Genomic DNA, 55698 nt, shown 5'->3' on the forward strand with positions numbered 1-55698 from the left:
GATCGTCGATCAGCAGTTCGCCGGCGGTCGGTTCCACCATGCCGGAGAGCATCTTCGCCAGCGTGGATTTGCCGGAGCCGTTCTCGCCGATTACCGCCAGCGTCTGGCCTTCGCGCAGGGTAAAGCTGACCGATTTCACCGCCTCGACGTGCTGGCGGCGGAACAGACCGGTGCGGTAGCGGTAGGTTTTGCTCAGGTTGCGCACTTCCAACAGCGTTTCCATGTTATTGCTCCTCCATGTTCAGCGGGAAGTGGCAGGCAAAGAAGTGGTTTTTGACCGGGCGCAGGCGTGGTGTTTCGATGCACTTCTTCTGTGCGTAAGGGCAGCGCGGCCCCAAGCGGCAGCCGATCGGCAGGTGTTCCAGCGAAGGAATGGCACCCGGCAGCGTGTTCAACCGGCTCTTGTGCGGCAGCGAGCGGCCGAAGTCCGGCATAGCGCGGATCAGCGCCTGGGTGTAAGGGTGGTGCGGCGCCGCCAGCAGCTCTTCGCACTGGGCGCTTTCCACCGTTTGCCCGCAGTACAGCACGTTCACCCGGTCGGCCCACTTGCTCATCATCTGCAAATCGTGGCTGATCAGCAAAATGGTGGTGTTGTTGTTCTGGTTGAGGCGCGCCAACAGGCGGAAAATCTGCGCCTGGGTGGTTGGCTCCATGGCGTTGGTCGGCTCATCGGCGATCAGCAGGCGCGGCTGGTTGGCCAGCGCGATGGCGATCATCACTTTCTGGCACTCACCTTCGGTCAGCTCGTACGGGAAGCTGCCCATGATGTCGTCGTGATCCTTGATGCCGACGCGGTGCAGCAGTTCGATGGCGCGGCGTTTGCGCCAGTTGAAGCGCTGCCACCAGCGGCCCTTGTAGGTCCAGCCCGGAATGGCCTGCGCCAGCTGGCGGCCGATGCTTTCGGAAGGATCCAGACAGGACTGCGGCTCCTGGAAAATCATCGAGACGTTGTGGCCCACCAGCCTGCGCCGCTCGCGCGGGCTCAGCTGCAGCAGATCGATGTCGTCGAAGCGGAAACGGTCGGCGGTGACGCGCCAGTTGTCTTTGGTTACGCCGCAGATGGCTTTGGCGATCAGGCTCTTGCCGGAACCCGATTCGCCCACCAGGCCGCGCACCTCGCCCTCGGTCAGCGTCATGCTGACGCGATCGACCGCCTTGACCGGCCCTTCGGCGGTCATAAATTCAATCGTTAGATTGCGGATATCGAGTAACGGCATTATTCCACCCCGGCATTGATTGCGCGGCGCATACCGTCGCCTAACAGGTTAACCAGCAGCACGCTGACGAGGATGGCCGCGCCGGGCAGCATCACCGTCCAGGGCGCGACGTACACCAGCTCGAGCGAATCGCCGAGCATCGCTCCCCATTCCGGCGAAGGCAGCTGCGCGCCGAGATCGAGGAAGCCGAGCGCGGCAATATCCAAAATGGCCATCGACAGCGCGCGGGTGAACTCGGTCACCAGCACCGCCGCAATGTTCGGCATCACTGCGTACCACAGGATCTGCAGCGTGGAAGCGCCGTCTAGCCGCGCCGCCACCACGTATTCTTTATCCAGCTCGTCGTGCACCGCGCTGTAGATGGTGCGCACCATGCGCGGCAGCAAGGCGAGCCATACCGCCAGCATGGCGTGTTCAAGTTTGGGGCCGATAAACGCCACCACCACGATCGCCAGAAGCAGCGAGGGAATGGACAGCAGGGTATCGAGAATGTGGTTGAGCACCGCCGAGCGCAGCCCGTGAGTGACGCCGGCGAACACGCCGAGGATCACCCCGCAGAACGCCGCAGCCAGCGTCACCGCCAGCGCCGAGCCGAAGGTGGCGGCAGTGCCGGTCAGTAGCCGGCTGAGGATGTCGCGCCCGAGATCGTCGGTGCCGAGAAAGAACGACACGTTGCCGTAGCGTGACCAGGAAGGCGGCAGCAGCTGATAACCGAGGAACTGCTGATCCAGCGCGTAGGGCGCCAGCAGGCTACCGAACAGCGACAGCAGCAGCAGGGCGATCACGCCGTAAAAACCGATCATCGCCAGCGCGTCGCCGTAGAAAATCCGCCAGGTGTAGCGCAGCGGGCTCGGCATCTTTTTCTCGCGGTATACGTTATCGAAGGGCATACCATTCCTTATGTTTCAGCGGGTTGGTTGCCGCACCCAGAATGTCGGCCAGGACGTTAATGGTGATCACCAGCGTGCCGACCACCATGACGCCGGCGGAGATCGCCGCATAGTCCTGCTGGCGAATGGCGTTGATCAGCCACCGGCCGAGGCCCGGCCAGCTGAACACCACTTCGGTGATCATCGCCAGCGTGAGCATGGTGGAGAACTGTAACCCCAGCTTGGGCACGATCGGCGGCAGCGCATTGTGCAACACGTGGCGGCGAATGATGGTGAAGCGCGACAGGCCGCGGGTGGCGGCGGCCTTGATGTAGTTTTGGCTCAGCACGTCGTCGGTGCTGATGCGCATCAGGCGCACCACTTCGGTAGTGGGGGCCACCGCCAGCGCGGCGATCGGCAGGATCATGTGGCGCAGGGCGCTGCCGATCATCTCGGCGCGGTACGGCGAGTCCGACAGCCAGGCGTCAATCAGCGCGAAACCGGTGATCGGCTTCACCTGATACAGCAGGTCGAAACGGCCGGAAACCGGCAGCCAGCCCAGGTGCAGCGAGAAGAACAGCATCAGCAGCAGTGCCAGCCAGAACACCGGCATCGAAAAGCCCAGCAGCGCGAAGGTGCTGATGGCGGTGTCCTGCCACTTGCCGCGCAGCACGCCGGCGATGATGCCCAGCGGAATGCCGATAAACAGCGCCAGGGCGAACGCCAGCAGGCATAGCTCCATGGTGGCCGGGAACACTTCGCGCAGCTGTTCGCTGATCGCCTGGCCGTTGATGCTGGAGACGCCGAAGTCCCAGTGCAGCAGGCTGACGAAGTAGAACTGATAGGCGTCCAGCAGGGCGGCGCCGTTCAGCGGCGCGCGCGGCGTGAAATAGCTCAGGCTGAAGCTGACCAGCGTCAGGAAGAACAGCGTGATCAGCAGCAGCAGAATGCGGCGCAGGGTAAAGATAATCACTTTTTCACCTCCGGCGCGGATTCACGGTACACCCCGGCGAACGAGGCGTTGCCGAACGGGCTCAGCACCAATCCCTTGATGTCGTAGCGGTAGGCCTGCAGCCGCAGGGAAGAGGCCAGCGGCAGCACCGGCAGTTGCTGCTCGAGGATCTTCTGCGCCTTACGGTAGTTGTCGATGCGCTGAGACAGCTGCTGCGACAACAGCGCGTTCTGCAACACCTCGTCGAAGCCCGGGTCACACCAGTGAGCATAGTTGGTTTGCGAACGGATTGCCGCGCAGCTCAGCAGCGGCCGGAAGAAGCTGTCCGGGTCGTTGCTGTCGGTGGCCCAGCCGGTCAGGGTCAGATCGTGGTTCATCTCCATCAGGCGCGCCTCCTGGAAGCGCCCCTCTACCGGCACGATGGTGACGTTGATGCCCACCTGGCCGAGATCGGCCTGGATCAGCTCGGCGGTTTTCAGCGGGCTCGGGTTGTAAGATTGCGAGGCGGTCGGCACCCACAGCTTCAGGTTCAGCTGGCCGACGCCGGCCTGCCGCAGCATTTCGCGCGATTTGGCCGGATCGTACTCGGTGACGTGCGCGTCGTTGTCATAGGCCCAGGAGGCGCGCGGCAGGATTGAGGCGGCGGTTTCCGCCGTGCCGTAATAAATCGACTGCATCAACCGCTGGTTGTTGATCGCCAGCGAGATCGCCTGGCGCACGTTGAGGTTGTCGAGCGGCGGTTTGCGGGTGTTGAACGCCAGGTAGGCGATGTTCATCCCCGGGCGCAGCGTCAGGCGCAGGCGCGGATCGTCGCGCAGGATAGACAGCTGGCTGGCCGCCGGATAGGCCAGCACGTCGCATTCGCCGGTCAGCAGCTTGGAAAGGCGGCCGGTGCCGCCTGCGCCCAGATCGATCACCACCTGCGGCATGCGCGGCAGGCCTTTCCAGTAGGCGGCGTTGCGCGCCAGGCGAATATATTGCCCCGAGCGGTATTCATTGAGCAGGAACGGGCCGCTGCCGACCGGCTCGCGGTCGATCAGCTCCTGGTGGCCTTCGCGCGTCAGCGTGTCGGCGTATTCAGCGGACAGCACCGGCGCGTAGTGGGTCGCTAGGTGCCACAGGAACGAGGCGTCCGGCGACTGCAGGCGGATCTCCACCGTGTAGTCGTCGAGCTTTCTCACGCTCTGCACCGAATCGCCGAACTGCAGGCTGTCGAAATAGGGGTATTCGCCGCCGTTGACGTCGTGATACGGGTGCTTTTGGTCAAATACGCGCGCGAAGCTGAACACCACGTCGTCGGCGTTCATCTTGCGGGTGGGCGTGAACCAGGCGGTGGTCTGGAACGGCACGTCCTTGCGCAGATGGAAACGGTAGGTGGCGCCGTTGTCCAACACTTCCCAGCTTTGCGCCAGCTCGGGGATCAGCCGGTAGGTGTAGGGATCGACATCCAGCAGACGATCGTACAGCTGGGCGGCCAGGGTATCCACCGTCAGGCCGCTGCTGGCCATTTGCGGGTTAAAGGTATTCAGTATGCCGCTGACGCAATAGACAAAGCCGCTCTGGCGAATGTCCGGCAGCGGCGCCGCGGCGGGCGCGGGCGGTGTTGTCGCGGCCAAGGCGGAGCCGGTAAAGCACAACGACACTATCCAAAGGGGTAAACCACGCATAGAGGCTCATGGGTTAATCAGCAATAGCGTTAGTGTATCGCACTCTGACCGGCAGCCCAATCCATTGAGCAAAATCGCTGAGTTTTCTGCTACTTGATTAATCAGGTCGCCCAACGGCGTGAAAAAAATCTTATTTGATATGTTATAACATAACAAAATCATGATACCGTTCCCCGGCAAAGTCACAATAACGTAAGGGGATGTATGAACGAAGTTGCACTTCCACCACGCCGTTCGCTGCCGGACGCTCAGGCATGGCGCGGCGAAATGAGTGATGTCGGGCTCGATTGGGTCGGGATGCAAGGGATCGCACTGCCGCTGGAGCTGGCCGGCAAGCCACTGATGGCCACAGTCGACGCCGGCATCAACCTGCGCGCCGAAGCGGCGGGCGAACGCGGTATTCACATGTCGCGTCTGTATCTGGCGCTGGATGAATTGACGCAGGGTGAGCTGACGCCGCAGCGCATCGGCCGAACGCTGCAGGCCTTTCTGGATTCGCAGCCGGAACACAGCGATCGCGCCAGCCTGACGCTCAGCGGCGAGCTGCTGTTGTCTCGCCCGGCGTTGCTTTCGCCGCAGCGCGGCTGGAAGGCTTACCCGCTGCGCATCGAGGCGACCCTGACGAACACGCTGACGCTGGCGCTGACCGTCGGTGTGCCTTACTCCTCTACCTGCCCGAGTTCGGCGGCGCTCAGCCGTCAGTTGGCGCAGCAACAGTTTCAGTTTGATTTTGAACAGGCGGCGGAGCGGGTCAGCCAACGCCAGGTGAGCGAGTGGCTGTTGGAGCAGGGAATGCCGGCCACCCCTCACAGCCAGCGCAGCTGGGCCTGGGTCACCGTGACGCCCGAGAATGAACGGGCGTTCGAACCGGTGAAATTGATCGACCGCATCGAACACGCGCTGGGCACGCCGGTACAAACGCTGGTGAAACGCCGCGACGAGCAGGCCTTCGCGCTGGCCAACGGTCAGAACCTGATGTTTTGCGAAGATGCGGCGCGCCGTCTGTATCGCATGCTGCGCAGCCAGTGCGATTACCGCGCCTTCTCGCTGCGCGTCGAGCATCAGGAGAGCCTGCATGCCCACAATGCGGTGGCGGAGTTGAGCTGGCGGGGAGAAAATCATGCTGCGTAAAAATCCCAGCGGCCATCTGCCGCAGGTCTCGCCGCTGGCCTACATCGATCCCACCGCCATTATTTGCGGCCGGGTGATCGTCGAAGATTTCGTTTACGTCGGCCCTTATGCGGTGATCCGCGCCGACGAGTTGAACGCCGCCGGCGACATGGAGCCGATCGTCATCGGCTCGCACTCCAATATTCAGGACGGCGTGGTGATCCACTCCAAGAGCGGGGCGGAGGTCACCATTGGCCGTTACAGCTCGATCGCCCACCGCGCCATCGTCCACGGCCCGTGTCGCATCGACGATCGGGTGTTTATCGGTTTCAACAGCGTGCTGTTCAACTGCCACATCCAGTCCGGCTGCGTGGTGCGTTACAACGCGGTGGTGGACGGCGTGACGCTGCCTGAAAACCGCTATATCCCCTCGACCGAGCGCGTAGGGCCGGACAGCGACCTGTCGCGCTATCGCCAGGTCGATCGCGGCGCGCTGCAGTTTTCGGAAGAAGTGGCCGCCACCAACGTCGAGCTGGTGCGCGGTTACCAGGCATTACGCAATGAATTTTAATGAGGCTCCCATGAAACAACTTCCCGTGACCGTGCTTTCCGGCTTTCTCGGCGCCGGCAAAACCACGGTGCTGAACCACATCCTGAACAACCGGCAGGGCATGCGCGTGGCGGTGATCGTCAACGACATGAGCGAGGTGAACATCGACGCCGCGCTGGTGGAAAATGCCGTGCATCTTGATCGCCAGGAAGAGAAGCTGGTGGAGATGAGCAACGGCTGCATTTGCTGCACGCTGCGCGAAGACCTGCTGGTCTCGGTGCGTGAGCTGGCGCAGGACGGGCGTTTCGATTACCTGCTGATCGAATCGAGCGGCATCTCCGAGCCGCTGCCGGTGGCGGAAACCTTTACCTTTGAGGACGAAAAGGGCGAAAGCCTGTCGCAGTTCGCCCGGCTGGATACCCTGGTGACGGTGGTCGACGGGTTGAATTTCATCCAGCAGTACCAGCAGGCGCAAAGCCTGCAGGAGGCCGGCCAAAGCCTGGGCGAGGACGATCTGCGCAGCGTGGCGGATCTGCTGATTGAGCAAATTGAGTTCTGCGACGTGATCCTGGTCAGCAAGACCGATCTGTTGACGCCATCCCAGCAAGGCGAAGTGATGGCGCTGCTGGCCAGCCTGAACCCCGATGCCCGCATTGTGCCGATCGCGCCGGGCAAACTGCCGCTGGAGGCGGTGCTGAATACCGGCAGCTTCAGCTTTGAAAAGGCGCAGCAGGCGCCCGGCTGGCTGAAAGAGCTGCGCGGCGAACACGTGCCGGAAACGGAAAACTACGGCATCAGCAGCTTCGTCTACCAGGCGCGGCGGCCGTTTGCGCCGGACAAGTTTTACCGCGTGATCAACGGCGATTGGGGCGGCGGCAAGTTGCTGCGCTCGAAAGGCTTTTTCTGGCTGGCGACGCGGCCGCGGCAGGCCGGGCAGTGGAGCCAGGCAGGGGGCATCGCCCACTACGGCCTCGCGGGCACCTTTTGGCGCGCCATTCCGCAAGATAATTGGCCGCAGGATCCCGAAGCGCGGGCGCACATTCAGGAAAAATGGGTGGAGCCGTTCGGCGATATGCGCCAGGAACTGGTGTTTATCGGCCAGCATCTGCAGCAAGCGACGATCGTGCGTATGCTGGACGACTGCCTGCTGAGCGACGATGAAATGGCCGCCGGCGTGGACTATTGGCTGGACATGGCAGACCCGTTCCCTGAGTGGTAATTGCGCAATCTTCGTGTGGTAATGAGAAAAATTCTCAACAAAGTGCTTTACAGACGATACTGATAACTATTATCATCGCCTGGCAGTTCACGGAAGGCCACAGTTTGCGGCTCTGATGTGGAAGGCACGACATTGCTCACATTGCTTCCAGTGTTTTTTAAGCCAGCTCGGGTGCTGGCTTTTTTTTTTGCCTGTTATTCCTCGTCCGCTTCGCCATTTTGCAGCAGCACATGCTTTTTCAGCATGCCGCGCAGTTGGTGATAGGTGAGCCCCAGCAGCTGCGCCGCCTTGCGCTGATTGAAGCGCCCCTGCTGCAGCGCCGCTTCGATCAATGCCTTCTCCTGCTCGAGCTGCCAGTGTTTCAAATCCAGCGGTAGCGGCGGTAACGCGCCGGCGTCTTCAGGAACGGGCGCGACCGGCGTGGCCTCGCGTGGCGCAAACGGGTTGATGACGATGTCGTCCAGCGGGCTGTCGCTGTCGCCGTGGCGATAAACCGAGCGCTCCACCACGTTTTTCAGTTCGCGCACGTTGCCCGGCCAGCCATACTCGAGCAACGTTCGCCTGGCATGCTCGGTAAAGCCTGGAAACAGCTGCAGCGCCAGCTCGCGGCACATTTGAATGGCGAAATGCTCGGCCAACAGCATGATATCGGGCCGCCGTTGGCGCAGCGGCGGCAGCTGCACCACGTCGAACGCCAGCCGATCCAGCAGATCGGCGCGGAACTTGCCCGCCGCCGCCAGCGCCGGCAGATCGTCGTTGGTGGCGCACACCAGGCGCACATCCACCCGCAGCGGCTGGCTGCCGCCCACGCGCTCCAGCTGGCCGTATTCGATCACCCGCAGCAATTTCTCCTGCACCAGCATCGGCGCGGTCGCCAGCTCATCGAGAAACAGCGTGCCGCCGTCGGCGCGCTCGAAGCGCCCCAGATGGCGCTTTTGCGCGCCGGTAAACGCGCCGGCCTCGTGACCGAACAGCTCGGAATCCAGCAGGTTTTCATTCAGCGCCGCGCAGTTAAGCGAGATGAAAGGCCCTTGCCAGCGGTTGGAGAGGTAGTGCAGACGGTGGGCGATCAGCTCCTTGCCGGTGCCGCGCTCGCCGATCACCAGCACCGGCTTGTTCAGCTTGGCGACCTGGGAGACTTGCTCCAAGACTTCGACAAAGGCGTTTGCCTCGCCCAACAAATTCTCTGGCTGTTCGTTCATGATGAAATTCGCCAATGTTTGGTGAAAATAATCACTCTACAGCAAGCGCGCAGAGAGTCAAAAAATAATATTCGTTACTTTTCAATAATATAAAAGTTGGCACGGGTTTTGATTATATCTTTGGGCAAGCTGTAGGACTTAACGCGGCGCTTCAGACGCCATCAGAACCAAGAGGAAGTGAATTATGGGTATTTTTTCTCGTTTTGCCGACATCGTGAACGCCAACATCAACACCCTGCTGGACAAGGCGGAAGATCCGCAGAAGCTGGTGCGGTTGATGATCCAAGAGATGGAAGACACGCTGGTTGAAGTTCGCTCTACGTCGGCGCGCGCGCTGGCGGAGAAAAAGCAGCTGCTGCGTCGCATCGAGCAGGGTGAAAACCAGGTAAGCGACTGGCAGGAAAAAGCCGAACTGGCGCTGCGCAAAGATAAAGAAGACTTGGCCCGTGCGGCGCTGATCGAAAAACAAAAGGTGGCCGATCTGATCGCCACGTTGACGAAGGAAGTGGCGACCGTAGAAGAAACGCTGGCGCGCATGAAGAGCGAAATCGGCGAGCTGGAAAACAAGCTGACCGAAACCCGCGCGCGGCAGCAGGCGCTGGCGCTGCGTCATCAGGCCGCGTCTTCTTCCCGTGACGTGCGCCGCCAGCTCGACAGCGGCAAGCTGGATGAGGCGATGGCGCGTTTCGAACAGTTCGAGCGCCGTATCGACCACATGGAAGCCGAGGCGGAAAGCATCAGCATCGGTAAAAAGAAGTCGCTGGACCAAGAGTTTGCCGAACTGAAGGCCGACGACGCCATCAGTGAGCAACTGGCGGCGCTGAAAGCCAAAATGAACCGCTCAGAGTAAGGCGAACCGCGGCCACACGCCGGAGGTGGCCGCCTATCCAGGACCCGATAAGAAGGAATAACAATGAGTGCTTTATTACTTGCCATTCCGCTGACAATTTTCGTGCTGTTTGTCGCGCCGATTTGGCTTTGGCTGCATTACAGCAATCGGCAACAGACCGGCATCCAGCTGAGTCAGCAAGAAATGCAGCGCCTGGCGCAGCTGGCGGAAGACGCCAAACGCATGCGTGAACGCATTCAGGCGTTGGAAGAGATCCTCGATACGGAACACCCGAACTGGAGACAGTCCTGATGAGCACGACGCTGGGCAGTAAAAAGCTTTATCGCGTTCCCGAAGAAGGCATGGTGAAAGGCGTCTGCGCCGGTTTGGCCCACTATTTCGACGTGCCGGTGCGCCTGATCCGCGTGATGGTAGTGCTGTCGCTGTTCTTCGGGTTGTTCTTCTTCACGCTGGTGGCCTATATCGCGCTGGTGTTCGTGTTGGATGAAGCGCCGGCCAGCCGTTTCGAAGGCGAGCATCAGAAGACGCCGCGCCAGCTGCTCGATCAGCTGGAGTATGAGCTGGGCAGCGGCGAGCAGCAGCTGCGCCAGGTCGAGCGCTATGTGACGTCCGATACCTTCGGCGTACAGAGCCGTTTCCGCAAGCTGTAACCCTTCTTGCGATACCCGGCCTGCACAGGCCGGGTATCTTCGCCGCCGTTATCCCGTGAATGTAACCTTAATCGTCTTGTGCCGGAGGGCATTGTCATGAATAAAATCGATGTTGCAAACACCGCCAAAACGGGTGGATTTAAACGAGGATCGGCGGCAATGTTGAAGACATTGGCTAAAGTCATCATCATAGCGTTATTGAACTATGGCCCGGCGGGGGCCGCCGGCTGGCTGTTGAAGACCGTCGGCCGCAAACCGGTGCGCTTCGTGCTGGCGCTGGTGCTGGAACCGCTGTTCCGTAAAGGCCTGAACAAGGCATTCGGGCGTTACGTCAAGGAGAGCAATGAAACGACTGCAAAATGAATTAACCTCTCTGGTCAACCGCGGAATGGATCGCCATCTGCGCCTGGCGGTGACCGGCCTGAGCCGCAGCGGCAAAACCGCCTTTATCACCGCCTTCGTCAACCAACTGCTGCATGTGCACAGCGGCGCGCGCATGCCGCTGTTTTCACCGGTGCGTGAAGAGCGCCTGCTGGGCGTCAAACGCATCCCGCAGCGCGATCTCGGCATCCAGCGTTTCACCTATGACGAAGGGCTGGCGCAGCTGTACGGCACGCCGCCGGCCTGGCCGACGCCGACGCGCGGCGTCAGCGAAATTCGTCTGGCGCTGCGTTACCGCTCCAACGACTCGCTGCTGCGCCACTTTAAAGACACCTCCACGCTGTACCTGGAGATCGTCGATTATCCCGGCGAATGGTTGCTGGATCTGCCGATGCTCGAGCAGGACTACCTGGCCTGGTCGCGCCAGATGACCGGGCTGCTGCAGGGCGAACGCGCCGAATGGGCCAAGCCCTGGCTTGAGCTGTGCAAGGCCTGCGATCCGCTGGCCCCGGCCGATGAAAACCGCCTGGCGGCGATCGCCCAGGCCTACACCGATTACCTGCTACGCTGCAAAAGCGAAGGGCTGCACTTCATTCAGCCGGGGCGTTTCGTGCTGCCGGGCGATATGGCCGGCGCGCCGGCGCTGCAGTTTTTCCCGTGGCCCGACGTGGCCGCGATCGGCGAATCGAAGCTGGCGCAGGCCGACAAACACACCAACATCGGCATGTTGCGCGCTCGCTTCAACTACTACTGCCAGTCGATCGTCAAAAACTTCTACAAAGAGCATTTCGTCCGTTTCGATCGGCAAATTGTGCTGGTCGACTGCCTGCAGCCGCTCAACAGCGGCCCGCAGGCGTTCAACGACATGCGTCTGGCGTTGACCCAGCTGATGCAGAGCTTCCATTACGGCAAGCGCACGCTGTTTCGCCGCTTGTTCTCGCCGACCATCGACAAACTGATGTTCGCCGCCACCAAGGCGGACCATATCACCGCCGATCAGCACGCCAATCTGGTCTCGTTGCTGCAACAGCTGGTGCAAGAGGCGTGGCAGAACGCGGCGTTCGAGGGCATCAGCATGGATTGCGTCGGCCTGGCCTCGGTGCAGGCGACCGAGAGCGGCATCGTCGATCATCAGGGGCAACGCATTCCGGCGCTGAAGGGCAACCGCCTGAGCGACGGCGCGCCGCTGACGGTGTTCCCCGGCGAAGTGCCCGCCCGCCTGCCGGGGCCGGCGTTCTGGCAGAGCCAGGGGTTCCACTTCGATGAGTTCCGTCCGCGCGCCATGAGCGTGGACACCCCGTTGCCGCACATTCGTCTGGATGCGGTGATGGAGTTTTTATTGGGAGACAAATTGCGATGAGCGAGCCGATCAAACCGCGTATCGATTTTGACGAGCCGCTGCAGCCGCCGCAGGAGCCGGCGTTGCGCGCCGGCGTCGCTTTCGATGCCGAACAGGCAGAAAGCTTTTTCCCGGCGGCGCCGGAGCTGCAGCAGGAAGAGGAAGAAGGGCGCGCCGAAGGCATCATCAATGCCGCGCTGAAACCTAAACGCAGCCTGTGGCGCAAAATGGTCACCGCCGGCCTGGCGCTGTTCGGCGTCAGCGTGGTGGCGCAGGGCGTGCAGTGGGTGCATACCGCCTGGGTGCAGCAGGACTGGATCGCCATGGGCGGCGGCGTGGCCGGCGGCCTTATCGTGTTCGCCGGCGTCGGTTCGGTGGTCACCGAGTGGCGGCGTTTGTATCGGCTGCGCCAGCGCGCGGAAGAGCGCGACGTGGCGCGCGAGCTGTTGCATAGCCACGGGCTGGGGCAAGGGCGCGAATTCTGCGAGAAGCTGGCGCGTCAGGCCGGGCTGGATCAGGGGCATCCGGCGCTACAGCGCTGGCAGGCGTCGCTGCATGAAACGCAGAACGATCGTGAAGTGGTGGAGCTGTACGCCAAACTGGTGCAGCCGGTGCTCGATAACCAGGCGCGGCGCGAAATCAGCCGCTCCGCCGCCGAGTCGACGCTGATGATCGCCGTCAGCCCGTTGGCGCTGGTGGATATGGCGTTTATCGCCTGGCGCAACATCCGTTTGATCAACCGCATCGCCGCGCTGTACGGCATCGAGCTGGGCTACTTCAGCCGCATTCGTCTGTTCCGGCTGGTGGTGTTGAACATCGCTTTCGCCGGCGCTTCCGAGCTGGTGCGCGAAGTGGGCATGGACTGGATGTCGCAGGATCTGGCGGCGCGGCTGTCGGCGCGCGCGGCGCAGGGCATCGGCGCCGGGTTGTTGACCGCACGGCTGGGCATCAAGGCGATGGAACTGTGCCGCCCGCTGCCGTGGCTGGAAGGGGAAAAGCCGAAGCTTGGCGATTTCCGCAGCCAGCTGATCGGCCAGTTGAAAGACACGCTGAAAAAGAGCGACGGCAAGGCCAAATGACCCCACGACGGCGCTCTCAGGAGCGCCGTTTTCTCAACGGCGCCGACGCCGAACGTAATCGAGACTTGACGACAGTCGATCCCCCTGTGAGTGCATGATAAATCTCTGCAAAATTAATTCTGGTTGTGATAACTCTCTGTTTGTAGGCTAAAATGACGCCGATGCTGTTATCCGCTTGCGTTTAAAATCAGCAGCCACGGCAATAAATCAGAGTTCTGTCAACTTTTGCTGACAGATCGCTTCTACCGCCCGGTGCGAGGGAGTATCATCATTGTCAACGATCCCCGCACCTGCAGAGATAAGGCCAACACTGATGCGTTTGGAAGTATTTTGCGAAGACCGCCTCGGTCTCACTCGAGAATTACTCGATCTTTTGGTATCGCGCAGCATTGACTTACGTGGCATCGAGATCGATCCCATCGGCCGCATTTACCTCAATTTCTCCCAGCTGGATTTCGATACTTTCCGCGCGCTGATGGCGGAGATCCGCCGCATCGCCGGCGTGACCGACGTGCGCACCGTCAGCTTTATGCCTTCCGAACGCGAGCATCGCGCGCTGCGTGCGCTGCTGGAATCGATGCCGGAACCGGTGTTCTCTATCGATATGAAGGGCAAGGTCGAGCTGGCCAACCCGGCGGCGCAGGCGCTGTTCAGCCTGAACGAAGACAAGATCCGCAACCAGACCGCCGGAGCGCTGATCGGCGGCTATAACTTCAGCCGCTGGCTGGAGAGCGAGCATACGGCGCCGCACTCCGAGCGGGTGGTGATTCGCAGCCAGGACTTCCTGATGGACATCACGCCCATCTATCTGGAAGACGAACAGCAGCAGCCGGCCGCGGTCGGCGCGGTGGTGATGCTGAAGTCTACCGCGCGCATGGGCCGCCAGCTGCAAAATCTCTCGGTGAACGACGATACCGAATTCGACCACATCGTCGCGGTAAGCGCCAAGATGCGCCACGTGCTGGAGCAGGCGCGCAAGTTGGCGATGCTCGATGCGCCGCTCCTGATCGTCGGCGATACCGGTACCGGCAAGGATATTTTGGCCCGCGCCTGCCATTTGCGCAGCCCGCGCGGCAAACAGCCGTTCCTGGCGCTGAACTGCGCTGCACTGCCGGATGACGTGGTGGAGAGCGAGCTGTTCGGCCATGCGCCGGGCGCTTATCCCAACGCGCTGGAAGGCAAGAAAGGCTTCTTCGAGCAGGCCAACGGCGGTTCGGTGCTGCTGGATGAGATCGGCGAAATGTCGCCGCGCATGCAGACCAAACTGCTGCGTTTCCTCAACGACGGCACCTTCCGTCGCGTTGGCGAAGAGCATGAGGTGCACGTCGACGTGCGCGTGATCTGCGCCACCCAGAAAAACCTCACCGAGCTGGTGCAGCGCGGTGAATTCCGCGAAGACCTCTATTACCGCCTCAACGTGCTGACCATCACCATCCCGCCGCTGCGCGAGCGTCCGCAGGACATCATGCCGCTGACTGAGCTGTTCGTGGCGCGCTTCGCCGATGAGCAGGGTGTGGCGCGGCCCAAGCTGGCGAGCGATCTGGGCGGCTTCCTCAGCAAGTACGGCTGGCCGGGCAACGTGCGCCAGCTGAAAAACGCCATCTACCGCGCGCTGACGCAAACCGAAGGCTATGAGCTGCGGCCGCAGGATATCGTGTTGCCGGAGTTCGAGGTGGAGATGTCGCTGGGCGACGAGGTGCTGGACGGCTCGCTGGACGACATCAGCAAGCGTTTCGAGCGCTCGGTGCTGACGCGCCTGTATCGCACCTATCCCAGCACCCGCAAGCTGGCGAAGCGCCTGGGCGTTTCCCATACCGCCATCGCCAACAAGCTGCGCGAGTATGGCCTGAGCAGCCGTAAAGGCGGCGCCGAGGGCGAGGAATAAGAAAGGCGCCTTGCGGCGCCTTTAACGGGTTTCCAAAGCCGGCGTTCGCCGGCTTTGTTATTTCAGCGCAGCCAGCGCTGCGTCGTAGTCCGGCTCGGTGGTGATTTCGTTCACCAGCTCGCTGTACAGGACGTTGTCCTGGCCATCCAGCACCACGACCGCACGCGCGGTCAGGCCTGCCAACGGGCCTTCGGCGATTTCGACGCCGTACGCCTGCTTGAACTCGGCGCCGCGCAAAGTGGACAGGGTGACCACGTTGCTCAGGCCTTCCGCGCCGCAGAAGCGAGACTGCGCGAACGGCAGATCGGCGGAGATGCACAGCACCACGGTGTTATCCAGGCCGCTGGCCAGCTGGTTGAATTTACGCACCGAAGTCGCGCAGACGCCGGTATCGATGCTTGGGAAGATGTTCAGGACTTTGCGTTTACCCGCGAAGCTGCTCAGCGCTACGTCTGACAGGTCTTTGGCAACCAGTGAGAAGGCCTTGGCCTGTTCGCCCTGCTGTGGCAGTTTGCCCGCTACGCTGACCGGATTGCCTTGAAAATGTACTGTCTGAGTCATTGCTAGATTCCTTTTACAGGTGTTTATACAAAGGGTATGAACCTGATGAAACGGCGCACCGGCAACGGCATTTAACATCAGGTTCACACCCTGGCGCCAGTTTATGACAACCGGGGCGGATTGGATATCAAAGTTTGCTAAATAGTTGTATATATTAGGCTGTTCTATAAAACATCACCGGCGCATCAGCCTGGCTGAATGCGCAGTTTTCGCTCAGGAGCCGTTATGAGAGACATGCGTTTTTACCCGGAAGCCTGGCCGCTGCATACCGCCTTCGTGATTGCGCGCGGCAGCCGCACCGAAGCCCGGGTGGTGGTGGTCGAAATCGAACAGCAGGACGTGCGCGGCATCGGTGAGTGCACGCCGTACCCGCGCTACGGCGAAAGCGAGGAGTCGGTGATGGCGCAGTTGGCGGAGATGGCGCCGGCGATCGCACAAGGCATGACCCGCGAACAGCTGCGGGTGCAGATGCCGGCGGGCGCCGCCCGCAACGCGCTGGATTCGGCGCTGTGGGATCTCGAGTGCCGCCTTCACGGGCAGAGCCTGTGGCATCTCAGCGGCGTGACGGCCCCGGCGCATATCCGTATGGCGCAGACCGTCAGCATCGGCACGCCGGAAGCGATGGCCTTCGCCGCGCGTGAACTGGAGCAGCAGGGCGCTACGCTGCTGAAGATCAAACTCGACGATCACTATATCAGCGAACGATTGGTCGCGATCCGCGCTGCGGTACCCCAGGCGACGCTGATCGTCGACGCCAATGAATCCTGGCAGGCGGAAGGGCTGGCGGCGCGCTGCCAGCTGCTGGCCGATCTCGGCGTGGCGATGCTGGAGCAGCCGCTGCCGGCCGGTGACGATGCCGCGCTGGAGCACTTTATTCATCCGCTGCCGATCTGCGCCGATGAAAGCTGCCACACCCGCGCCGATCTACCTCGGCTGGCGCAGCGCTATCAGATGGTCAACATCAAACTGGACAAAACCGGCGGCTTGACCGAGGCGTTGGCGCTGGCGCAGGCCGCGCGCGAACAAGGGTTCGCCATCATGCTCGGCTGCATGTTGTGTACGTCGCGGGCGATATCCGCCGCCTTGCCGCTGGCGCCGGCGGCGCGCTTCGTCGATCTGGACGGCCCGACCTGGCTGGCGCGGGACGTCGAACCGGGCCTGGCGTTCGAATGCGGGGCGATCGTCGATATCGCCCCGTAGGGATTAATTCGGGTAGGTCAGCAGCTCGGTCATCGCGTCGATGTAGCGCTCGCTGGCGGCATCGGCGGAGATCGGCGGGAATTCGGCGGTGATGCACGGCAGCGACAGATCCGCGCACCAGCTGCCAAACGAACCGGGCGTTTCATAACCGACGCTGGTCACCAGCGGCAGCTCGAACTTGTGCGCTAGCCAAACGCCGAGCCGCGAGCTGGCGGGATCTTCGATGCAGGCCAGCGGCTCATGGAACGACACCACCCAGTGCGGCTTCAGGCGATGGATCAGGTGACACAGCGCCTGAGTTTCCGGTTCGGAACCGGGGCGCCCGCCGGTGGAGAGCTTGACGTCGCGCACCGGCGCCGCGCTGTTCCAGCGGTAGACGATGTCGCCGGAGCGCCAGTTGGCGGCCGGGAAGTTGCGGTTCAGATCGACGCCGTTGGCATTGGCGCGCAGCCCCAGTTGGCAGCCGTCGGGGTTGACCGCCAGCACCACGTGGTGCCGCAGCCGCTCGGGGGCGATGCTGCGCAGCGCGCAAGACAGGGTCACGATGGCGGCGCTCTCATCGCCGTGGGTGCCGGCGATGATAAGGCCGGTCTCCGGGCCGCTGACCGCCGCCGGGAAATAGAGCAGCGGCGCGCCCAGCAGCGAGCTGCCGTAGTTCTCTCCTGCGACGGCCAACTGGCCACGTTCACTGCGCGGTCGATGTTCGGTCATGGTGTTGTCCCTGAGTAAAAGGCCGAGAGTCATTGTCATTTTATTCAGTGTATTACGCTTTGAGGCATCTTTCCCATCGCAATTGTGCGGCGTTTGCGCGATCTGTGACGCGGCGGCGGTGAAAACGCCAATTAAACCGCACCTGGCCTGACGCTGTTGTTATACTAACGGCAGTGCTAAGCCAATCACCCGCAAGAGGATTTAACATGCCAGTAGCCAGAATCATCGCCAGCTATAGCGAAAATGAAAATGACACCATCACGCTGCTGTGCGGCGTGGACGCTGAAAACCAGATCCGTCAGGGGGAGTGGTTCGGCGTGGTGAAAAACGACGACGGGCGCGGGGACGAATCGAATTATCCGTTCACCCTGCATATCGATTACCAGAAAGATGTCTTCTACCTTGATTACGGCTACGACGACGCCGACGCGCGCCAGCTGCAAAAAACCGATATTTCGGCCCGTCCGCTGGCCGAGAAAGGCTTTTTCACCGTGTTCGATGAAGAAGAAGGCGAAGAGTTCAGCTACCGCATCAACAGCATCCACCTGTACGACTAACGGTCGCTGCTGCAAACACCGCCCGTGCCGCCCTGCGCCGCACGGGTTTTTTATCGCCTGAATCGCACTTTTTGCAACTTCTCGGCCGTGAGCGCTAGGCCGGACGGATCTTGTGCTATATGATAAAAAATTCAGATGGTTAACGGGGGAACATCATAATGACGGCAAGAAAAATGCAACGAGGTTTTCGTTTGGCGCTTTGCGCGGCGGCGATCGGCGCCTGTATGAGCAGCGCCATGGCGGCGCAGGTTCCCCCGGGCACCGCGCTGGCGGCCAAACAGGAAATCGTGCGCCACATTAAAGACGAACCGGCCTCGCTCGATCCGATTAAAGCGGTTGGCCTGCCGGAGGCCCAGCTGGCGCGCGATTTGTTCGAAGGGCTGGTCAATCAGGACGCCAACGGGAAAGTGATCCCCGGCGTCGCCACGCGCTGGCAGACCAGCGACAACCAGACTTACATTTTCCATCTGCGTAAAGACGCGCGGTGGTCAAACGGTGACCCTGTCACGGCGAAGGATTTCGTCTACAGCTGGCAGCGGCTGGTAGAGCCGAAAAACCTGTCACCGTTCGCCTGGTTCGCGCAGTTGGCGGGGATCCAGAACGCCGAGCAGATCATCAGCGGCAAATTGCCGGCCGATCGCTTGGGCGTGTCGGCGCCGGACGACTATACCCTCAAAGTGCAGCTGGACAAGCCGGTGCCTTATTTCGTCAGCCTGACGGCCAACTTCAGCCTGTTCCCGGTGAATAAGGCGGTGGTGGAAAAATACGGCAACGACTGGACCAAGGTCGGCAATCTGGTGGGCAACGGCGCGTTCAAACTGCAGGAGCGGGTGGTGAACGAGAAGCTGGTGCTGACGCCTAACGATCATTACTGGGATCATGCGCATACCGTGCTGACCAAAGTGACTTTCGTACCCATCAACCAGGAATCCAACGCCACCAAGCGTTACCTGGCAGGTGACATCGATATCACCGAATCCTTCCCGAAAAACATGTATCAGAAGCTGCTGAAAGACATTCCGGGGCAGGTGTACACACCGGATCAGCTCGGCACCTATTACTACGCGTTCAACACCCAGCGCGCGCCGACCAACGACGTGCGGGTGCGCCAGGCCTTGTCCTACGCCATCGATCGCAAGATTATCGCGGAAAAAGTGCTGGGCACCGGCGAAAAACCGGCCTATCACTTCACGCCGGACGTGACCGCCGGGTTCAAACCGGAGGCGAGTTTGCTGCAACAGCAATCGCAGGCGGAGCTGGACGCGCAGGCCAAGGCGTTGCTGCAGGCGGCCGGCTACGGCCCGAACAACCCGCTGAAGTTGACGTTGCTGTATAACACTTCGGAAAGCCACCAGAAGATCGCCATCGCCGTGGCCTCGATGTGGAAGAAGAAGCTCGGCATTGACGTCAAGCTGCAAAACCAGGAGTGGAAAACCTATATCGACAGCCGCAACACCGGCAATTTCGACGTGATCCGCGCCTCCTGGGTGGGTGACTATAACGAAGCGTCGACCTTCCTGTCACTGCTGACCTCGACCCACAGCGGCAACATCGCCAAGTTCAAGAACGCGGACTACGACAAGCTGCTGGCGCAGGCGGGGCGGGAAACCAATCCGGCGGCGGTGACCGCCGATTACAACAAGATGGAGCAGATCATTGCCGACCAGGCGCCGATCGCGCCGATTTACCAGTACACCAACGGCCGCCTGATCAAACCGTGGGTAAAAGGCTACCCGATCACCAACCCGGAAGACGTGGCCTACAGCCAGACGATGTATATCATCAAACACTGAGTCGATTTATTTATCGCCCCCGCCTAATGCGGGGGCTTTATTTTATCGACGATGCAACGAAGACGATAATTAATTTTCCCACGCGATAAACCCCGTTTAATAATAAACAGGGTTGCCATCATCATATGATTATTTCGTTATTTCAGAGAGAGGTTACGCTTATAGACAGTCCCGCATGGCATCCACCACCACGCGGCCGCTCATGTCGGTCTGGGTGATGCGGTAGCTGGTGGGGTACGAGCGTCGGGTGCTGAAACGATCGTGGACGGAGACCTTGCCAATCTGCAGGCCGGCGGCGTTCTTCACCACAAACTCACTGATCTCTTCCTGGCCCTGGTTTTGCAAATGGATATTACTGATTTTTTCCAGCGTATCGCTGGCGTTTATTTTTAAATGGTCGCGTAACATAACTACCTCCTCGTAGTGAGAAAAGTATATGCCCCTAAAATTTGCGCTGAAACAGCTTTGTGTTGATTTATTATTATCATTTTGAATTAAAAATGATAGCAATATGTTAAGTCATAATAATAACGGCATTGCCAGCGCTTTATCGGCGATATTGCCTGATTTGTCGGCAAAGGTTTATTTCATTGCCGTTATTATTAGTCTGCATTAATGGGGAAAAGCGCCTGCCTGGCCGCCGGGGCGGGAAAGACGCAGGCGACGTTGTGCCCGCAGCCGGGAACGATCGTTAACCGATGCGGCTTATCCGGCGCCAGGTAACGCCGGTCATAGTCGGCATAGGCCAGGGCACGTTGCAATCGATAGGGGCCCTGCAGCTGGGCGGCGCAGGATTTGTCGAGTATCCGATAGTAGGCGCCCGGCGCGGTGCCGGTATCACCGGCGGCGGCCAGGTAGGAGATATCCGCAGCGGCATAGCGCCCGCGGGCCGCATCGGCAGTGCGCTGCAGGTGAGCGGGAAGCGCTTCCAGGCCGTATTTCCACCGGTTGGCCTGTGGGCACTGGCCGGCGTTCAGCGTTTGCCAACGGAAGCGGCAGGCTGTTTCACTGCCGCAGCTCCCCCCGTTTATTGGTTGGGGGCGCAGATTATCAAAATAGAGCCAGCTGCCAGGATCGGCCACCACATAGCGCAGCCGCACCCCGCCTGGCGGATGGGCAAAGCCGACATAATGTTGCACGAACTGGGCGCCGGCAGAGAAACCGGCCACGGTTATCGTCTGCAGCGACGGCCAGCGCCGTTTCATATCGGCCAGCAGGTTATCCATGGCGTTGAATGAGCCAGTCTTCCCGGCATTATCCAAACCACCCTCGATCCAGGAACCGCAGCGCCACAGGGCGTCGCCGTCTTGCGGCTGGGGCAGACCGGCGGAATGGCAGTGGACGGCGAGTTTTTCCGGCACCTGGAACAGCGGGGCGGCCAGTAAAGTATCACCTCCCGCTCCTGCCGCCTGCGCGGCGTCGATCGCCGCTTGCAGCGTTTTAACGGCGTCGCGTGGATGACCGTGCATTACCACCAGTGCGTTACGCTGCTGGGCGCTGTGCTTCTGGGCGACATAGTAAGAAAAATTGCCGCCGGCCGTCGCGACCCGTAAAGGGGTAGACATGCGTTCCAGCGCCGGCTCCGCGCGCAGCGGTTGGCTGGCGAACAGCAGCAGCGCCGCCATGGTACAGAGCAGGCGCCGCAGCACAGCCAAGTTCAATGCAAAATGTCTTGCGCCTGATTCAGTACTTCCCGCCATCGTCGTTCCTCACCCGTTCGCAAATGTGGCTTCGCCTGAAGTATAGAGCACGCTTTTTGCCCGGCGTGAAAACTGGCGTTACAGCTGGCCTTTGATCTCCAAGGTGTTAACGCTAGACTCAGCAACATAAGCAAGAGTGAGGGGATAAATGAATGGATGTGATTGAGGGGAGCGAGCTGCAGGTCGCCGATGCGGTTTATGCCTACCAGCTGGACGGCAAGGGGGGCGTAACGTCGATCGAGCAGGATGACAAGATCACCTGCGACGCGCCGTGCTGGCTGCATCTCGATTATGCGCACCCGGCCAGCGCCGAATGGCTGAGCACCACGCCGCTGCTGCCGGACTCGGTGCGCGAGGCGCTCTCAGGCGAAAGCTCGCGGCCGCGCGTCAGCCGCCAGGGTGAAGGCACCATGATCACCCTGCGCAGCATTAACTTCAACGCCAACTCCCGGCCGGATCAACTGGTCACCATCCGCGTGTACATCACCGATAAACTGATTATCTCCACCCGGCACCGCAAGGTGTACTCCATCGATCAGGTGGTGAACGATCTGCAGAGCGGCGCCGGGCCGACCAACAGCGGCAGCTGGCTGGTGGAGATTTCCGATGCGTTGACCGATCACACCAGTGAATTTATCGAGGATCTGCACGACAAGATTATCGATCTGGAGGACGCCTTGCTGGAGCAGCAGGTGCCGGAGCGCGGCCAGCTGGCGTTGATCCGTAAACAGCTGATCGTGCTGCGCCGTTACATGGCGCCGCAGCGCGACGTCTTCGCTCGGCTGGCCAGCGATCGCCTGCCGTGGATGAGCGACGACGATCGCCGCCGCATGCAGGACATCGCCGATCGCCTGGGGCGGGGATTGGACGATCTGGACGGCAGCATCGCACGCACTGCCATTTTGTCCGACGAAATTACCACGGTGATGGCCGACGCGATGAACCGCCGCACTTACACCATGTCATTGTTGGCAATGGTCTTTTTACCTACCACCTTCCTGACCGGGCTGTTTGGCGTCAACCTCGGCGGCATTCCGGGCAACAGCGCGCCGTTTGGCTTCGGCACTTTTTGCCTGATGCTGCTGGCCCTGGTGGGCGGCGTCGCCTGGTGGCTGAAGCGCAGCCGCTGGCTGTAGGCAAAAATGACGAAAACCCGGTTAACATTGAGCAATATCAACATTTAGCCGGGGGAAATGGGGCATGATCTCTCTCGCAGGTGAATGCAACGTCAAGCGATGGGCGTTGCGCTCCATAATTGTCTTACTTTCTTATTTTTGAATTACTGCATAGCACATTTGATTCGTACAATGCCGGTTTAATCACCGGCATTTTTTTATTCGGCTTTTACTCTGCTTCAGGCCGCGCTTTCATCCCAGAAGCTGGCTTCAATCTTGTGCCCATCCAAATCCCGAACAAAGCAGCCGTAGTAAGCCTCACCGTAGTGCGGCCGCGAACCGGGCGCGCCTTCATCGACGGCGCCGGCCAGCAGCGCCTGACGATGGAATTCATCCACCTGTTGCTTGCTGGTCGCGAAAAAGCCGACGTGCGTGCCGTTGCCGGGCGCGGCAGGCCGGCCGTCAATCGGCACCTGCAGCCAAAACTCCGGGTAGTCGCGACCGTAACCGATGGCGCCGGGATGTTCCAACACGCGTCGGCAACCCAAGGCGGCCAGCGCACGATCGTAAAAGGCCGCGGCGGCCTCGAAATCGTTGGAGCCTAGCGAGACGTGGGACAGGCAGGGGGTAATATTCATTGCGCGCTCTCCAATTGACTGTATAAATAAACAGTATAGGGTAAAAACGGCACTGCCCAGTAAATTTTGCGCAAACTGTGAACAGGATCGAGATCGTCGAGAGCGGGGAATGTCGCCGCTTGCAGAGGGCAAGCGGCGAGAGGGGCTTATTTGATTTCCAGCACGTTCAACCGCTCTGGCGCAGGCACCGCATCGTCTGAGTCTTCCGGCTGCCAACCGACCGGTTGCATCGGGATGTCTTCGCGATCGAAGGCCAAATCGCCGCCGTCCACCACGGCGCTACCGTGGTGAATGCCTTTGAAATCGAACAGATTGATATCGCTCAGGTGCGAAGGCACCACGTTTTGCATGGCGCTGAACATGGTTTCCAATCGGCCAGGGTAACGCTTGTCCCAGTCGCGCAGCATGTCGCCGATCACCTGGCGTTGCAAATTAGGCTGCGAGCCGCACAGGTTGCATGGAATGATCGGGAACGCTTTGGCGATCGAGAAACGCTCGATGTCTTTCTCGCGGCAATAGGCCAGTGGGCGAATGACCACGTGTTTGCCGTCGTCGCTCATCAACTTGGGCGGCATGCCTTTCATCTTGCCGCCGTAGAACATGTTGAGGAACAGCGTTTGCAAAATGTCGTCGCGGTGGTGGCCCAGTGCGATCTTGGTGGCGCCCAGTTCGGTGGCGGTGCGGTACAGAATGCCGCGGCGCAGGCGCGAGCACAGTGAACAGGTGGTTTTGCCTTCCGGGATCTTGTCTTTGACGATGCTGTAGGTGTTCTCTTCGACGATCTTGTACTCCACCCCCAGGCTTTCCAGATAGGCGGGCAGAATATGCTCCGGGAAGCCGGGCTGTTTCTGATCGAGGTTCACCGCGACTAACGAGAAGTTGATCGGCGCGCTCTGCTGCAGGTTGCGCAGGATCTCAAGCATGGTGTAGCTGTCTTTACCGCCGGACAGGCAGACCATGATGCGGTCGCCTTCTTCAATCATATTGAAATCGGCGATCGCTTCGCCCACGTTGCGGCGCAGGCGCTTTTGCAACTTGTTCAGGTTGTACTGCTCTTTTTGGCTAACGGATTGCTTTTCTGACATTTAAATCGTGCTCATTCTCAATGGGGGGCACTAGGGGCATGGCGTTGTAGACCGCGAGTTTACCATTCAACCGGCCGGTTTTGATCATTATTCATCATCCAGCCGCCACGCACCCGACGCGAGGTCTGTATGGTACGGATTGTGGCGATGAATACCAGCAGGTTTTTCGGCTCACAGCATTCGCCGTCATTTGAACGACGGCTTCGAGGGAACGTTGTTTCGCGGTGCGGGTCTCATCTCAGTCAGAACTTACACCGAGAGGCACAGAGAGCATGAAAGGAATCACTGTTGTTGGACTTTGCGCATCGTTTTTTGCTTACGCAGAAAACGCACTGGCGTTTGACACGATGCCTGTTGGTTTGAGCGAACCGACCGAAACCGTCGTACTGGTACCGCGAGAGCAAAAAGAGCGTCTTGATGGCAAGGATAAGGGAGATGCACTTTATTGTTACTATGACGGGAAACTATTTTCGCTGGGCGCCACGTTCAAAGACAAGGTTTGTGCTTTAGCGGAGATTAGAACGGATAGGCCATTCTCGACACGCGTCATGGCGCAATGGATAAAAGAAAAAAGCGCGGCTCGTTAAGTGTGAGGCCCTTGAGCATAGAGGGCCACCGCTGATTCAAACGGCATGTGAAAAACAGGGCGCGAATCGCTCGCGCCCTGAAGGGGATTACTCAGTGGCGGATTTTTCCGCCTTGCCGGCCAGCAGGCTGAGGAAGTCGTATTTCTCCTTCAGCTCTTTCTCGGCGGCCTGATACAGCGCGCTGGCCACTTCCGGCTGCTGCGAGTTCAGGCGGCGGAAACGCTGTTCTTTCAGCAGCGTTTCCGCCAGGCTGCTGTTCGGCGGCCGCGAATCCAGCGCCAATGCCGCCTTGCCCTCGGCGCTGCGGCGCGGATCGAAGCGGTACAGCGGCCAGAAGCCGGTGGCGGTCAGCTGTTTCATCTGATCGTGGCTGAGCGCCAGATCGTAGCCGTGCTCTTCGCACGGGCTGTAGGCGATGATCAGCGACGGGCCCGGATAGGCCTCGGCCTCCTGAATCGCTTTCACCGTCTGGTTAAGCTGCGCTCCCAGCGAGATCTGCGCGACGTAGACATGGCCGTACATCATCATGCTGACGCCCAAATCCTTGCGCGCCTTGCGCTTACCGTGTTCACCGAACTTGGTCACCGCACCGAGCGGCGTGGCCTTCGACTGCTGGCCGCCGGTGTTGGAGTAACATTGGGTGTCGAGCACCAGCACGTTGACGTTTTCCGTCAGGCTGAGCACGTGATCCAAACCGCCGAAGCCGATGTCGTAGGCCCAACCGTCACCGCCGATCAGCCAGATGGATTTATCCACCAGGTAGTCGGCGTCGGCCGCCAGCTGGCGTGCGTCTTCGCCTTCGAGACTCGCCAGCAGCGTGCGCAGTTCGGCGATTTGCTTACGGCGCGGCTCCGGCGCCACGTCGTCCATCTGCAAGGCATTGACCAACTGCTCCGGCAGCTGCGGCGCCAGCGAATTCAGCAGACGCAGCACCCGTGCGCGATGTTGATCGACCGTCAGACGGAAGCCCAGGCCGAATTCGGCGTTGTCTTCGAACAGCGAGTTGGCCCACGCGGGCCCGCGCCCTTCGGCGTTGGTGGTGTAAGGCGTGGTCGGTAGGTTGCCGCCGTAGATCGACGAACAGCCGGTGGCGTTGGCGATCAGCAAACGGTCGCCATAGAGCTGGGTCAACAGCTTGATGTACGGCGTTTCGCCGCAGCCGGAACAGGCGCCGGAATACTCGAACAGCGGCGTGATCAGCTGCGAAGTGCGAATGTCGATGCGCTCCAGCTGCGCCGTATCGATTTCCGGCAGCTGCAGGAAGAAGTCGTAGTTGTCTTTCTCAGCCGTCAGATTATCGAGGCGCGAAGCCATGTTGATGGCCTTGATCTCCGGGTTCTGGCGATCTTTCGCCGGGCAGACCTCGACGCACAGGTTACAGCCGGTGCAATCTTCCGGCGCTACCTGCAGCACGTATTTCTGGCCGCGCATATCGCGCGCTTTGACATCCAGTGACTGCAGGGAAGCAGGGGCGTGCTCCATCTCCGCCGGCTGAACCACCTTGGCGCGAATGGCGGAGTGCGGGCAGGCGGCGACGCAGTGGTTGCACTGGGTGCATAGGTCGGGCTGCCATACCGGGATCTCTTCGGCGATGTTGCGCTTTTCCCATTGGGTGGTGCCCACCGGCCAGGTGCCGTCCGGCGGGAAGGCGGAAACCGGCAGCGCATCGCCCAGCCCGGCCAGCATCGCGGCGGTAACGGTTTTGACGAAGTCCGGCGCGGCGTCCGAGACCACCGGCGGGCGCATCGGGCTGCTGTCGTCGATCGGCTGCAGTGGAATTTCGGTCAGTGCGCCACGGGTGGCGCCCAGCGCCTGCCAGTTGCGCTCAACGATCTCCTGGCCCTTGCTGCTGTAGCTGCGGGCGATGGCATCCTGCAGCTGTTGCAGCGCCACGTCGCTCGGCAGGATCTGCGTCAGGTGGAAGAACGCCATCTGCATTACGGTGTTGATGCGCGCGCCGAGCCGGCATTCGCGCGCCAGCTTGGCGGCGTTGATGATATAGAAACGCGCCTGGCGCTGGTGCAACAGCGCCTGAACCTCCTGCGGCAGGCGCGACCAGACCTCGTCGGCGCCGTAAGGGGTATTGAGCAGGAAGGTGCCGCCGGGCTTTAGGCGTTCGACCATCTGGTACTTATCGATAAACTGCAACTGGTGGCAGCCGACGAAGTCTGCGTGGCTGACCAGGTAGGCCGAATTGATCGGCTGCTCGCTGACGCGCAGGTGCGACACCGTCAGGCCGCCGGCCTTTTTGGAGTCGTAGACGAAATAGCCCTGGGCATACAGCGGCGTGGCGTTGCCGATGATTTTGATGTTGTTCTTGGTGGCCGAGACCGAGCCGTCGCTGCCCAAACCGTAGAACAGCGCTTCCAGCGAGGCGCGCTGCGGCAGGATTTCGTCGCTCAGCGGCAGCGAAAGCCCGGTGACATCATCGAAGATGCCGACGGTAAAGCGCGGGCGCGGCTGCGGCTGGGCCAGCTCGCGGAACACCGCCAGCGCGCAGTCCGGGCCGAACTCTTTCGACGACAGGCCGTAACGGCCGCCGATCACCCGCGGCAGCGTGGCGCGTGCACCCTGGCTGTAGGCTTCCGCCAGCGCGGTCATTACGTCCAGATACAGCGGTTCGGCCAACGCGCCCGGTTCTTTGGTGCGATCGAGCACCGCGACGCTGCGCACGCTGTCCGGCAGCGCGCCGAGCAGGTATTTGGCGGAGAACGGCCGGAACAGCCGCACCTTCAGCACGCCGACTTTCTCGCCGCGGGCCAGCAGGGTGTCAATCACCTCTTCGCAGGTGCCGGCGGCGGACCCCATCACCACCACCACGCGCTCGGCCTGCGGGTGGCCGTAATAGTCGAACGGCCGATAGTGGCGGCCGGTAAGGGCGGCGAAGGCCGCCATGGCGTCGATCACGTGCTGGCCGGTGGCGTCATACCAAGGGTTGGTGGCTTCGCGCGATTGGAAATAGGTGTCTGGGTTGGCGGAAGTGCCGCGCACCACCGGATGATCCGGCGATAGCGCCCGGCTGCGGTGAGCGTCGATCGCCGCCTGCGGCAGCATTTGCCGCAGCGTATCGTCGCTGAGCGGCACGATCTTGTTGATTTCGTGCGAGGTGCGGAAGCCGTCGAAGAAATGGATAAACGGCACACGTGCGTTGAGGGTGGCGGTCTGCGAGATCAGCGCGAAGTCCTGCGCTTCCTGCACGCTGCCGGCGCACAGCATGGCACAGCCGGTCTGGCGCACCGCCATCACGTCCGAATGATCGCCGAAGATAGACAGCGCGTGCGTGGCCACGGTGCGCGCGGCGACGTGCAGCACGAACGGCGTCAGCTCGCCGGCCAGCTTGTACAGCGTCGGGATCATCAGCAGCAGGCCCTGCGATGAAGTGAACGAGGTTGACAGCGCGCCGGTTTGCAAGGCGCCGTGCACGGTGGCGATCGCGCCGCCTTCCGACTGCATTTCCACCACCCGGGGGATGTCGCCCCAGATGTTTTGCCGGCCATCGCCGGACCAGGCATCCGCCTGTTCCGCCATGGTGGAACTCGGCGTGATAGGGTAGATGGCAATCACTTCGTTGGTGCGATAGGCCACGGAAGCGACTGCATTATTACCATCTGTAGTTATCATCGACGTTACCTTTTCATTGCTCACAAAGCCGCGAAAGCGCACTTTCGCAGTAATGGAAAAAAGTCTAACAGAGGGTTTGAACATGGCTTTATCGTGTTTGTGTGGCGGGTGATAAATCGTCAAAGGCGTATTTCCTCGCCGATTGGGTGCCGGCGGCAATAAATTGTTTTCACCGTTTAAAGACAATTTATTTCCGGCGCGTCATAATTGCGCATCGGCAAACTGACAGAAGAAAACCATGAGCGCATTTGTGTATTTGACGATGGCGATAGTCGCGGAAGTGATCGCCACCACCATGTTGAAAGCCTCCGAAGGCTTTACCCGCCTGTGGCCGTCGCTGCTGGTGGTGCTGGGCTACGGCGTGGCATTTTGGGGGCTGTCGATGGTGGTCAAGAGCATGCCGCTGGGCATCGTCTATGCGATCTGGTCGGGCATGGGCATCGTGCTGGTGTCGGTCGCGGCGGTATTCGTTTATCAGCAAAAATTGGATTGGCCGGCGATCGTCGGTATGGGATTAATTATTGCCGGCGTGCTGGTGATTAATTTACTGTCCAAAGCTTCGGTGCACTGAGTGTTATTTTAATGTGAAAAAAGGCCGGCGTGACAGCAAGTCGCGCCGGTTGAAGAATTCAGCCATCATTCACTGAAAATAGTGGAATGCTAATTACTTAGCGCCGCCAGCATAGACGCAAATATCCTCCTCTCCGGTAGCAAAAAATGCGCCGTCATACTGAAAGCACGCGAAGATAATGAATACCGATATTGCGGGAGAAATCTCCCCGTCGGCAGCAGTGACGTTATCACTTTCTGCGTGCGGCCAGGGCCGGGTAGCGGGTGGCGCCGTCACGTTTGGCACCGCGCGCCGGTGTGGAAATATTCTGCAAACAAAATAAATGTCCGGTCGGCGCAAAAAAACGACAAATAATGGCTGGAATATATTTTCATTATTTATATATCGAGCTAGATTAAACAAGTTTGCATCAAAGATAGCGAAACGTGTCCGCCAAGTGACGCGCGTTATCAGCAATGGCGATTTTACACAGCGCAGTTCCGGGTTCAGGAGTGGGATAATGACGACATCAAAATGGCTGCTTGCCAGCGCCGTGCTGCTTTTAGCCGCCTGCAGCAGCAATAACGAAGAGCCAGTACAGCAGGGCAACAGTGCCAGAATCAATACGTTGCAGACCAGCGCCGGTTGCGCGGCGGTCGGCGGCGTCACCACCATTGCGCACAACCTGAACGGTGAAGCGCTGCGCATGTGCCAAATGCCGAACGGCAAGCAGTGCGAAGAACGCACGCTGGGCCTGGGCAGCTGCGCCGGGTAAGCCCGCGGCGCCAGGCCCAGCGTGCAGGATCAATACACCCAATCGCGCAGGGTATAGATAAGCGTGTGGCCGCTGCCGTTGAGCGTCAGCTGCTGGGCGTTTAGCGTCACTTCGGCGCCGTTTTCCAGCACGGTGCCGATCACCCGATCCCAGCGGTTGCGCTGTTCATCAGGGCACAGCCTGCGCGTCGTGGCCAGCGGTTTCACCGTCAGCACGCCGTCGCGTAATTGCCCCTGGCCGAAGAAGCGGTTGCACATCGTGCCGGAGACATGCAGGCTCTCGCCGAACTCCAGATTGAGCAGGCCGCCACCCGCCGGTGATTTCGCCGTTTCGCCATCCACGCTCTGCAACACAAAGTTGTGATGTAACAGATCGCCTGGCGTGACGGCCGTGTGTGGTTTCATGCTGCACCCCGTTAAGGCCAGCGCCGCAAGGGCGGCTACCGTGGTTTTTCTCATCGCGTTCTCTCAAATAAACAGGGCGCCGCAAGGGCGCCCCGAGGTTACGCTCAGGCGTTCAACTGGTTCGGGCAGGCTTCGCCGCGTTCCAACTGGCTGATGTTCTGCAGCGTGGTTTGCGAAATGCTGGTCAGCGCCTCTTCGGTCAGGAAGGCCTGATGGCCGGTAAACAGCACGTTGTGGCAGGCCGAGAGGCGGCGGAACACGTCGTCTTGAATCACGTCGTTCGACTTGTCTTCGAAGAACAGATCGCGTTCGTTCTCGTAAACGTCCATCCCCAGCGCGCCGATTTTCTGCTGCTTCAGCGCGTCGATGGCGGCGGTGGAGTCGATCAGCGCGCCGCGGCTGGTGTTGATCACCATCACGCCGTTTTTCATCATCGCGAAGGCATCGGCATTCAGCAGATGGTGGTTTTCCGGCGTCAGCGGGCAGTGCAGGGTGATCACGTCGGACTGCGCGTACAGCGTTTTCAGATCGACATACTCCGCGCCCAGTTCCAGCGCCTGTTCGCTCGGGAAGGGATCGTAGGCCAGCAGCTTCATGCCAAAGCCTTTCAGAATGCGCATCGTCGCCACGCCGATTTTACCGGTGCCGATCACCCCGGCGGTGCGGTTATGCATGTTAAAGCCGATCAGCCCTTCCAGCGAAAAGTTGGCGTCGCGGGTGCGTTGATAGGCGCGGTGAATACGGCGGTTCAGGCACATCATCATGCCTACCGCGTGCTCTGCCACGGCCTCCGGCGAATAGGCGGGCACGCGCACCACCTTGATGCCCAGTTCCTGGGCGGCGTCCAGATCGACGTTATTAAAACCGGCGCAGCGCAGGGCGAGAATTTCGACGCCCAGCGCCGCCAGTTCTTCGAGCACTTCACGGCTGCCGTCGTCGTTAACGAAGAGGCACACCGCCTTGCAACCGGCGGCCGTTTTGGCGGTTTTTTTACTGAGTAAAAAGTCGAAGAATTCCAGCTCGTAGCCAAACTGCTGATTCACCAGTTCGAGATATTTACGGTCATACTGTTTAGTACTGTATATCGCCAATTTCATCGTGGTTTCTCCACCGTGATTTTGTGATCAATTTAACAGATTTTAGTAAATTCGACAATTGGTTAGCCATTTTCGACGCGGGCGATATGGCCGCTGCCGGGCAGTTGCGGAGGCGTGATACGGTGGAGGGAAGGCGACGGTGGCGGCAGGCGGCAAAAAAATCCCCACGGGGGTGTGGGGAATGGCTTCTCTAGTACACAGTTAGCTAGCAGCTAAACTTTTATTAGAATGGTTGCAAGACTATTAATCATCAACGGTAACGACAATAACAAAAGTCTGAAAACTGTCCTATTTATGTGATGTATATGTAACGAAAATCTACAATCCCGCACACGTTTGCGCCAAAAAGGTGCAAATCGCTTCTGGAACCGCACTCAGCTTCACCCTATGTCAAATTCGTGCCATCATTATTGTCAATTCAGGCATAGACTTAACGAATGCCTAACTCAGGAACAAGCAATCATTTAATGACCAGGCGATTGAAAGTATTCATAGGGACGGTGGCGGGCTGTGCAATTCTGGTGTTGGCGTTGTGGCAAACCCTGCCGCGCTGGCTGCCGGGAGTGCTATCGCATTGGTTACCGGCGGGGAGCCGGCTGGAATTGCAGGGCAATTTGCACTGGCGCCAGGGCGGCCTGGCGTTGGCGGGGGCGCGTTTCACCGCGGAAGATTGCCTGCTGGCCAACGTCGGGCCGACGCGGCTGGCTTATCACCAGGGCCGCTGGCAGCTGTCGAGCGATAAGGTCAGCGTCGACAGCGCCTGTTTGTCAAAACTGCCGGGCGGAGATGCCAACAGCGCGCCGCTGGCGCTCGATCAGCTGCAGCGGGAGCTGCCGTCGCTGGATCTCACCCTTAATGACCTGACGCTCATTCCCTGGCAGCGCTACGCCGGCAAGCTGCAGCTTTCCTCGGGCCCTGACGGGCAACGCCTGCATTATCAGGGGCCGAATCTCAGCGCCGAGGCGCAGCTGGATGAAAAACAGCAGCTGACGTTGCAAAGTCTGACCATCGTCCCGCCCAACAGCGCGCAACCGCTACACCTCGCCGGCAAGATAACCATTCCGCTGGATTTGGCCAGCCTGCCGACGCAGGGGGCGTTGCAGGGGGAAATGCAGACCGCCTATCTGGAAAAACCGGTGTTGCTGGACATGCGCTGGCAACAGCAGCAGGGCGTGTTGACGGTGAGCGAAAAAGGCGACGATCGCCCGCTGGCGGTGTTGCCGTGGGAAGTCGCGCCGCAGCGGCTCAGCATCAAGCAGGGCGAGTGGCGTTGGCCGTACAGCGGGCAGCCGTTGAACGGCGGCCTGAACATCGCGCTGCATGACTGGAGCAAAGGGTGGGATGAAACGGAGATCAGCGCGCGGCTGAACGTGATCACCGCCGGCCACAACGGCAAGGGCAATGCGGTGCTCACCCTCGGGCCGGGCAAGGTAGGGTTGACCGACAGCGATCTGCGCTTCCAACTGACCGGCCAGGCCAATCTGGCCGATTTCTCCACCACCGCGTCGATCCCGGGCGTGATTGGCGGCAGCATTCTTAATCCGACGCTGGTGCTGCAGCCGGGGGCGCTCCTGCGCCTGTGGGGCAAGGTGACGCCGGAAATGACGCTGGAGGAAGCGCGTTTACCGCTGGCGGGCGTGAAGGTGACCGCCGCCGGTATCACCGGCCGCCTGCAGGCGATTTTGAGCGCCAGCGACAGTTATTGGGGGCGCTTCAAGCTGCACCTGGACGGCCAGGCGCAGGATTTCTGGCCGGACAAGGGTGACTGGCAGTGGCGCTACTGGGGCAACGGCCGGTTGCCGCCGCTGCAGGCCGCCTGGGACGTTGCCGGCAGCGGCCGCTGGCAGGACAGCGAGCTGGTGCTCGACAAACTCTCCACCGGCTTCGACAAATTAAAGTACGGTCTGGTGACGGTCGCCGCGCCGCGCCTGAGCCTCAACCAACCGCTGCGCTGGCGGCGCGATGAACAAAACCCGCAGTTCAACGGCGAGCTGCAGCTGGCGGCGGATAAGGTCAGCTTCAGCGACGGCGGCCATCTGCCGGCGCCGGTGCTGGCGCTGCAGCTGAACGGCCGTTCGCCGGACAGTTTCCAGCTGCAGGGCAAACTGCAGGCACAGCAGATCGGGCCGATCGCGCTGCGCGGCCGCTGGGACGGCGAACGCCTGCGTGGCGAAGGCTGGTGGCCGAAACAGTCGCTGAAGGTCTTCCAGCCGCTGCTCGCGCCGGATCTCAATCTCACGCTGCGCGAGGGCGAGTTTTATGCGCAGTCGGCGTTTTCCGCCGCCCGCGAGCAGGGCTTCGAAGCCGGCGGCCACTGGGTGGTGAAAAACGGCGGCATGTGGCTGAAGGACGGCGAAATGAGCGGTCTGGATTTCATCCTGTCGTACCGGTTCAAGCAGCATCAGTGGCTGCTGGGTGCCAAACAGCCGGTATCGCTGCGCATCAAGTCCTTCACCAACCTGTTCGAGATGCAGAACATTTCCGCCGATCTGCAGGGCACTTATCCCTACAGCGAAAGGCAGCCGCTGACGTTGAGCAACGTCGGCGTGGACATGCTCAACGGGCATATCAGCCTGTCGGCGCTGCGGTTGCCGCAGCATGACGCCGCGGTGCTGAAGCTGGACAAGGTCGATCTCAGCGCGCTGTTCACCGCCCTGAAACCGAAGCAGTTCGCCATGTCCGGCCGCGTCGACGGCGAGCTGCCGCTGTTCCTGAACCACCCGAAATGGCTGGTGCAGAACGGCTGGATCGCCAACGCCGGCACGCTGACGCTGCGGCTGGACAAAGACATGGCCGACGCCATCGGCAGCAACAACCTGGCGACCGGCGCGGCGATCGACTGGCTGCGCTATATGGAAATCAACCGTTCGCACGCCCGGGTCGATCTCGATAACCTGGGCGAGCTGACGCTGAGCGCGCGCATCGACGGCATCAACCCGCAGAAGAGCGCCAAGCGCGAGGTGATCCTGAACTATCGCCATCAGGAAAATGTGTTTCAGCTGTGGCGCAGTTTGCGCTTCGGCGACAATTTACAGGAGTGGCTGGAGCAGGCCCTCTCACAACCTGGGGAACAACAATGAAAATCATGAGTGTGCCGACGCTGGCAGCGCTGCTGTGCGTTTCGCTGCTGAGCGGCTGCGTGCCGCGCATCGAGGTGGCGACGCCGAAGGATCCGATCACCATCAATATGAACGTCAAGATCGAGCATGAAATTCATATCAAGGTGGATAAGGACGTCGAAAACCTGCTGAAAACCCAAAGCGGTCTGTTCTAGGAGCCGACATGAAAAAACGTTATTTGTGGCTGGCCGGCGCTGCCTGGTTGTTCAGCGGCGTGGTGATGGCACTGACGCTGGATGAGGCGAAGCAGCAAGGGCGAGTAGGCGAAACCCTGAGCGGCTATATCGCGCCGGTGAAGCAGGACGCGGAAACGCTGGCGCTGGTGAAGCGCATCAACGCCGGCCGCGCCGAGAAGTATCAGGAAGTGGCGGACGGCAACCACATCGCCGTCGACGAAGTGGCGCGCATGGCCGGGCAGAAGCTGGTGACGCGGGCGCAGAGCGGTGAGTATGTGCGCGGCATCAACGGCCAGTGGCTGCAGAAATAAAAAAAAAAGCGCGCCGTCTGGCGCGCCAAGAGATACGGATAGATGATTATTATGAGGGTAGTGCAGGTTTGACAGGACGTGTGTCTTGTCCGGCAGGGGCGTGGTGCCCCTGCGCAGGGTCTTAGGCAGCAACCACCTGAGACAGGGCCGCCTTGGCGTCTTCCTGGGCTTTGGTCGCCACTTCCGGGCCGTAGGCGATGCCTTCCGCGAAGACGAACTCCACGTCGGTGATGCCGATGAAGCCCAGGAACAGACGCAGGTAAGGCTCTACCAGGTCGGTTGGAGTGCCTTTGTGGATGCCGCCGCGGCTGGTCAGGATCACGGCGCGTTTGTTTTTCACCAGGCCTTCCGGACCGTTTTCGGTGTAGCGGAAGGTTACGCCGGCGCGGGCAACCAGATCGAAATAGTTTTTCAGCTGGGTCGGGATGTTAAAGTTGTACATCGGCGCGGCAATCACGATGACGTCATTGGCCTGCAGCTCGGCGATCAGCTCGTCCGACAAGGCCAGCGCTTCTTGTTGACGCGGGGTCAACGGAGCATCGGAAGGACGCAGCGCGCCGACCAGTTCACCATCCAGCACCGGGATTGGCTGCGCGGCCAGATCGCGTACGGTGATGGTGTCGCCGCTGTGGACGTTGCTCCATTGCTCTACGAAGAAATCGGCCAGTTGGTTAGACTGAGAGTAGGTCGCCAGGATGCTTGATTTCAGAACCAATACTTTGCTCATCGATAATTCCTTACGTTGTGACAGTGACATCAGGACTCAGCGTCCCTTGCATGAAGTACATGCTATTCACATTCCCCCAACAGTGATAGCGCAATATTTCGAGATCTTCGTTCGATTTTATTGAATGACATGGCGACGCTTTACTCGCGGAAGTAGGGGGAGAAAGCCGTTTGTGATAGGCTGTGCGGCTAAAGTAAAAAAATCGCTAAAAAAACACCAAACCGTTGCTAAGCCTGGCCTTGGCGGCGAAGAAACAAGGAACACCGAACGTGAAATCTCCGCTCGAGGCACTGCCGGCCCAACTGGGTGAGCTGATGCTCCGCGATCAACAACGCCTGCGTCGTCGCCTGCAGGGCGCACGAAAAATCAAAAATCCCGATGCCCAGCTGGCGGTTGCCGCCGAAGTAGAAAGCGACATCGCGGCGGCGCGGCAAAAAGTGCAGGCGCGCGCCGCGTCTTGCCCGCGCATTACCTATCCGGAAAGCCTGCCGGTCAGCCAAAAAAAGCAGGACATTTTAAACGCCATTCGCGATCACCAGGTGGTGATCGTCGCCGGGGAAACCGGCTCGGGGAAAACCACCCAGCTGCCGAAGATCTGTCTGGAACTGGGACGCGGGGTGAAAGGGCTGATCGGCCATACCCAGCCGCGCCGCCTGGCGGCGCGCACCGTTGCCAACCGCATCGCCGACGAGCTGGAAACCCCGCTCGGCGGCAGCGTCGGCTACAAGGTGCGCTTCAACGATCAGGTGGGGGAAAATACCCTGGTCAAGCTGATGACCGACGGTATCTTGCTGGCGGAAATTCAGCAGGACCGCCTGCTGATGCAGTACGACACGCTGATCATCGATGAAGCGCACGAGCGCAGCCTCAATATCGACTTTATTCTCGGCTACCTGCGCGAACTGTTGCCGAAGCGCCCGGATCTGAAGGTGATCATTACCTCGGCGACCATCGATCCGCAGCGCTTCTCGCGCCATTTCAACAATGCGCCGATCATCGAGGTTTCCGGCCGCACCTACCCGGTGGAGGTACGCTACCGCCCGGTGGTCGACGACGGCGACGATACCGATCGCGATCAGCTGCAGGCGATTTTCGATGCGGTGGACGAGCTTGGGCGCGAAGGGCCGGGCGACATTCTGATCTTCATGAGCGGCGAGCGCGAGATCCGCGATACCGCCGACGCCCTGAACCGCCTCAATCTGCCGCATACCGAGGTGCTGCCGCTGTATGCGCGCCTGTCGAACAGCGAGCAGAACCGGGTATTCCAGTCGCACCACGGCCGGCGCATCGTGCTGGCCACCAACGTGGCGGAAACCTCGCTGACGGTGCCGGGCATCAAGTACGTCATCGATCCGGGCACCGCGCGCATCAGCCGTTACAGTTTCCGCACCAAGGTGCAGCGCTTGCCGATCGAACCGGTGTCGCAGGCCTCCGCCAACCAGCGTAAAGGGCGCTGCGGTCGCGTATCGGAAGGGGTGTGCATCCGTCTGTACTCCGAGCAGGATTTCCTCTCGCGGCCGGCGTTTACCGATCCGGAAATTCTGCGCACCAACCTGGCGTCGGTCATTCTGCAGATGACCTCGCTGGGGCTGGGCGACATCGCCGCGTTTCCGTTCGTCGAGGCGCCGGACAAGCGTAATATTCAGGATGGCGTGCGCCTGCTGGAAGAGCTGGGGGCGATCGCCACCGCCGATAACGGCCACTATCAGCTGACGCCGCAGGGCCGCCAGCTGGCGCAGTTGCCTATCGACCCGCGTTTGGCGCGCATGGTGCTGGAGGCGCAGAAGAGCGGCAGCGTACGCGAGGTAATGATCATCACCGCCGCGCTGTCGATTCAGGATCCGCGTGAGCGCCCGATGGACAAGCAGCAGGCCTCGGATGAAAAACACCGCCGCTTTGCCGACAAGGACTCGGATTTCCTGGCGTTCGTCAACCTGTGGGATTATCTGCAGGAGCAGCAAAAAGCGAACTCTTCCAGCCAGTTCCGCCGCCTGTGCCGCAACGATTTCCTCAACTACCTGCGGGTGCGCGAGTGGCAGGATATCTATACCCAGCTGCGCCAGGTGGTGAAAGAGCTGGGGCTGCCGATCAACAGCACGCCTTCCGACTACCGCAGCGTGCACACCGCGTTGCTGACCGGCTTGCTGTCGCACATTGGCCAGAAGGATGCGGACAAGCAGGAATTTACCGGCGCGCGCAACGCCCGTTTCTCGATCTTCCCCGGCTCCGGCCTGTTCAAGAAGCCGCCGAAGTGGACCATGGTGGCCGAACTGGTGGAAACCAGCCGCCTGTGGGGGCGCATCGCCGCGCGCATTGAACCGGAATGGATTGAGCCGCTGGCTCAGCACCTGGTGAAACACAGCTACAGCGAGCCGCACTGGTCGAAATCGCAGGGGGCGGTGATGGCCAGTGAAAAGGTCACGCTGTTCGGTCTGCCGATCGTCGCGGCGCGCCAGGTCAATTACGGCGCCATCGATCCGCTGCTGTGCCGCGAGCTGTTTATCCGCCATGCGCTGGTGGAGGGCGACTGGCAGACGCGCCACGCCTTCTTCCGCGAAAACCAAAAGCTGCGCGCCGAAGTGGAAGAGCTGGAGCATAAATCGCGCCGCCGCGACATTTTGGTGGACGACGAAACGCTGTTCGGCTTCTACGATCGCCGCATCCCCAACGACGTGGTTTCCGGCCGTCATTTCGACAGCTGGTGGAAGAGCGCGGCCAAACAGCAGCCGGACCTGCTGAACTTCGAAAAAGAGATGCTGATCAAGGACGGCGCCAACAAGATCAGCGCGCTCGACTACCCGAATTTCTGGCATCAGGGCAACCTCAAGCTGCGGCTGAGCTACCAGTTCGAGCCGGGCACCGACGCCGACGGCGTGACGGTGCACATTCCGTTGCCAATCCTCAACCAGGTGGAGGAGCAGGGCTTCGAATGGCAGATCCCCGGCATCCGCCGCGAGCTGGTGATTGCGCTGATCAAATCGCTGCCGAAGCCGGTGCGCCGCAACTTCGTGCCGGCACCGAACTACGCCGAGGCGTTCCTTGGCCGCGTCACTGCGCTGGAATTGCCGCTGCTGGACGCGCTGGAGCGCGAGCTGCGCCGCATGACCGGCGTGACCGTGTCACGTGATGATTGGCAGTGGGATCAGGTGCCCGATCACCTGAAGATGACCTTCCGCGTGGTGGGCGAGAAAAACCAGACGCTGCGCGAAGGCAAAGACCTGGCCGCGTTGCGCCTGCAGCTGAAAGAGAAAGTGCAGGAGACGCTGTCGGCGGTGGCCGACGACGGGCTGGAGCAGAGCAATCTGCATGTCTGGAGCTTTGGCCAACTGCCGGCGTTTTACGAGCAGAAGCGCGGCGGCTATTCGATGAAGGCTTACCCGGCGCTGGTGGATGAAAAGGACAGCGTGGCGATCCGCCTGTTCGACAGCGAAAGCGAGCAGCAACAGGCGATGTGGCAGGGCACGCGCCGCCTGCTGTTGCTGAATATTCCTTCGCCGATCAAATACCTGCATGAAAAGCTGCCGAACAAGGCCAAGCTGGGGCTCTATTTCAACCCGTACGGTAAGGTGCTGGAGCTGATCGACGACTGCATTTCGTGTGGCATCGACAAGCTGATCGCCGAACACGGCGGCCCGGTCTGGCAAGAGGAAGGCTTTGCCCGCCTGCAGGAGCAGATCCGCGCCGAGCTGAACGACACGGTCGTCGAGGTGGCCAAGCAGGTTGAGCAGATCTTGACGGCGGTCTTCAACATCAACAAACGGCTGAAAGGCCGGGTGGACATGTCGTTGGCGCTGGCGCTGTCGGACATCAAGACCCAGCTCGGCGGGTTGGTCTACCGCGGTTTCGTGACCGGCAACGGCTGGAAACGCCTGCCGGACACGCTGCGTTACCTGCAGGCGATCGAGCGTCGGTTGGAAAAACTGGCTATCGATCCGCACCGCGATCGCGCGCAGATGTTGCGGGTGGAGCAGGTGCAGCAGGCGTGGCAGCAGTGGCTGAACAAGCTGCCGCCGAAGCGACAGCAGGAGGAAGAGGTGAAAGCGGTGCGCTGGATGATCGAAGAGCTGCGCGTCAGCCTGTTCGCGCAGCAGTTGGGCACGCCTTACCCGATCTCCGACAAGCGTATTTTGCAAACTATCGAGCAGCTTTCGGGCTAAGCTCAGGTGTGCCGGCCGGCAAGCGGCCGGCACACCACAGGCTCAACAGGCCGCACAGCAGCAGCGTGGCGGCCAAATCCTGCCCGCGCGCCGCGATCGTCAACCCCAGGCCGATCAGCAGATAGTACAGCAGCCCGAATAACGCGCCGGCAGTGCCGAGTTGCTCCCGGTAGCGGGTCAGCGCCTGGCTCAGCACATTCGGGATAGCCAACCCGAACGCCAGCATCACCAGCGCGCAGGGAAGCAGCATCCAGAGGCTGTGTTGCCACCAGAACAATGCCACGCCGCTGGCCACCGCCAGCAACCCGCCCAGCAGGATCTGACGCTTGGCGCTGACGCCGCGCGCCAGCAGGTGGCGGTTCAACAGCGCTCCCGCCAGGCTGCCCAGCGCCAGCATCACGCCCGAGTAGCCAAACTGCTGGCTGCTCAACCCCAGCCTTTCGAACATGAACGGCGCCAGGCTGAAGTAGCTGAACACCATGATATTGAAGCTGGCGACCAGCAGTGCCGAACACCAGATGTGCCGATCGCGCAGCATCGTCGTCAGGGCAATGCCCGGTGCGGCGGCCGTTGCGGTCTGCCGCTGCCGCGTTTCCGGCAATGTGCCGTAGCTCCACAGCAGCAGCGCCAGCGCCCAGGCCGCCTGTGCGATGAAGACTGCCGCGCTGCCGCCCCAGGCGACCAGCGCGCCGCCGGCAAACATTCCCAGCAGCGGGCTGATGGAAAGCGCGATGCCGACCAGCGCGAACATGCGCCCCAGCGCCGGGCCTTGATAGACGTCACGCAGCATGGTTTGCGTGACGATTGAACCGACCGCGGCACCGAAGGCGATCAGCGCACGGGCGGCCAGCAACAGCGTGAAGTTGCCGCTCAGCAGCGCGATGCCGGCGCCGACCAGATAGAGCGCCAGGCCGGCCAGCATCGCCGGACGGCGGCCGAATCGATCGCAGAAGGCTCCCCAAAAGGCGACGCCGAGGGCGAAGGCGAAGAAATAGATGGATAACGTCTGCCCGGCCTGCGCGGCGCTGATGCCGAAATCGCTGCGGATGGCGGTAAGCGCCGGGCTGTACAGCGTTTCCAGGATCTGCGGCGTCATGATGGCGGTGACGAGCAGCGGTAAAGATAAGCGTTGCATGATGCACATTCTCCCTAAAAGTTAATGCGGCCAGTATAGGGAGCGACGCTTTGTTCGATTACAATCATTCGGACAAAAAACAACGGATATAGGACAATCTGATGGCGCTGATTCAACAGCATCACCCGTTCGACCCGGATCGGCTGCCGGCGCCGGTGCTCGGCATTGCGGCCGAACTGGCGGAGCACGACTCCGGGCTGCATTGGCATCAGCGCTCGCAGCTGCTGTATGCGCCGCAGGGGTGCATGACGGTCACGTTGGCGCTGCAGTGGCTGATTCTGCCGCCGACGCGCGGCGTCTGGATACCGGGCGGCATTGCGCATCGGGTGCAGCTGTGCGGCCGCGTCGCGTATCGCTCGCTGTATTTCGATCCGGTGCTGACCGCCGCCATGCCGCCACAGGCTGCGGTGCTGGCGATGAACCCGCTGTTGGCGGCGATCGTCGAGCGCATCGCGCACTGGCCGCTGGACTCTGCGTTGGCGCAGCCCCAGGCGCGCGATTTGCTGGCGGTGCTGATCAATGAGCTGAGCGAGGCGCAGCGCGAGAATACCCAGCTGCGGCTGCCGCAGGATAGGCGTCTTGCCGCCTGGCTGGCCACGCTGCCGGAGAGTGACGAATTGCCGGGGTTGGCGGCGTTGGCGCAGCGCTTGAATCTGCACGCCAAAACGTTGACGCGGCTGTTTGTGCGGGAAACCGGCCTGAGCTATCAGCAGTGGTGCCAGCAGTGGCGGTTGATGCGCGCGATCGAACTGCTGGCGACGTTGCCGTCGGTCAGCGCGGTGGCGCAGCGGTTGGGGTTTTCCAGCGACAGCGCGTTTATCGCCTTTTTCCGTCAGTTCACCGGCACCACGCCGCGACGCTATATGCAAGGGGGCTGAAAAGCACAACGGCGCATAATGCGCCGCTGAGAGAGGATTATTTGCCTGCGGCCAGGGCGTCCAGCGCTTCGCGGATGCCGGGTACCGCCAGGGCGCGGTTATCGGCGCGATAGCGATCTTTCGCCGCCGGCGCCGAACTTTGGATGGCGATCAGCTGCCAGCCGTCGGCGGTTTTCAACAGCAGCGGTGAACCGCTGTCGCCGGGCAGGGTATCACATTGGTGCGACAGTACGCCTTGCTGGGCCCAGCCGGTCACCTTGCAGTTTTGGTGGCTGTAAAGGTCATCCAGATGATCTTCCGGGTAACCCGCCTGAGTAATCAGCCGTTTGGCCTGTTTCAGGGCCTGGGTCAGCGCCTTGCTGTCGCCTTGCCACAGCGGCAACGGTGCGATCGGCAGCGGCTTTTTGTCTTTCAGACGGATCAGCGCAAAGTCATAGGCGGCGGCGGCGGGCGGCACAATCCAGCCATCACCGTCCGGCTTCAGCTTTTTGCCCAGTTTGCTGTCGACCAGGGTCTCGATATTGCCGGTTTGATACTGCCAGGATTTATCGCCTGCCACGAAGCGTAGCGCGATGGCTTTATCCAGTTGTCCGGGCGGTGCCAGTACGCAGTGGCCGGCGGTCAACGCCAGGTGCGGGGAGATCAGCGTGGCGGTGCACAGATTACCGCTGGCGGTTTCGACCTGGCCGATGGCCTGCCACGGCTGGGCGGCGGTATCCGTGACCTTGATTCGTTCATCTTTGCCGAAAAACAGACGCGTTTGCTCGGCCTTGGACGGGCCGTCGGCGCGTGCCGCCTGAGCAGCGATGAGCGGGAGTGAGCACAGCAACAGTAAAACGGATATGCGCATAGATCTCTTGCCTGACAAATACGGATCATCCATAAACACACTGAATGCTAACTATAGACTGATTTAGCAGCCATGTGGATGGGCAATAATTGATTTTTCAATAATTTCCCGCCGGCGACGCGGCAGGCTACAGATAAAAAAAGACGGCGATCAGTCCACAAAGGATCAGGGCGGTCAGAACGATCTCGAACAGGTAGCGGCGCAGCATCAATGAGAACCCCCCGATGAAAAAACACCCGGCGAACCGGGTGTCGTACACGTCAAGCCTGAAGCGGTGAGGGGACCCTCACGTCATTACGCTTTTTTGTGGCTGGCTTTCTTGTGGTGCTTTTTAGCCGCCTGGGCTTTTTGAGCCGGGGCTTTCTTACCGGCTTTTTTGTGATGCTTTTTGGCCGCCTGAGCTTTCTGAACCGGGGCTTTCTTGCCGTGGTGTTTCACCTGAGCTTTAGCCGGCGCAGCGGTGGCGGTGGTTGCGGTAGCCGCAGGTGCGGTGGTGGCAGCCTCGGCAGCGAAAGCCACGGAAGACAGACCCATTGCAGCGGCAACAACCAGAGCTAATACTTTTTTCATCGCAGAATCCTCAACATGACTTTTGGGTATCAACCCCACTGCGGGGCCGTTGAGATGATAGTAGGCAAACGGCGCCCGGCTTTCCGTGAGTGATTGGTTTCGGCTTGTAACCTAATGTACAGGGCGGCGGCGGCAAGGGGGATTGCTGCTATAATGACCGCCAGGCGCGATAAAAGGGATTTAAAATGAATGAGATAACGATTCGCTGTGGCGTGACTGAACAGGGCGAGGTGCCGCTGGCCTATGAGGACTGGGGCGATGAGGCGCACCCGCCGCTGCTGCTCATCATGGGCATCGGTGCACAGCTGCTGCTGTGGCCTGACGATTTCTGCCGCGCCCTGGTGGCCAAGGGATTTCGGGTGATCCGTTATGACAACCGCGACGTTGGCCTTTCCGGCAAAACGCAGGCGCAACGCACGCAACCGTTGTGGCTGCTGATGCTGCGCGCCCAGCTCGGTTGGCAAACGCCGGTGCCTTATACCCTGGCGGACATGGCGGCGGACGCGACGCATCTGCTCGATCACCTGCGTATCCCACAGGCCCACGTCTTGGGCGCCTCGATGGGTGGCATGATCGCGCAGGTGCTGGCCGCCGACTATCCGCAGCGTGTCGCCTCGTTGTGCATCTTGTTCTCCAGCACCAATCAACCGCTGTTGCCGCCGCCGGCACCTTCGCTGCTGTGGCTGTTGGTGCGCCGGCCTGCGGCCGATCTGACGCTGCAGCAGCGCCGCGAGGGGATGAAAGCCTTCCTGCGCGCGCTCGGCACCCGGTTTTACCCGCCGGAGGAGGCGGAGCTGGATGCGTTGGTGAAGCGGCTGCTGAAGCGGGGCGTGGATCCGGCAGGCATGCAGCGGCAACTTTCCGCGTTGCTCGGCAGCGGCGATCTGCGTCGTTACAGCCGGCGCATCGCTGCACCGACGCTGGTCATTCACGGCGATCGCGATCGGCTGGTGCGCAAGGCGGGCGGAGTGGCGATCGCCCGCGCGGTCGTCAACGCCAAATTGCATATTATGCCGGGCATGGGGCATGACCTGCCGGCCCCGTTGAGGCCGCAGCTGGCGGCGATGATCGCCCGTCACGCACTGGGATGAGAGGCCGGAACGCCGGCGTTTTTACTATTTTAGTTACAACATACTTATGGTGAGTGGCCACCCGCCACTCTGTAGCCAAGGCGATGTCGGCACAGAACGTGCGTTATGAAGCATTATCCGGTCTTGCAGGCGAGAAAAGGGCGCGGCAGGGCCGCGCCAGCGGAGATTACAGGTAGCGGTTTTCCAAATGCTGACGGAAATAGCGTGGGTTGAGCGCTTCGCCGGTTGCGTTGGCGATCAGCGTCTCGGTCGGGAAACGGCTGCCGTGGCGCCAGATGTTGTGCTGCAGCCAGTGGAACAGCGGCTGCAGATTGCCGGCGGCGATGTCCTCGCCGAGAGAAGGCAGGGCCTGACGCACGCTGTGGAACAGCTGCGCGGCGTACATTGCGCCGAGCGTGTACGTCGGGAAGTAGCCGAAAGCGCCGTCGGTCCAGTGAATATCCTGCATGCAGCCGTTGCGGTAGTTGCCGATGGTGTCGAGGCCGAGGTAAGCATGCATCTTCTCATTCCACAGCGCCGGAATGTCTTCCACTTCGATATCGCCTTCGATCAGCGCTTTTTCAATTTCGTAGCGCAGGATGACGTGGGCAGGATAGCTCACCTCGTCGGCGTCGACGCGGATCAGGCCCGGTTTAACGCGCTGGTTGAGGCGAATGAAGTTGGCTTCTTCCAGCGCCGGCTGTTCGCCAAACTGCGCGGTAACCAGCGGACGCAAGATTTTCAGGAATTCATTGCCGCGCGCCAGCTGCATTTCGAACAGCAGGCTCTGCGATTCGTGGATAGCGGTGGAACGGGCCAGGGCGACCGGCTGGCCGAGCAGATCGCGCGGCAGGTTCTGCTCGTAGCGGGCGTGGCCGGTTTCATGCACGATGCCGAGCAGCGCGGTCAAAAACTCTTTCTCGTTGTAACGGGTGGTGATGCGCACATCTTCCGGCACGCCGCCGCAGAACGGGTGGGCGCTGACGTCAACGCGGCCGTTGTCGAAGTTGAAACCGAGCAGTTTCATCACGCTGAGGCTCAGCTGGCGCTGGGTGTCCACATTGAACGGGCCCTGCGGCGTCTGGCAAGGCTCATTGGCCTGTTTGGCCACCACGCGCTGCAGCAGATCCGGCAGCCAGGTTTTCAGATCGCCGAAGATGCGGTCGAGATCGCTGCTGCGCATGCCCGGTTCATACAGGTTGAGCAGGGCATCGTAGCGGCTGGTGCCGGCCGCCTGTGCGCGGATCTGCGCCTCTTCCCGACTGAGCTTGACCACCTCGCGCAGGTTCTCGACGAAGCCGTCCCAATCGTTGGCCGGGCGCTGGGCGCGCCAGGCGTGTTCGCAACGCGCGCCGGCGAGCGACTTGGCTTCGACCAGCGACGCCGGCAGCAGCACGGCGTCTTCATATTGGCGGCGCATTTCGCGCAGGTTGGCGCGATCGAGTTCGTCCAGCGTCTCTTGCTGTGCGCGATCCAACAGCTCGCCGGTGCTTTGTGCCGTTAAAATCTGGTGCTGCAGCACGCTCAGCTCGGCCAGCGCTTCGGAGCGCGCCTTGCTGCCGCCCGGTGGCATCAAGGTTTGCATGTCCCAACCGGCGATGGCGGACAGGTGGCCGAAACGCGACAGCCGGCTGAACAGGGCGCGCAGGTGATCGTAAGCAGACGTGTTGGAATGTGCAGATGTCATTATTATTCGGCTCCAATGAGAAGGTCCGGCGGTATTACGCCAGATCGGCTTTTAAACTGAATGTCGGCTTCACCGGCCAGCAGAAACGGAAGCTGGCGCCGCCGAGCGAACTGCCTTCGACGAACACCTGTCCCTGGTAGGCGACGGCGATGGAATGGACGATGGCCAGCCCCAACCCGCAGCCGCCGGTAGCGCGATCGCGGCTGGGGTCGAGACGGACGAAAGGTTCAAACACCCGTTCGCGCTCTTCCGGCGGGATGCCCGGCCCGTCATCCTCGACCTGCAAGCAGGCGAGGTCGCCGTCAAACCACAGCCCCACGCGCAGACGCTGTTCGGAATAGCGCAGCGCGTTGTTGACCAGGTTGTCGAGCACGCGCTCCATCAGGCGCAGATCGACGCCGCCGAAGTCGCCGACGTGCGGGATATCGAGCTGGATGTCGCGTTCCTGATGAATAAGACGGATATCATCGACCTTGTCCTCGAGCCACTTTGGCAGATCGATGGGTTCAATGTTTAACGCAACCTGCGGACGGTCCAGACGGGCATAGGTCAGCAGCTCGTCGATCAGCGACTCCAGCTGGCCGATATCGCGGTTCAGCGCCTGCTGTTCGCTTTCGGACAGGTTATCGCTCATTTCGAGCCGGTAACGCAGGCGCACCAGCGGCGTGCGCAGCTCGTGGGCGATGCCGTCGATCAGCTGTTTCTTGCTGGCGATCAGGGTGTTGACGTTGTCGGCCATCTGGTTGAACGCCACGCCGAGCCGGCTCAGGCTGGAGGTGGGATCGAAGTGGGTACGCTCATCCAGATGCCCGGCGCCGAGCCGCTGGGCGGCGTTTTCCAGCTTGAGCAGGTCTTGCCAGTGCGGCCGCATCCACAGAAACACCGGCAGCGCCAGCGACATGCCGATAAACACCAGCAACACCAGATCCAGCAGGCGCATCTGATGCAGATAGAACAGATAAGGAATGGGGCCGACCACTAACACGTAATGGCTGCGCGGAATACGCTGCATAAAGGTGTACTGATCGTCGAGGGCGATGATTTCCCCCAGCCGCAGCCGTTTTTTCAGATCCTCGCTCAGCGCCTGTTTGCCGAGCGGCTCGATATGCAGCTTGAACGACAGGTTGAGATCCAGCGTGGCGATGGTCTTGTTCCAGTCCTTCAGCGGGATTTCGCGCAGCTCGCTGCGCATCAGATACAGCGAACTTTTCATCAGGTCGTCCATCGACTGGCGGCCGGCGCGCTCGGCGGTCACCTTGTACACCAGGCCGACCAGCATCGCCATCACCAGAAAACAGACGAACAGCAACAGGAAGAACTGGACGAAAAGTTTTCTCATTGTTGCACCGATGCCCAGGCGTTAGGGGCGAACAGATAACCTTTATTGCGCACGGTCTTGATACGGAACGGCTCCAGCGCATTGTCGTACAGCTTGCGGCGCAGGCGGGAGATCGCCACGTCGATGCTGCGGTCCATACCGTCATAGCTCACGCCGCGAAGGTTTTGCAGCAGCGCCTCGCGATCCATGATCTGCCCGGCGTGGGTCGCCAGTTCCCACAGCAAATCGAAATCCGAGGTGGACAGGGTGACGGTTTCTTCGCCCAGTGTGACCTGCCGGTTGACCGGATCGATGCACAACAGCCCGAAATGCAGCGCGTTGTGCTGGGTGAGCGGCTGAACCGACTCTTCTTTCGGCTGCTGGCTGTGTTGGCGCAGGTGCAAACGCAGGCGCGCCAGCAACACCGCCGGCGGCGTGGTTTTCAGGATATAGTCGTTGGCGCCCATCTCCAGCGACAGGATATGGTTCATGTCGCTGTCGAGCGAGGTGAGCAGCACGATCGGGCCGGGGAAGGTGGGGCGCAGATCGCGGCACAGCGTCATGCCGTCTTTGCCGGGCAGCATGATGTCCAACAGCACCAAATCGGGTTGCTCGCGCTCGATGCGCGCCTGCGCGCTGTCGCCGCGCGGTTCGATCAGCACCTCAATGTCGTGTTTGCCCAGATAGGCGGCGATCAGTTTGCCGACTTCAGGATCGTCTTCCACAAAAACAATTTTATGCATATGCCCGTGTTTTAATAAGAAAAGCGGATTTCAGCATAGCGCGGCCCGCGAGGATGCGCCATGCGGATCTTTGCGTCAGCGCAGGGGCCGCCCGCCGTCGACGCCGTGGGTGCGGCCGGTCACGTAGCGGCTCTCCAGCAGGTAGTTCACCAGGTTGACCACTTCGCTCTCGCCCGGCGCTACCTTCATCAGCGACTTCGCCAACGCCTGCTGGCGATAGGCCTCATCGTCGCCCGCATTGAAGATGATCAGCGCCGGCGCGATGGCGTTGACCTTGACCTCCGGCGCCAGCTTGCGGGCAAACGAACGGGTCATATTGTCCAGCGCGGCCTTGCTGGCGGCATAGGCGATGTGTTTGTCGCTGCCTTTTTCCACCACGTAGTCGGTCAGATGGATGATGTCGGCACCGGCCTGGCCCTGGCCGGTCAGGCAGGATTCGAGCAGCTGATTGAGCAAATAGGGCGTATAGACGTGAATCTGCAGCATCGCCGCCATTACCTGCTCCGGCGGCACCTCCGGCGACTCGGCCTGCCAGGCGCTGGCGTTGTGGATCACCGCACGCAGTTTGGGCGCCACCTGCCGCACCCGATCGGCGAAAAGGTAGATGCCTTCGTGCGTGGAAAAGTCGCCCTGAATGCAGCAGGCGCCCAAGGCTTTCAACTCGGCCATCGCCGGATATTCGCTGCGATAGGCGATGATGACGGGAACGCCGCGCTCGAGAAACGCTTTGGCGAGCGCCAGCCCGATGCGCCGCGCGCCGCCGGTAATCAGCACCGGGGCAGAGTTGGGGTGTTCCATTGATTAAAGCTCCTGGACAGACTGGCAAACAATAGGGGAATTATGCCATTATACGGCGGAAAGTCGTTAAAGCTTCGCATGATTATCCATTTCTGGATGTAAGATCCCCAATGCATTTCAGGTTGTCGCCCGGCGGCGGCTTGAAAGACCACGGGTTAACACTGGCCATGAGAGGAATGAGGGGATGAACAGCAATCACCTTGCATCCATCGCGCGCAGTGAGAAAATCTGTTTCGACTACATGGATTTTCTGTCCGCATCGTGCAGGAAGCACTGGCGCTTTGTTGATGCTATTTATGGTGTGATGCCGATCTTCGGCATGGTGTTGAAATCGCGCGTGACCACGTCACAAACGCGCAAAGAGCAGTTGAAAGAGCTGGCGCTGCAGGTGGTGTCAACGCAGGTCAGCGATGAAACCAATATCGTGCGCCTGATTGACCTGGCGCAGCAGCAGGGCCTGACGGTGTTTGATATTCAGCTGCCCTATGCACTGGAGACTCAACAGCTGGCGGCCATTCAGAAAGAGTGCGCGGAAGGCATCGCGATTGCCCTGGTGGGTGAGCGTATGACCGTCACCATTCCCCCTAAAAGCTGACCGGTTGCATCGACCGGCCGCCCGTTCATGGTTAGGCAATTGACTGACCGCGATGGCCTAACCATGAACGTGAAATTCCGCGCTGCGTAGCGGCCTGCCTTTAAAGCCGGGTCCCGGCATTGGGGCCGGAGCGCAGGGTATAAATACTGTCTATATGAATGAGCACCGCGTATTTCGGCGGCTTCATTCCATTTTTTTCTGCAAATGCCAACGCGTCGTCAAACGGCTTGCCCGCCAGGAACAATTCCGGGGTGCCGACGAAGCGGTAACCGTCCAGCGCCTCGCGGTCGATGACCACGACGGCCATTTTCGATCCCTCCCTGATATTTTGCAGCGTCTGGCCACCGGTATTTTCGTTGTAAATCAGCGTACGGTCATCATAGAGGCGCAGAGAACGTTTGGGGCCGATATCGGGCACGCCGTTCGGGCTGCTGGTTGCCTGTACAGGCAGCTGTTTGGCCAGCATTTTCTTCATGTCGTCATTCAATTCATTCATTGGCAGATTACCCCTCAGGTCGTGGTGTCGTTGTTAATGCACGGTGGCGGAATGGTTTACCGTGGGTGCGCAGACGCTGGTTTCCGGCAGCCGGTGTTCGCGCAGCACCTGCAGCGTCTCTATTCGGAAACGCAGCAGGTGCCGTTCGGCGACCTGCTGCATCTGTTCGCACAGCGAGGTATCGTCCATCACCTGCTCGATGGCGAGCCGGGCCTGATGCACGTGCGGCTCAACGCCGCGCAGGGGCTTTTGCCGCAGGCGCAGATGGGTCATGTTGTTGAACGTGACGATCAGCGCGGCAAGGGCTGACTCGAAAATATTCAGCGCTTCAAATCTGGCGGTATAGTCCGCATTTAACCAGGGTTTCTCGGCGAGGATCGCCTGAGCGACTTCCAGCGCCTGTTGATAGTGCGTCATTGCCAGGCGATCGCGTTGCTGATTGAACGCCGTGTTGCCTTCGGCGATCAGCGCTTCCCAGGCGGCAAACAGGGGGAGTGCGTGCAGCAGTTTTTCAGCCATGAAATGCCTTCCATTTTCAGCCTGTCTTAACAAGACCTCCTGATGTTTGCCATCGGGGGCCTCACCTGTGTCCTGCCGGTGATGCTATAAATGATAATGATAATTAATTGCATTTAAGATCGCAAGCATGGCAATTGACCGATCAACAACGGGGAGAGAGGTAAAAAAGAGGGAAGCGGCGAAACGAAATGCGGCTGCAGGGCAGCCGCATTGGCAGACGATGTTAGTGCAACATAAACCAGCCGGCAGGCAGCGTGGCCACCAGCAGCAAGAAGATGCTGCTCTTTTCCAGGCGATTCAGTAGATTGATATCCCGGTGGCCGCGGCGGGCATACATGAACACCAACAGCCCTGGCGCATACAGCAGCACCGACATCAGCAGGTGCATCAGCCCGGACGCGTACAGCAGCCACAGGCCATAGACGCAGGCGCCGGTCGCGGCGAAGATCAGGCGCTTGTCGCGGCGGCGGTAAGCCACCTTGAACAGAAACGCGCCGACCAGGAAGTAAGGCACCAGGATCATTTCTGAAGCGATGGTCAACAGCGAGTTGTAGTTGCTGCCGGTCAGCCAGATCAGCACCAGCGCCAGCTGCACTGCAATGTTGGTCAGCCACAGCGAAGAGGACGGGGCGTGATGGCGGTTCTGCTTGCCGAACACGCGCGGAAACGCGCCGTGCTGCGCGGCCAGCAGCGGCACTTCGGCCGCCATGATGGTCCAGCTCAGGTAGGCGCCGCACACGGAAATGATCAGGCCGGCGGCGATAAGCACGTCTCCCCACGGGCCTATCAGTTCCACCATCAGCACCGCCATCGACGGGTTGCGCATTTCGGCCAGTTCGCTGCGCGGCACCACGCCCAGCGACAGCAACGTGACCATCAGATACACCGCCAGCGCCGACAGCACCGCCAGCATGGTGGCGCGGCCCACGTCTTTCTTATTGCGGGCGCGGGCGGAAACCACCACGGCGCCTTCCACGCCGATAAACACCCACAGGGTGATCAGCATAGTGTCCTTGACCTGTTCCCACACCGGCTTGCCGAGGGCGATACCTTTGAAATCCAGCGTGAACACGTCCATTTTGAAGGCGATCGCCGCCAAAACGGCGAACATCCCCAGCGGCAGCAGCTTGGCCAGGGTGGCGGCCAGATTGATGCTGGCCGCGGTTTGTACGCCCCGCAGCACCAGCGCATGCACGATCCACAGCAGGGCGGATTCGGCGATCAGCGCCTGCCAAGTATTGCCGTCACCGAGAATCACGTTGCCGCCGCGATCGGTGAAAATACTCAGCGCCGCGAACACGATCACCAGATACGAAACGTTGGCGATAACGGCGCACAGCCAGTAACCCCAGGCGGAGCAGAACCCCATCAGTTCGCCGAATCCCTCTTTGGCGTAGGTGAAGATGCCGCCGTCCAAATCCGGGCGCAGGCGCGTAAGCAGCAGCATGGCGAAGGCCAAAAACAGAATGCCGACGCCGGTGATCCCCCAACCCAGCAGCAACGCGGCGGGGCTGGCGACCTGCGCCATGTTTTGCGGCAGACTGAACACGCCGGCGCCCAGCATCGAGCTGAGCACCAAAGCGGTTAGCGCGGTAAGACCGAGTTTTTTTTCCAATGACGGATCCTGAACGCAGAATAAACAACTGGAAGGGAACTGCTTGGCGGCAACAATGTATTAACAACCACTGAGCGAATAGACAATAGCCCTAAAAATTGGCGCAAATTTTACGGAGGGATGATTAGAGATGCAATGATTGAATATGCGGAATTTACAAAAAACTATTCAACGTGCGATGAAAAAAGCGGCAATAAAAACGGGCAGCTCAAGGGCTGCCCGATGGTAAACCGAAAAGCGGGTTTTATTTGAACAGATCGGCGCTGACGGTCAGGTTGCCGCCGCTCTTGTTCTGCCACTGACGGGTAACGTGGTAGTACTTGGCGCCTTTCTCGGCCGCGCGTTTCGCCACTTCGGTGGAGACATCGGTCATGCTGTTGAAGTGGCCGGTGAAGGTGACGGAATCGAACGGCACCATCTGCGCGGCGGTCACGTTGTTCACTTCCTGGATCTTGGTGCCGTTAGGCAGCGTGACGGTATAGCGTTGGCCGGTAGAGGACTGGGTTTCGAAGAAACGGCCTACGTCGCGGCTTGGCGAACCGGAAGACGCGACGCCAGGGATTTCGACTTTCGCGGCAGCGGCGCCACCGGCGGCCAGCGCGGCGCGGCCGGCGTCAGAATCGGCCGGAATGGCATCCGGGCTCTGCACGCGGCGTTTTGGCGCATCGGCCTTATAGATGTAGGCGGTGACGAACTGGTTACCGCCGGAGTTGGCGTCAACCTGGCGCACGATGAAGAAGGATGCAGCGCCTTTTTTCTTCGCTTCTTTGGAGATGGCGTCGTTGATGTCCGGCTGGCTGCGGTAGAAACCGCTGACGCTCACGGTATCGTAAGGCTCCAGCAGATAGGCTTCCTCTTTAGGCAGTTCGTTCACGCCGTTAAATACGCGGTATTTTGGTGTTTTGCTCACTTCTGGCGCATCTTTATGATAAAGGTCTGCGGTGACGCGCCAGTTGCCGCCGTTGTTGCTGTTGTTGCTGTCCTGGATATAGAAGGAATCGGCACCCAGTTTGTCTGCACGGCGGGATACGGCGTCGACGGCTTCATTGATGGCATTGAAGCGGCCGGTAATCGTGATGCGATCAAACGGCTTCAGCGCCGCTGCTTTCTCAGGAGTTAACTCTTGCGCCGCATGAGCAGACAGCGCGGTGAGTGATAACAAGGCTGACGCGATGATCGTGGTCTTCAGCTTCATAAAAAATCCTTTCGCCTAGCGCATTAACGTTTATAACGTACTGAACTGTTTAAGTGTAATTCAGCCGTCGATTATTACATGTAATTCTGAAAACTGTCTCAGCATTTTATGTTATCCCGTGCGACAAATCGCCGACGTTGACGCGGGCCGCACGGATGGCGCCATCGTCATAAGTTTCCATAATAAAGGCTCTGGTGTCATTAATGTTAATTATTCACAAAATGATAACTTTTATGCTTTTTCGCCGCGTGTGGCCATAAATCGTTACGCCGGGCGTAAACCTCTTGTCACGCAGAATACGCTGTTCTGTATGGATTTTTTCACGGTAAATTGCGATTTGTCATATCACGCGCGGCGTTTTTATGTAAAAACAGAGCTGAATGCGTAAGCAATTATGGATCATCGACCTTATTTTCAGTAGGTTATAGTTGGCGTCTGAAATCAGTGCGGGCAAGTTAACGCCTCGCTCGCCGTTGGCGTCATGCTATGGGCAGGAAAATAATAAACATCATCCAAGACAGGTGAGAAGGGAACATTATGCGTATTGGTGTACCAAGAGAGCGGTTGGCCAATGAAGCCCGGGTCGCAGCCACGCCGAAAACGGTGGAACAACTGCTGAAGCTGGGTTTTACCGTCGCGATTGAACGCGGGGCGGGCAAACTGGCCAGTTTTGAGGACGTCGCCTACGAAGCCGCCGGTGCGGCGCTGGTCGACGAAAGCGAAGTGTGGCAGTCGGATCTGATCCTGAAAGTCAACGCGCCGCAAGACGACGAGATCGCCTTGATGCGCGAAGGCAGCACGCTGGTCAGCTTTATCTGGCCGGCGCAAAACCCCGAATTGATGGCCAAGCTGGCGGCGCGCAACGTCACCGCGCTGGCGATGGACTCGGTACCGCGCATCTCGCGCGCCCAGTCGATGGATGCGCTGAGCTCGATGGCCAACATCGCCGGCTACCGCGCGATCGTCGAAGCGGCGCATGAGTTCGGCCGCTTCTTCACCGGCCAGATCACCGCCGCCGGCAAAGTGCCGCCGGCCAAGGTGATGATCATCGGTGCCGGCGTGGCCGGCCTGGCGGCGATCGGCGCCGCGGGCAGCCTCGGCGCTATCGTGCGCGCCTTCGACACCCGCCCGGAAGTGAAAGAGCAGGTGCAGAGCATGGGCGCGGAATTCCTCGAGCTGGATTTTGAAGAGGAAGCGGGCAGCGGCGACGGCTACGCCAAAGTGATGTCTGAAGCCTTTATCAAGGCCGAGATGGCGCTGTTCGCCGCGCAGGCCGCGGAGGTCGATATCATCGTCACTACCGCGTTGATCCCGGGTAAACCGGCGCCGAAGCTGATCACCAAAGAGATGGTGGCGTCGATGAAACCGGGCAGCGTGATCGTCGATCTGGCGGCGCAAACCGGTGGCAACTGCGAACTGACGGTGGCCGACACCATTACCGTGACCGACAACGGCGTGAAAATCATCGGCTATACCGACCTGCCGAGCCGCCTGCCGACGCAATCTTCGCAGCTGTACGGCACCAACCTGGTCAACCTGCTGAAGCTGCTGTCGAAAGAGAAAAACGGCGAGATCGACATCGATTTCGACGATACGGTGATCCGCGGCGTTACCGTGGTGCGCAGCGGTGAAGTCACCTGGCCGGCGCCGCCAATCCAGGTCTCCGCCCAGCCGAAAGCGGCGCCTGCCGCCGCACCGGTGGCCAAACCCGAAGCCAAACCGACCTCGCCATGGCTGAAGTACGGCCTGATGGCCCTGGCGATCCTGCTGTTCGGCTGGTTGGCGGACGCGGCGCCGAAAGAGTTCCTGTCGCACTTTACCGTGTTCGCGCTGGCCTGCGTGGTCGGTTACTACGTGGTCTGGAACGTCAGCCATGCGCTGCATACCCCGTTGATGTCGGTCACCAACGCGATCTCAGGGATTATCGTGGTCGGTGCGCTGTTGCAGATCGGCCATGGCGGCTGGGTGAGTTTCCTCTCCTTTATCGCCGTGCTGATCGCCAGCATCAATATTTTCGGTGGGTTCACCGTCACTCAGCGCATGCTGAAGATGTTCCGCAAGAACTAAGGGGTAACAAATGTCTGGAGGATTGGTTACAGCTGCATACATTGTTGCCGCTATTTTGTTTATTTTCAGCCTGGCGGGCCTGTCGCGCCATGAAACGTCGAAGCAGGGCAACCTGTTCGGCGTCGCCGGTATGGCGATCGCGCTGATCGCCACCATTCTGGGGCCGGATTCCGGCAACGTCGGCTGGATCATCATCGCCATGATCATCGGCGGCTCGATCGGCGTCTATCTGGCCAAGAAGGTCGAGATGACCGAAATGCCGGAGCTGGTGGCGGTGTTGCATAGCTTCGTTGGCCTGGCAGCGGTGC

At 60.5% G+C, this 55698-nt stretch carries 53 protein-coding genes (2 of these 53 only partly in view); 26 read left to right on the forward strand and 27 right to left on the reverse strand.

The features are described from left to right. The 5 genes in view from sapF to sapA are tightly spaced (at most 1 nt apart) and all read right to left on the reverse strand, a layout consistent with a single transcriptional unit that may run on beyond the window. Window positions 1–223 carry the 5' end (the start) of a putrescine export ABC transporter ATP-binding protein SapF gene (sapF, locus tag ACUXAC_RS06260; protein ID WP_033648455.1) on the reverse strand. Its footprint begins 590 nt before the window's first position, so only the first 223 of its 813 coding nucleotides appear in the window; it begins with the start codon at window positions 221–223; its stop codon lies off the left edge, out of view. A 1-nt stretch (window position 224) separates the two neighbouring features. Further along, window positions 225–1217 carry a putrescine export ABC transporter ATP-binding protein SapD gene (gene sapD, locus ACUXAC_RS06265; protein WP_019452674.1) on the reverse strand — a complete coding sequence of 331 codons (993 nt, stop codon included), beginning with the start codon at window positions 1215–1217 and terminating at the stop codon, window positions 225–227. Continuing rightward, window positions 1217–2107, reverse strand: coding sequence for a putrescine export ABC transporter permease SapC (sapC, locus tag ACUXAC_RS06270; protein WP_060418571.1), 891 nt, complete (start codon window positions 2105–2107; stop codon window positions 1217–1219). The genes sapD and sapC overlap by 1 nt, the downstream gene beginning before the upstream one ends. Further along, entirely contained in the window at window positions 2094–3059 is a 966-nt protein-coding gene (sapB, locus tag ACUXAC_RS06275) for a putrescine export ABC transporter permease SapB (protein WP_004930575.1), read from the reverse strand. Before sapB ends, sapC begins: the two co-directional genes overlap by 14 nt. Further along, a complete protein-coding gene (sapA, locus tag ACUXAC_RS06280) occupies window positions 3056–4705 on the reverse strand; it encodes an ABC transporter substrate-binding protein SapA (protein WP_060418574.1) in 1650 nt (549 codons plus the stop codon). The genes sapB and sapA overlap by 4 nt, the downstream gene beginning before the upstream one ends. Before the next feature lie 204 nt (window positions 4706–4909). On the opposite strand from sapA, the gene folE2 reads away from it, so the two are divergent. Genes folE2 through zigA form a run of 3 tightly spaced genes read left to right on the forward strand, consistent with a single transcriptional unit; the run spans window position 4910 to window position 7584 of the window. After that, window positions 4910–5836 (forward strand): GTP cyclohydrolase FolE2, encoded by a 927-nt coding sequence (gene folE2 / locus ACUXAC_RS06285; RefSeq protein ID WP_100395714.1) that lies wholly within the window; start codon window positions 4910–4912, stop codon window positions 5834–5836. Continuing rightward, window positions 5826–6386 (forward strand): LbetaH domain-containing protein, encoded by a 561-nt coding sequence (locus tag ACUXAC_RS06290; RefSeq protein ID WP_387441258.1) that lies wholly within the window; start codon window positions 5826–5828, stop codon window positions 6384–6386. The genes folE2 and ACUXAC_RS06290 overlap by 11 nt, the downstream gene beginning before the upstream one ends. 10 nt (window positions 6387–6396) lie before the next feature. Beyond that, window positions 6397–7584, forward strand: a complete 1188-nt coding sequence (zigA, locus tag ACUXAC_RS06295) for a zinc metallochaperone GTPase ZigA (RefSeq protein ID WP_387441256.1) — start codon at window positions 6397–6399, stop codon at window positions 7582–7584. Window positions 7585–7778: 194 nt separating this feature from the next. Here the strand turns inward: zigA and pspF are convergent, their stop codons facing one another. Continuing rightward, window positions 7779–8786 carry a phage shock protein operon transcriptional activator gene (gene pspF / locus ACUXAC_RS06300; protein ID WP_343180226.1) on the reverse strand — a complete coding sequence of 336 codons (1008 nt, stop codon included), beginning with the start codon at window positions 8784–8786 and terminating at the stop codon, window positions 7779–7781. A 184-nt stretch (window positions 8787–8970) separates the two neighbouring features. Between pspF and pspA the strand changes: the two genes are divergently transcribed. From pspA to tyrR, 7 genes are all read left to right on the forward strand, one after another. Beyond that, window positions 8971–9636 (forward strand): phage shock protein PspA, encoded by a 666-nt coding sequence (gene pspA, locus ACUXAC_RS06305; RefSeq protein ID WP_387441254.1) that lies wholly within the window; start codon window positions 8971–8973, stop codon window positions 9634–9636. Between the two features lie 63 nt (window positions 9637–9699). Beyond that, a complete protein-coding gene (pspB, locus tag ACUXAC_RS06310; RefSeq protein WP_039565931.1) occupies window positions 9700–9927 on the forward strand; it encodes an envelope stress response membrane protein PspB in 228 nt (75 codons plus the stop codon). After that, window positions 9927–10286, forward strand: a complete 360-nt coding sequence (gene pspC / locus ACUXAC_RS06315; RefSeq protein WP_004930552.1) for an envelope stress response membrane protein PspC — start codon at window positions 9927–9929, stop codon at window positions 10284–10286. Before pspB ends, pspC begins: the two co-directional genes overlap by 1 nt. A gap of 96 nt (window positions 10287–10382) precedes the next feature. Next, on the forward strand, window positions 10383–10649 hold the full coding sequence (pspD, locus tag ACUXAC_RS06320) for a phage shock protein PspD (RefSeq protein WP_387441252.1): 267 nt from the start codon (window positions 10383–10385) through the stop codon (window positions 10647–10649). Then, window positions 10630–12027 (forward strand): YcjX family GTP-binding protein, encoded by a 1398-nt coding sequence (locus tag ACUXAC_RS06325; RefSeq protein WP_033632929.1) that lies wholly within the window; start codon window positions 10630–10632, stop codon window positions 12025–12027. The genes pspD and ACUXAC_RS06325 overlap by 20 nt, the downstream gene beginning before the upstream one ends. Next, complete coding sequence (locus ACUXAC_RS06330) at window positions 12024–13085, forward strand: YcjF family protein (protein ID WP_180547284.1); 1062 nt, start codon at window positions 12024–12026, stop codon at window positions 13083–13085. Before ACUXAC_RS06325 ends, ACUXAC_RS06330 begins: the two co-directional genes overlap by 4 nt. A 313-nt stretch (window positions 13086–13398) precedes the next feature. Then, complete coding sequence (tyrR, locus tag ACUXAC_RS06335) at window positions 13399–14970, forward strand: transcriptional regulator TyrR (RefSeq protein WP_038880356.1); 1572 nt, start codon at window positions 13399–13401, stop codon at window positions 14968–14970. Between the two features lie 57 nt (window positions 14971–15027). Here tyrR and tpx read toward each other — a convergent pair whose 3' ends face one another. Continuing rightward, window positions 15028–15531, reverse strand: a complete 504-nt coding sequence (gene tpx, locus ACUXAC_RS06340; RefSeq protein ID WP_004930536.1) for a thiol peroxidase — start codon at window positions 15529–15531, stop codon at window positions 15028–15030. A gap of 225 nt (window positions 15532–15756) precedes the next feature. On the opposite strand from tpx, the gene ycjG reads away from it, so the two are divergent. Next, window positions 15757–16731 (forward strand): L-Ala-D/L-Glu epimerase, encoded by a 975-nt coding sequence (ycjG, locus tag ACUXAC_RS06345; protein WP_060418587.1) that lies wholly within the window; start codon window positions 15757–15759, stop codon window positions 16729–16731. A gap of 3 nt (window positions 16732–16734) precedes the next feature. Here ycjG and mpaA read toward each other — a convergent pair whose 3' ends face one another. Continuing rightward, entirely contained in the window at window positions 16735–17442 is a 708-nt protein-coding gene (gene mpaA, locus ACUXAC_RS06350) for a murein tripeptide amidase MpaA (RefSeq protein ID WP_421115015.1), read from the reverse strand. A 206-nt stretch (window positions 17443–17648) separates the two neighbouring features. Here mpaA and ACUXAC_RS06355 point away from each other — a divergent pair, with 206 nt between their 5' ends. After that, window positions 17649–17999, forward strand: coding sequence for a hypothetical protein (locus tag ACUXAC_RS06355; protein ID WP_025302994.1), 351 nt, complete (start codon window positions 17649–17651; stop codon window positions 17997–17999). A gap of 158 nt (window positions 18000–18157) precedes the next feature. Beyond that, a complete protein-coding gene (locus ACUXAC_RS06360) occupies window positions 18158–19792 on the forward strand; it encodes a peptide ABC transporter substrate-binding protein (protein ID WP_387441249.1) in 1635 nt (544 codons plus the stop codon). Between the two features lie 159 nt (window positions 19793–19951). On the opposite strand, the gene ACUXAC_RS06365 is transcribed toward ACUXAC_RS06360, so the two are convergent. Beyond that, entirely contained in the window at window positions 19952–20200 is a 249-nt protein-coding gene (locus ACUXAC_RS06365) for a hypothetical protein (protein ID WP_004930507.1), read from the reverse strand. A 194-nt stretch (window positions 20201–20394) separates the two neighbouring features. Then, window positions 20395–21417, reverse strand: a complete 1023-nt coding sequence (locus ACUXAC_RS06370; protein WP_387441893.1) for a hypothetical protein — start codon at window positions 21415–21417, stop codon at window positions 20395–20397. A gap of 227 nt (window positions 21418–21644) precedes the next feature. On the opposite strand from ACUXAC_RS06370, the gene zntB reads away from it, so the two are divergent. Further along, on the forward strand, window positions 21645–22628 hold the full coding sequence (gene zntB, locus ACUXAC_RS06375; protein ID WP_187322463.1) for a zinc transporter ZntB: 984 nt from the start codon (window positions 21645–21647) through the stop codon (window positions 22626–22628). A 218-nt stretch (window positions 22629–22846) separates the two neighbouring features. Here zntB and ACUXAC_RS06380 read toward each other — a convergent pair whose 3' ends face one another. Together ACUXAC_RS06380 and ttcA are read right to left on the reverse strand one after the other, a co-directional pair. Next, window positions 22847–23245, reverse strand: a complete 399-nt coding sequence (locus ACUXAC_RS06380; protein ID WP_060418601.1) for a VOC family protein — start codon at window positions 23243–23245, stop codon at window positions 22847–22849. 146 nt (window positions 23246–23391) lie between these two features. Then, window positions 23392–24330, reverse strand: coding sequence for a tRNA 2-thiocytidine(32) synthetase TtcA (ttcA, locus tag ACUXAC_RS06385; protein ID WP_049198275.1), 939 nt, complete (start codon window positions 24328–24330; stop codon window positions 23392–23394). Window positions 24331–24602: 272 nt separating this feature from the next. On the opposite strand from ttcA, the gene ACUXAC_RS06390 reads away from it, so the two are divergent. Then, window positions 24603–24917: a hypothetical protein gene (locus ACUXAC_RS06390; RefSeq protein ID WP_387441244.1), complete on the forward strand. Its 315-nt coding sequence runs from the start codon at window positions 24603–24605 to the stop codon at window positions 24915–24917. A gap of 87 nt (window positions 24918–25004) precedes the next feature. On the opposite strand, the gene nifJ is transcribed toward ACUXAC_RS06390, so the two are convergent. Beyond that, window positions 25005–28538, reverse strand: coding sequence for a pyruvate:ferredoxin (flavodoxin) oxidoreductase (nifJ, locus tag ACUXAC_RS06395; RefSeq protein WP_387441242.1), 3534 nt, complete (start codon window positions 28536–28538; stop codon window positions 25005–25007). Window positions 28539–28776: 238 nt separating this feature from the next. On the opposite strand from nifJ, the gene ssmE reads away from it, so the two are divergent. Further along, window positions 28777–29109 carry a multidrug efflux SMR transporter SsmE gene (gene ssmE / locus ACUXAC_RS06400; protein WP_148876714.1) on the forward strand — a complete coding sequence of 111 codons (333 nt, stop codon included), beginning with the start codon at window positions 28777–28779 and terminating at the stop codon, window positions 29107–29109. Window positions 29110–29608: 499 nt separating this feature from the next. Next, complete coding sequence (locus tag ACUXAC_RS06405) at window positions 29609–29863, forward strand: DUF333 domain-containing protein (protein ID WP_015377999.1); 255 nt, start codon at window positions 29609–29611, stop codon at window positions 29861–29863. A 29-nt stretch (window positions 29864–29892) separates the two neighbouring features. On the opposite strand, the gene hslJ is transcribed toward ACUXAC_RS06405, so the two are convergent. Together hslJ and ACUXAC_RS06415 are read right to left on the reverse strand one after the other, a co-directional pair. After that, window positions 29893–30321 carry a heat shock protein HslJ gene (gene hslJ, locus ACUXAC_RS06410; protein WP_225528732.1) on the reverse strand — a complete coding sequence of 143 codons (429 nt, stop codon included), beginning with the start codon at window positions 30319–30321 and terminating at the stop codon, window positions 29893–29895. Between the two features lie 50 nt (window positions 30322–30371). After that, a complete protein-coding gene (locus tag ACUXAC_RS06415; RefSeq protein ID WP_038880333.1) occupies window positions 30372–31364 on the reverse strand; it encodes a 2-hydroxyacid dehydrogenase in 993 nt (330 codons plus the stop codon). Between the two features lie 467 nt (window positions 31365–31831). Between ACUXAC_RS06415 and ACUXAC_RS06420 the strand changes: the two genes are divergently transcribed. The 3 genes from ACUXAC_RS06420 to ACUXAC_RS06430 are packed head-to-tail and all read left to right on the forward strand — an operon-like array spanning window position 31832 to window position 34970. Further along, on the forward strand, window positions 31832–34444 hold the full coding sequence (locus tag ACUXAC_RS06420) for a YdbH family protein (protein WP_387441239.1): 2613 nt from the start codon (window positions 31832–31834) through the stop codon (window positions 34442–34444). Then, the gene (locus ACUXAC_RS06425) at window positions 34441–34638 is read left to right on the forward strand and encodes a YnbE family lipoprotein (protein ID WP_387441237.1); all 198 of its coding nucleotides are present in this window, start codon (window positions 34441–34443) and stop codon (window positions 34636–34638) included. The genes ACUXAC_RS06420 and ACUXAC_RS06425 overlap by 4 nt, the downstream gene beginning before the upstream one ends. A gap of 8 nt (window positions 34639–34646) precedes the next feature. Further along, window positions 34647–34970, forward strand: a complete 324-nt coding sequence (locus ACUXAC_RS06430; protein ID WP_060418625.1) for a YdbL family protein — start codon at window positions 34647–34649, stop codon at window positions 34968–34970. A gap of 121 nt (window positions 34971–35091) precedes the next feature. Here the strand turns inward: ACUXAC_RS06430 and azoR are convergent, their stop codons facing one another. Continuing rightward, window positions 35092–35697 (reverse strand): FMN-dependent NADH-azoreductase, encoded by a 606-nt coding sequence (gene azoR, locus ACUXAC_RS06435; RefSeq protein WP_225528734.1) that lies wholly within the window; start codon window positions 35695–35697, stop codon window positions 35092–35094. 269 nt (window positions 35698–35966) lie between these two features. Here azoR and hrpA point away from each other — a divergent pair, with 269 nt between their 5' ends. After that, on the forward strand, window positions 35967–39854 hold the full coding sequence (gene hrpA / locus ACUXAC_RS06440) for an ATP-dependent RNA helicase HrpA (RefSeq protein ID WP_072271007.1): 3888 nt from the start codon (window positions 35967–35969) through the stop codon (window positions 39852–39854). Here the strand turns inward: hrpA and ACUXAC_RS06445 are convergent. Then, on the reverse strand, window positions 39832–40989 hold the full coding sequence (locus ACUXAC_RS06445; RefSeq protein ID WP_421115016.1) for an MFS transporter: 1158 nt from the start codon (window positions 40987–40989) through the stop codon (window positions 39832–39834). The genes hrpA and ACUXAC_RS06445 overlap by 23 nt on opposite strands. Window positions 40990–41090: 101 nt before the next feature. Between ACUXAC_RS06445 and ACUXAC_RS06450 the strand changes: the two genes are divergently transcribed. Beyond that, window positions 41091–41867, forward strand: coding sequence for a helix-turn-helix domain-containing protein (locus tag ACUXAC_RS06450; protein WP_197813892.1), 777 nt, complete (start codon window positions 41091–41093; stop codon window positions 41865–41867). Window positions 41868–41904: 37 nt separating this feature from the next. Here the strand turns inward: ACUXAC_RS06450 and ACUXAC_RS06455 are convergent, their stop codons facing one another. Together ACUXAC_RS06455 and asr are read right to left on the reverse strand one after the other, a co-directional pair. Then, the gene (locus ACUXAC_RS06455) at window positions 41905–42717 is read right to left on the reverse strand and encodes a trypsin-like serine peptidase (protein WP_049198285.1); all 813 of its coding nucleotides are present in this window, start codon (window positions 42715–42717) and stop codon (window positions 41905–41907) included. A 294-nt stretch (window positions 42718–43011) separates the two neighbouring features. Then, window positions 43012–43287, reverse strand: a complete 276-nt coding sequence (asr, locus tag ACUXAC_RS06460) for an acid resistance repetitive basic protein Asr (protein WP_025302975.1) — start codon at window positions 43285–43287, stop codon at window positions 43012–43014. Window positions 43288–43472: 185 nt separating this feature from the next. Between asr and ACUXAC_RS06465 the strand changes: the two genes are divergently transcribed. Then, entirely contained in the window at window positions 43473–44378 is a 906-nt protein-coding gene (locus ACUXAC_RS06465) for an alpha/beta fold hydrolase (RefSeq protein ID WP_387441231.1), read from the forward strand. A 166-nt stretch (window positions 44379–44544) separates the two neighbouring features. On the opposite strand, the gene ACUXAC_RS06470 is transcribed toward ACUXAC_RS06465, so the two are convergent. The 4 genes from ACUXAC_RS06470 to folM form a co-directional block, all read right to left on the reverse strand. After that, the gene (locus ACUXAC_RS06470) at window positions 44545–46044 is read right to left on the reverse strand and encodes a carboxypeptidase M32 (RefSeq protein WP_225528738.1); all 1500 of its coding nucleotides are present in this window, start codon (window positions 46042–46044) and stop codon (window positions 44545–44547) included. Between the two features lie 34 nt (window positions 46045–46078). Next, window positions 46079–47383, reverse strand: a complete 1305-nt coding sequence (rstB, locus tag ACUXAC_RS06475; protein WP_049198288.1) for a two-component system sensor histidine kinase RstB — start codon at window positions 47381–47383, stop codon at window positions 46079–46081. Further along, a complete protein-coding gene (gene rstA, locus ACUXAC_RS06480) occupies window positions 47380–48105 on the reverse strand; it encodes a two-component system response regulator RstA (protein ID WP_049198289.1) in 726 nt (241 codons plus the stop codon). The genes rstB and rstA overlap by 4 nt, the downstream gene beginning before the upstream one ends. A gap of 75 nt (window positions 48106–48180) precedes the next feature. Beyond that, window positions 48181–48903, reverse strand: a complete 723-nt coding sequence (folM, locus tag ACUXAC_RS06485) for a dihydromonapterin reductase (protein WP_038880299.1) — start codon at window positions 48901–48903, stop codon at window positions 48181–48183. A gap of 184 nt (window positions 48904–49087) precedes the next feature. Between folM and ACUXAC_RS06490 the strand changes: the two genes are divergently transcribed. After that, window positions 49088–49498 (forward strand): hypothetical protein, encoded by a 411-nt coding sequence (locus ACUXAC_RS06490; protein ID WP_038880297.1) that lies wholly within the window; start codon window positions 49088–49090, stop codon window positions 49496–49498. 100 nt (window positions 49499–49598) lie between these two features. On the opposite strand, the gene ACUXAC_RS06495 is transcribed toward ACUXAC_RS06490, so the two are convergent. From ACUXAC_RS06495 to ydgH, 4 genes are all read right to left on the reverse strand, one after another. Beyond that, a complete protein-coding gene (locus tag ACUXAC_RS06495; protein WP_060418640.1) occupies window positions 49599–49994 on the reverse strand; it encodes a pyridoxamine 5'-phosphate oxidase family protein in 396 nt (131 codons plus the stop codon). 33 nt (window positions 49995–50027) lie between these two features. After that, complete coding sequence (locus ACUXAC_RS06500; protein ID WP_060439851.1) at window positions 50028–50513, reverse strand: hypothetical protein; 486 nt, start codon at window positions 50511–50513, stop codon at window positions 50028–50030. Between the two features lie 223 nt (window positions 50514–50736). Beyond that, a complete protein-coding gene (locus ACUXAC_RS06505) occupies window positions 50737–52128 on the reverse strand; it encodes an amino acid permease (RefSeq protein ID WP_225528739.1) in 1392 nt (463 codons plus the stop codon). A 244-nt stretch (window positions 52129–52372) separates the two neighbouring features. Next, on the reverse strand, window positions 52373–53323 hold the full coding sequence (gene ydgH, locus ACUXAC_RS06510) for a DUF1471 family protein YdgH (protein ID WP_147823852.1): 951 nt from the start codon (window positions 53321–53323) through the stop codon (window positions 52373–52375). Window positions 53324–53860: 537 nt separating this feature from the next. Here ydgH and pntA point away from each other — a divergent pair. Beyond that, on the forward strand, window positions 53861–55390 hold the full coding sequence (pntA, locus tag ACUXAC_RS06515) for a Re/Si-specific NAD(P)(+) transhydrogenase subunit alpha (protein ID WP_141968606.1): 1530 nt from the start codon (window positions 53861–53863) through the stop codon (window positions 55388–55390). 10 nt (window positions 55391–55400) lie between these two features. After that, window positions 55401–55698, forward strand: partial view of a Re/Si-specific NAD(P)(+) transhydrogenase subunit beta gene (pntB, locus tag ACUXAC_RS06520; RefSeq protein ID WP_060439853.1) — the 5' portion only. Its footprint extends 1097 nt past the window's final position; the window shows 298 of its 1395 coding nt (coding positions 1–298); it begins with the start codon at window positions 55401–55403; its stop codon lies off the right edge, out of view.

The sequence above is a fragment of the Serratia sp. 121840015-1 genome (assembly GCF_053627655.1).

What these genes read in the sequence shown, in the direction of transcription:
- pspB (WP_039565931.1), top strand. Translation starts at nt 9,700, where the DNA reads ATGAGTGCTTTATTACTTGCCATTCCGCTGACAATTTTCGTGCTGTTT.
- ACUXAC_RS06425 (WP_387441237.1), top strand. Translation starts at nt 34,441, where the DNA reads ATGAAAATCATGAGTGTGCCGACGCTGGCAGCGCTGCTGTGCGTTTCG.
- ACUXAC_RS06415 (WP_038880333.1), bottom strand. Translation starts at nt 31,364, where the DNA reads ATGAAATTGGCGATATACAGTACTAAACAGTATGACCGTAAATATCTC.
- ACUXAC_RS06365 (WP_004930507.1), bottom strand. Translation starts at nt 20,200, where the DNA reads ATGTTACGCGACCATTTAAAAATAAACGCCAGCGATACGCTGGAAAAA.
- asr (WP_025302975.1), bottom strand. Translation starts at nt 43,287, where the DNA reads ATGAAAAAAGTATTAGCTCTGGTTGTTGCCGCTGCAATGGGTCTGTCT.
- zntB (WP_187322463.1), top strand. Translation starts at nt 21,645, where the DNA reads ATGGATGTGATTGAGGGGAGCGAGCTGCAGGTCGCCGATGCGGTTTAT.
- hslJ (WP_225528732.1), bottom strand. Translation starts at nt 30,321, where the DNA reads ATGAGAAAAACCACGGTAGCCGCCCTTGCGGCGCTGGCCTTAACGGGG.
- pspF (WP_343180226.1), bottom strand. Translation starts at nt 8,786, where the DNA reads ATGAACGAACAGCCAGAGAATTTGTTGGGCGAGGCAAACGCCTTTGTC.
- zigA (WP_387441256.1), top strand. Translation starts at nt 6,397, where the DNA reads ATGAAACAACTTCCCGTGACCGTGCTTTCCGGCTTTCTCGGCGCCGGC.
- ACUXAC_RS06445 (WP_421115016.1), bottom strand. Translation starts at nt 40,989, where the DNA reads ATGCAACGCTTATCTTTACCGCTGCTCGTCACCGCCATCATGACGCCG.
- ACUXAC_RS06495 (WP_060418640.1), bottom strand. Translation starts at nt 49,994, where the DNA reads ATGAATGAATTGAATGACGACATGAAGAAAATGCTGGCCAAACAGCTG.
- ssmE (WP_148876714.1), top strand. Translation starts at nt 28,777, where the DNA reads ATGAGCGCATTTGTGTATTTGACGATGGCGATAGTCGCGGAAGTGATC.
- sapA (WP_060418574.1), bottom strand. Translation starts at nt 4,705, where the DNA reads ATGCGTGGTTTACCCCTTTGGATAGTGTCGTTGTGCTTTACCGGCTCC.
- ACUXAC_RS06470 (WP_225528738.1), bottom strand. Translation starts at nt 46,044, where the DNA reads ATGACATCTGCACATTCCAACACGTCTGCTTACGATCACCTGCGCGCC.
- ACUXAC_RS06405 (WP_015377999.1), top strand. Translation starts at nt 29,609, where the DNA reads ATGACGACATCAAAATGGCTGCTTGCCAGCGCCGTGCTGCTTTTAGCC.
- tyrR (WP_038880356.1), top strand. Translation starts at nt 13,399, where the DNA reads ATGCGTTTGGAAGTATTTTGCGAAGACCGCCTCGGTCTCACTCGAGAA.
- ACUXAC_RS06290 (WP_387441258.1), top strand. Translation starts at nt 5,826, where the DNA reads ATGCTGCGTAAAAATCCCAGCGGCCATCTGCCGCAGGTCTCGCCGCTG.
- ACUXAC_RS06355 (WP_025302994.1), top strand. Translation starts at nt 17,649, where the DNA reads ATGCCAGTAGCCAGAATCATCGCCAGCTATAGCGAAAATGAAAATGAC.
- ACUXAC_RS06450 (WP_197813892.1), top strand. Translation starts at nt 41,091, where the DNA reads ATGGCGCTGATTCAACAGCATCACCCGTTCGACCCGGATCGGCTGCCG.
- ACUXAC_RS06420 (WP_387441239.1), top strand. Translation starts at nt 31,832, where the DNA reads ATGACCAGGCGATTGAAAGTATTCATAGGGACGGTGGCGGGCTGTGCA.
- rstB (WP_049198288.1), bottom strand. Translation starts at nt 47,383, where the DNA reads ATGAGAAAACTTTTCGTCCAGTTCTTCCTGTTGCTGTTCGTCTGTTTT.
- pspC (WP_004930552.1), top strand. Translation starts at nt 9,927, where the DNA reads ATGAGCACGACGCTGGGCAGTAAAAAGCTTTATCGCGTTCCCGAAGAA.
- rstA (WP_049198289.1), bottom strand. Translation starts at nt 48,105, where the DNA reads ATGCATAAAATTGTTTTTGTGGAAGACGATCCTGAAGTCGGCAAACTG.
- ACUXAC_RS06490 (WP_038880297.1), top strand. Translation starts at nt 49,088, where the DNA reads ATGAACAGCAATCACCTTGCATCCATCGCGCGCAGTGAGAAAATCTGT.
- ACUXAC_RS06465 (WP_387441231.1), top strand. Translation starts at nt 43,473, where the DNA reads ATGAATGAGATAACGATTCGCTGTGGCGTGACTGAACAGGGCGAGGTG.
- pspD (WP_387441252.1), top strand. Translation starts at nt 10,383, where the DNA reads ATGAATAAAATCGATGTTGCAAACACCGCCAAAACGGGTGGATTTAAA.
- ACUXAC_RS06360 (WP_387441249.1), top strand. Translation starts at nt 18,158, where the DNA reads ATGACGGCAAGAAAAATGCAACGAGGTTTTCGTTTGGCGCTTTGCGCG.
- ACUXAC_RS06370 (WP_387441893.1), bottom strand. Translation starts at nt 21,417, where the DNA reads ATGGCGGCGCTGCTGCTGTTCGCCAGCCAACCGCTGCGCGCGGAGCCG.
- ACUXAC_RS06330 (WP_180547284.1), top strand. Translation starts at nt 12,024, where the DNA reads ATGAGCGAGCCGATCAAACCGCGTATCGATTTTGACGAGCCGCTGCAG.
- ycjG (WP_060418587.1), top strand. Translation starts at nt 15,757, where the DNA reads ATGAGAGACATGCGTTTTTACCCGGAAGCCTGGCCGCTGCATACCGCC.
- pspA (WP_387441254.1), top strand. Translation starts at nt 8,971, where the DNA reads ATGGGTATTTTTTCTCGTTTTGCCGACATCGTGAACGCCAACATCAAC.
- nifJ (WP_387441242.1), bottom strand. Translation starts at nt 28,538, where the DNA reads ATGATAACTACAGATGGTAATAATGCAGTCGCTTCCGTGGCCTATCGC.
- sapD (WP_019452674.1), bottom strand. Translation starts at nt 1,217, where the DNA reads ATGCCGTTACTCGATATCCGCAATCTAACGATTGAATTTATGACCGCC.
- ttcA (WP_049198275.1), bottom strand. Translation starts at nt 24,330, where the DNA reads ATGTCAGAAAAGCAATCCGTTAGCCAAAAAGAGCAGTACAACCTGAAC.
- ACUXAC_RS06455 (WP_049198285.1), bottom strand. Translation starts at nt 42,717, where the DNA reads ATGCGCATATCCGTTTTACTGTTGCTGTGCTCACTCCCGCTCATCGCT.
- ACUXAC_RS06325 (WP_033632929.1), top strand. Translation starts at nt 10,630, where the DNA reads ATGAAACGACTGCAAAATGAATTAACCTCTCTGGTCAACCGCGGAATG.
- ACUXAC_RS06390 (WP_387441244.1), top strand. Translation starts at nt 24,603, where the DNA reads ATGAAAGGAATCACTGTTGTTGGACTTTGCGCATCGTTTTTTGCTTAC.
- ACUXAC_RS06430 (WP_060418625.1), top strand. Translation starts at nt 34,647, where the DNA reads ATGAAAAAACGTTATTTGTGGCTGGCCGGCGCTGCCTGGTTGTTCAGC.
- ACUXAC_RS06380 (WP_060418601.1), bottom strand. Translation starts at nt 23,245, where the DNA reads ATGAATATTACCCCCTGCCTGTCCCACGTCTCGCTAGGCTCCAACGAT.
- sapC (WP_060418571.1), bottom strand. Translation starts at nt 2,107, where the DNA reads ATGCCCTTCGATAACGTATACCGCGAGAAAAAGATGCCGAGCCCGCTG.
- mpaA (WP_421115015.1), bottom strand. Translation starts at nt 17,442, where the DNA reads ATGACCGAACATCGACCGCGCAGTGAACGTGGCCAGTTGGCCGTCGCA.
- ACUXAC_RS06500 (WP_060439851.1), bottom strand. Translation starts at nt 50,513, where the DNA reads ATGGCTGAAAAACTGCTGCACGCACTCCCCCTGTTTGCCGCCTGGGAA.
- pntA (WP_141968606.1), top strand. Translation starts at nt 53,861, where the DNA reads ATGCGTATTGGTGTACCAAGAGAGCGGTTGGCCAATGAAGCCCGGGTC.
- folM (WP_038880299.1), bottom strand. Translation starts at nt 48,903, where the DNA reads ATGGAACACCCCAACTCTGCCCCGGTGCTGATTACCGGCGGCGCGCGG.
- ydgH (WP_147823852.1), bottom strand. Translation starts at nt 53,323, where the DNA reads ATGAAGCTGAAGACCACGATCATCGCGTCAGCCTTGTTATCACTCACC.
- azoR (WP_225528734.1), bottom strand. Translation starts at nt 35,697, where the DNA reads ATGAGCAAAGTATTGGTTCTGAAATCAAGCATCCTGGCGACCTACTCT.
- tpx (WP_004930536.1), bottom strand. Translation starts at nt 15,531, where the DNA reads ATGACTCAGACAGTACATTTTCAAGGCAATCCGGTCAGCGTAGCGGGC.
- folE2 (WP_100395714.1), top strand. Translation starts at nt 4,910, where the DNA reads ATGAACGAAGTTGCACTTCCACCACGCCGTTCGCTGCCGGACGCTCAG.